Source organism: Flavobacterium sp. W21_SRS_FM3, from assembly GCF_052113625.1.
GTDB lineage: Bacteria > Bacteroidota > Bacteroidia > Flavobacteriales > Flavobacteriaceae > Flavobacterium.
This window is the reverse complement of record NZ_JBGQOD010000001.1, coordinates 173,014-230,684: the sequence shown is the minus strand read 5'-3', so window position 1 is coordinate 230,684 and position 57,671 is coordinate 173,014. Positions and strand designations below refer to the sequence as shown.

At 34.7% G+C, this 57,671-nt stretch carries 57 protein-coding genes (2 of these 57 only partly in view); 22 read left to right on the top strand and 35 right to left on the bottom strand.

The window, feature by feature from the left end:
* Positions 1 to 858: the 5' portion of a S41 family peptidase gene (locus ACEN2K_RS01030; protein WP_441757451.1), read on the bottom strand. It extends 780 nt beyond the left edge of the window; only the first 858 of its 1,638 coding nucleotides appear in the window; it begins with the start codon at positions 856 to 858; its stop codon lies beyond the left edge, outside the window.
* 105 nt (positions 859 to 963) lie between these two features.
* The gene (rnpA, locus tag ACEN2K_RS01025) at positions 964 to 1,377 is read right to left on the bottom strand and encodes a ribonuclease P protein component (RefSeq protein WP_441757450.1); all 414 of its coding nucleotides are present in this window, start codon (positions 1,375 to 1,377) and stop codon (positions 964 to 966) included.
* A gap of 126 nt (positions 1,378 to 1,503) precedes the next feature.
* On the opposite strand from rnpA, the gene ACEN2K_RS01020 reads away from it, so the two are divergent.
* From ACEN2K_RS01020 to ACEN2K_RS01010, 3 genes are all read left to right on the top strand, one after another.
* On the top strand, positions 1,504 to 2,238 hold the full coding sequence (locus ACEN2K_RS01020; RefSeq protein ID WP_441757449.1) for a lysophospholipid acyltransferase family protein: 735 nt from the start codon (positions 1,504 to 1,506) through the stop codon (positions 2,236 to 2,238).
* Positions 2,239 to 2,248: 10 nt separating this feature from the next.
* On the top strand, positions 2,249 to 3,235 hold the full coding sequence (locus tag ACEN2K_RS01015; protein ID WP_441757448.1) for an acyl-ACP desaturase: 987 nt from the start codon (positions 2,249 to 2,251) through the stop codon (positions 3,233 to 3,235).
* A 116-nt stretch (positions 3,236 to 3,351) separates the two neighbouring features.
* On the top strand, positions 3,352 to 4,005 hold the full coding sequence (locus tag ACEN2K_RS01010; protein ID WP_441757447.1) for an HD domain-containing protein: 654 nt from the start codon (positions 3,352 to 3,354) through the stop codon (positions 4,003 to 4,005).
* Positions 4,006 to 4,071: 66 nt separating this feature from the next.
* Here ACEN2K_RS01010 and ACEN2K_RS01005 read toward each other — a convergent pair whose 3' ends face one another.
* The 8 genes from ACEN2K_RS01005 to ACEN2K_RS00970 all read right to left on the bottom strand — a co-directional run bounded on the left by ACEN2K_RS01005 (position 4,072) and on the right by ACEN2K_RS00970 (position 11,377).
* Entirely contained in the window at positions 4,072 to 4,473 is a 402-nt protein-coding gene (locus ACEN2K_RS01005; RefSeq protein ID WP_441757446.1) for a hypothetical protein, read from the bottom strand.
* A gap of 14 nt (positions 4,474 to 4,487) precedes the next feature.
* On the bottom strand, positions 4,488 to 5,195 hold the full coding sequence (locus ACEN2K_RS01000) for an endonuclease/exonuclease/phosphatase family protein (protein WP_441757445.1): 708 nt from the start codon (positions 5,193 to 5,195) through the stop codon (positions 4,488 to 4,490).
* Between the two features lie 16 nt (positions 5,196 to 5,211).
* On the bottom strand, positions 5,212 to 5,994 hold the full coding sequence (locus ACEN2K_RS00995; RefSeq protein WP_441757935.1) for an enoyl-CoA hydratase/isomerase family protein: 783 nt from the start codon (positions 5,992 to 5,994) through the stop codon (positions 5,212 to 5,214).
* A 9-nt stretch (positions 5,995 to 6,003) separates the two neighbouring features.
* The gene (locus tag ACEN2K_RS00990; protein ID WP_441757444.1) at positions 6,004 to 7,473 is read right to left on the bottom strand and encodes a sensor histidine kinase; all 1,470 of its coding nucleotides are present in this window, start codon (positions 7,471 to 7,473) and stop codon (positions 6,004 to 6,006) included.
* A 3-nt stretch (positions 7,474 to 7,476) separates the two neighbouring features.
* Complete coding sequence (locus ACEN2K_RS00985) at positions 7,477 to 8,031, bottom strand: CopD family protein (protein WP_441757443.1); 555 nt, start codon at positions 8,029 to 8,031, stop codon at positions 7,477 to 7,479.
* Complete coding sequence (locus ACEN2K_RS00980) at positions 8,018 to 9,373, bottom strand: MATE family efflux transporter (protein WP_441757442.1); 1,356 nt, start codon at positions 9,371 to 9,373, stop codon at positions 8,018 to 8,020. Before ACEN2K_RS00980 ends, ACEN2K_RS00985 begins: the two co-directional genes overlap by 14 nt.
* Positions 9,374 to 10,405, bottom strand: a complete 1,032-nt coding sequence (hemH, locus tag ACEN2K_RS00975; protein WP_441757441.1) for a ferrochelatase — start codon at positions 10,403 to 10,405, stop codon at positions 9,374 to 9,376.
* Positions 10,406 to 10,504: 99 nt separating this feature from the next.
* Positions 10,505 to 11,377, bottom strand: a complete 873-nt coding sequence (locus tag ACEN2K_RS00970) for a helix-turn-helix domain-containing protein (RefSeq protein ID WP_441757440.1) — start codon at positions 11,375 to 11,377, stop codon at positions 10,505 to 10,507.
* A gap of 228 nt (positions 11,378 to 11,605) precedes the next feature.
* On the opposite strand from ACEN2K_RS00970, the gene hemA reads away from it, so the two are divergent.
* The 14 genes from hemA (at position 11,606) to ACEN2K_RS00900 (ending at position 24,892) form a co-directional block, all read left to right on the top strand.
* Positions 11,606 to 12,862 carry a glutamyl-tRNA reductase gene (gene hemA / locus ACEN2K_RS00965; RefSeq protein WP_441757439.1) on the top strand — a complete coding sequence of 419 codons (1,257 nt, stop codon included), beginning with the start codon at positions 11,606 to 11,608 and terminating at the stop codon, positions 12,860 to 12,862.
* Entirely contained in the window at positions 12,862 to 13,788 is a 927-nt protein-coding gene (hemC, locus tag ACEN2K_RS00960) for a hydroxymethylbilane synthase (RefSeq protein ID WP_441757438.1), read from the top strand. The genes hemA and hemC overlap by 1 nt, the downstream gene beginning before the upstream one ends.
* Positions 13,788 to 14,483 (top strand): uroporphyrinogen-III synthase, encoded by a 696-nt coding sequence (locus tag ACEN2K_RS00955; protein WP_441757437.1) that lies wholly within the window; start codon positions 13,788 to 13,790, stop codon positions 14,481 to 14,483. The genes hemC and ACEN2K_RS00955 overlap by 1 nt, the downstream gene beginning before the upstream one ends.
* A 62-nt stretch (positions 14,484 to 14,545) precedes the next feature.
* Positions 14,546 to 15,571 (top strand): uroporphyrinogen decarboxylase, encoded by a 1,026-nt coding sequence (gene hemE, locus ACEN2K_RS00950; RefSeq protein ID WP_441757436.1) that lies wholly within the window; start codon positions 14,546 to 14,548, stop codon positions 15,569 to 15,571.
* 6 nt (positions 15,572 to 15,577) lie between these two features.
* Positions 15,578 to 15,913: a hypothetical protein gene (locus ACEN2K_RS00945; RefSeq protein WP_441757435.1), complete on the top strand. Its 336-nt coding sequence runs from the start codon at positions 15,578 to 15,580 to the stop codon at positions 15,911 to 15,913.
* Between the two features lie 124 nt (positions 15,914 to 16,037).
* Positions 16,038 to 17,699 carry an RNA-binding domain-containing protein gene (locus ACEN2K_RS00940; RefSeq protein WP_441757434.1) on the top strand — a complete coding sequence of 554 codons (1,662 nt, stop codon included), beginning with the start codon at positions 16,038 to 16,040 and terminating at the stop codon, positions 17,697 to 17,699.
* Between the two features lie 63 nt (positions 17,700 to 17,762).
* The gene (gene hemF / locus ACEN2K_RS00935) at positions 17,763 to 18,665 is read left to right on the top strand and encodes an oxygen-dependent coproporphyrinogen oxidase (RefSeq protein WP_441757433.1); all 903 of its coding nucleotides are present in this window, start codon (positions 17,763 to 17,765) and stop codon (positions 18,663 to 18,665) included.
* A gap of 73 nt (positions 18,666 to 18,738) precedes the next feature.
* Positions 18,739 to 19,734 (top strand): porphobilinogen synthase, encoded by a 996-nt coding sequence (hemB, locus tag ACEN2K_RS00930; protein WP_441757432.1) that lies wholly within the window; start codon positions 18,739 to 18,741, stop codon positions 19,732 to 19,734.
* Between the two features lie 3 nt (positions 19,735 to 19,737).
* The gene (locus ACEN2K_RS00925) at positions 19,738 to 20,151 is read left to right on the top strand and encodes a c-type cytochrome (protein WP_441757431.1); all 414 of its coding nucleotides are present in this window, start codon (positions 19,738 to 19,740) and stop codon (positions 20,149 to 20,151) included.
* A gap of 187 nt (positions 20,152 to 20,338) precedes the next feature.
* Entirely contained in the window at positions 20,339 to 20,809 is a 471-nt protein-coding gene (locus ACEN2K_RS00920) for a methylated-DNA--[protein]-cysteine S-methyltransferase (RefSeq protein ID WP_441757430.1), read from the top strand.
* A 53-nt stretch (positions 20,810 to 20,862) separates the two neighbouring features.
* On the top strand, positions 20,863 to 21,576 hold the full coding sequence (locus ACEN2K_RS00915; protein WP_441757429.1) for a 3'-5' exonuclease: 714 nt from the start codon (positions 20,863 to 20,865) through the stop codon (positions 21,574 to 21,576).
* Between the two features lie 63 nt (positions 21,577 to 21,639).
* Positions 21,640 to 23,325, top strand: coding sequence for an ABC transporter ATP-binding protein (locus ACEN2K_RS00910; RefSeq protein ID WP_441757428.1), 1,686 nt, complete (start codon positions 21,640 to 21,642; stop codon positions 23,323 to 23,325).
* Between the two features lie 165 nt (positions 23,326 to 23,490).
* A complete protein-coding gene (locus ACEN2K_RS00905; protein ID WP_441757427.1) occupies positions 23,491 to 24,516 on the top strand; it encodes a response regulator in 1,026 nt (341 codons plus the stop codon).
* Entirely contained in the window at positions 24,506 to 24,892 is a 387-nt protein-coding gene (locus tag ACEN2K_RS00900) for a response regulator (RefSeq protein ID WP_441757426.1), read from the top strand. The genes ACEN2K_RS00905 and ACEN2K_RS00900 overlap by 11 nt, the downstream gene beginning before the upstream one ends.
* Positions 24,893 to 24,975: 83 nt before the next feature.
* On the opposite strand, the gene ACEN2K_RS00895 is transcribed toward ACEN2K_RS00900, so the two are convergent.
* From ACEN2K_RS00895 to ACEN2K_RS00835, 13 genes are all read right to left on the bottom strand, one after another.
* Positions 24,976 to 25,635, bottom strand: a complete 660-nt coding sequence (locus ACEN2K_RS00895) for a CoA transferase subunit B (RefSeq protein WP_441757425.1) — start codon at positions 25,633 to 25,635, stop codon at positions 24,976 to 24,978.
* A 2-nt stretch (positions 25,636 to 25,637) separates the two neighbouring features.
* Positions 25,638 to 26,339, bottom strand: coding sequence for a CoA transferase subunit A (locus ACEN2K_RS00890; protein ID WP_441757424.1), 702 nt, complete (start codon positions 26,337 to 26,339; stop codon positions 25,638 to 25,640).
* A gap of 166 nt (positions 26,340 to 26,505) precedes the next feature.
* Positions 26,506 to 28,815 (bottom strand): penicillin-binding protein 1A, encoded by a 2,310-nt coding sequence (locus ACEN2K_RS00885; RefSeq protein WP_441757423.1) that lies wholly within the window; start codon positions 28,813 to 28,815, stop codon positions 26,506 to 26,508.
* 7 nt (positions 28,816 to 28,822) lie between these two features.
* Positions 28,823 to 29,302 (bottom strand): gliding motility lipoprotein GldH, encoded by a 480-nt coding sequence (locus ACEN2K_RS00880; RefSeq protein WP_441757422.1) that lies wholly within the window; start codon positions 29,300 to 29,302, stop codon positions 28,823 to 28,825.
* A complete protein-coding gene (locus ACEN2K_RS00875; protein WP_441757421.1) occupies positions 29,286 to 30,593 on the bottom strand; it encodes a PSP1 domain-containing protein in 1,308 nt (435 codons plus the stop codon). The genes ACEN2K_RS00880 and ACEN2K_RS00875 overlap by 17 nt, the downstream gene beginning before the upstream one ends.
* 185 nt (positions 30,594 to 30,778) lie before the next feature.
* The gene (gene trhO / locus ACEN2K_RS00870; RefSeq protein ID WP_441757420.1) at positions 30,779 to 32,155 is read right to left on the bottom strand and encodes an oxygen-dependent tRNA uridine(34) hydroxylase TrhO; all 1,377 of its coding nucleotides are present in this window, start codon (positions 32,153 to 32,155) and stop codon (positions 30,779 to 30,781) included.
* A 352-nt stretch (positions 32,156 to 32,507) separates the two neighbouring features.
* A complete protein-coding gene (locus ACEN2K_RS00865) occupies positions 32,508 to 32,996 on the bottom strand; it encodes a cupin domain-containing protein (protein ID WP_441757419.1) in 489 nt (162 codons plus the stop codon).
* A 17-nt stretch (positions 32,997 to 33,013) separates the two neighbouring features.
* On the bottom strand, positions 33,014 to 33,364 hold the full coding sequence (locus ACEN2K_RS00860) for a DUF2200 domain-containing protein (RefSeq protein WP_441757418.1): 351 nt from the start codon (positions 33,362 to 33,364) through the stop codon (positions 33,014 to 33,016).
* Between the two features lie 97 nt (positions 33,365 to 33,461).
* A complete protein-coding gene (locus ACEN2K_RS00855) occupies positions 33,462 to 33,884 on the bottom strand; it encodes a hypothetical protein (protein WP_441757417.1) in 423 nt (140 codons plus the stop codon).
* A gap of 244 nt (positions 33,885 to 34,128) precedes the next feature.
* Positions 34,129 to 34,539, bottom strand: a complete 411-nt coding sequence (locus tag ACEN2K_RS00850) for a BrxA/BrxB family bacilliredoxin (RefSeq protein WP_367772957.1) — start codon at positions 34,537 to 34,539, stop codon at positions 34,129 to 34,131.
* 109 nt (positions 34,540 to 34,648) lie between these two features.
* Positions 34,649 to 35,800 (bottom strand): lycopene cyclase family protein, encoded by a 1,152-nt coding sequence (locus ACEN2K_RS00845; RefSeq protein ID WP_441757416.1) that lies wholly within the window; start codon positions 35,798 to 35,800, stop codon positions 34,649 to 34,651.
* 174 nt (positions 35,801 to 35,974) lie between these two features.
* Entirely contained in the window at positions 35,975 to 36,448 is a 474-nt protein-coding gene (locus tag ACEN2K_RS00840; protein ID WP_441757415.1) for a thioredoxin family protein, read from the bottom strand.
* Positions 36,449 to 36,493: 45 nt separating this feature from the next.
* Positions 36,494 to 38,746 (bottom strand): TonB-dependent receptor, encoded by a 2,253-nt coding sequence (locus ACEN2K_RS00835; protein ID WP_441757414.1) that lies wholly within the window; start codon positions 38,744 to 38,746, stop codon positions 36,494 to 36,496.
* Positions 38,747 to 38,850: 104 nt separating this feature from the next.
* Between ACEN2K_RS00835 and ACEN2K_RS00830 the strand changes: the two genes are divergently transcribed.
* The 3 genes from ACEN2K_RS00830 to ACEN2K_RS00820 all read left to right on the top strand — a co-directional run bounded on the left by ACEN2K_RS00830 (position 38,851) and on the right by ACEN2K_RS00820 (position 41,945).
* Positions 38,851 to 40,722, top strand: coding sequence for an Nramp family divalent metal transporter (locus ACEN2K_RS00830; protein ID WP_441757413.1), 1,872 nt, complete (start codon positions 38,851 to 38,853; stop codon positions 40,720 to 40,722).
* A 119-nt stretch (positions 40,723 to 40,841) separates the two neighbouring features.
* Entirely contained in the window at positions 40,842 to 41,495 is a 654-nt protein-coding gene (locus tag ACEN2K_RS00825) for a metal-dependent transcriptional regulator (protein WP_441757412.1), read from the top strand.
* 42 nt (positions 41,496 to 41,537) lie between these two features.
* Complete coding sequence (locus ACEN2K_RS00820; RefSeq protein WP_441757411.1) at positions 41,538 to 41,945, top strand: hypothetical protein; 408 nt, start codon at positions 41,538 to 41,540, stop codon at positions 41,943 to 41,945.
* Between the two features lie 2 nt (positions 41,946 to 41,947).
* On the opposite strand, the gene ACEN2K_RS00815 is transcribed toward ACEN2K_RS00820, so the two are convergent.
* The 4 genes from ACEN2K_RS00815 to ACEN2K_RS00800 all read right to left on the bottom strand — a co-directional run bounded on the left by ACEN2K_RS00815 (position 41,948) and on the right by ACEN2K_RS00800 (position 45,252).
* On the bottom strand, positions 41,948 to 42,076 hold the full coding sequence (locus ACEN2K_RS00815) for a FeoB-associated Cys-rich membrane protein (protein ID WP_441757410.1): 129 nt from the start codon (positions 42,074 to 42,076) through the stop codon (positions 41,948 to 41,950).
* A 4-nt stretch (positions 42,077 to 42,080) separates the two neighbouring features.
* A complete protein-coding gene (gene feoB / locus ACEN2K_RS00810) occupies positions 42,081 to 44,180 on the bottom strand; it encodes a ferrous iron transport protein B (RefSeq protein WP_441757409.1) in 2,100 nt (699 codons plus the stop codon).
* 1 nt (position 44,181) lies between these two features.
* Positions 44,182 to 44,421, bottom strand: coding sequence for a FeoA family protein (locus ACEN2K_RS00805; RefSeq protein WP_441757408.1), 240 nt, complete (start codon positions 44,419 to 44,421; stop codon positions 44,182 to 44,184).
* Between the two features lie 165 nt (positions 44,422 to 44,586).
* Positions 44,587 to 45,252, bottom strand: a complete 666-nt coding sequence (locus tag ACEN2K_RS00800) for an SCO family protein (protein ID WP_441757407.1) — start codon at positions 45,250 to 45,252, stop codon at positions 44,587 to 44,589.
* 233 nt (positions 45,253 to 45,485) lie between these two features.
* On the opposite strand from ACEN2K_RS00800, the gene ACEN2K_RS00795 reads away from it, so the two are divergent.
* Positions 45,486 to 47,549, top strand: a complete 2,064-nt coding sequence (locus ACEN2K_RS00795) for a M13 family metallopeptidase (RefSeq protein WP_441757406.1) — start codon at positions 45,486 to 45,488, stop codon at positions 47,547 to 47,549.
* Between the two features lie 185 nt (positions 47,550 to 47,734).
* Positions 47,735 to 49,798, top strand: coding sequence for a M13 family metallopeptidase (locus tag ACEN2K_RS00790; protein ID WP_441757405.1), 2,064 nt, complete (start codon positions 47,735 to 47,737; stop codon positions 49,796 to 49,798).
* Between the two features lie 79 nt (positions 49,799 to 49,877).
* Here ACEN2K_RS00790 and ACEN2K_RS00785 read toward each other — a convergent pair whose 3' ends face one another.
* From ACEN2K_RS00785 to ACEN2K_RS00750, 8 genes are all read right to left on the bottom strand, one after another.
* The gene (locus ACEN2K_RS00785) at positions 49,878 to 50,180 is read right to left on the bottom strand and encodes an EamA family transporter (RefSeq protein ID WP_441757404.1); all 303 of its coding nucleotides are present in this window, start codon (positions 50,178 to 50,180) and stop codon (positions 49,878 to 49,880) included.
* Between the two features lie 232 nt (positions 50,181 to 50,412).
* Positions 50,413 to 50,814 carry a hypothetical protein gene (locus tag ACEN2K_RS00780; RefSeq protein WP_441757403.1) on the bottom strand — a complete coding sequence of 134 codons (402 nt, stop codon included), beginning with the start codon at positions 50,812 to 50,814 and terminating at the stop codon, positions 50,413 to 50,415.
* A 17-nt stretch (positions 50,815 to 50,831) separates the two neighbouring features.
* Positions 50,832 to 52,295, bottom strand: coding sequence for a hypothetical protein (locus ACEN2K_RS00775; RefSeq protein ID WP_441757402.1), 1,464 nt, complete (start codon positions 52,293 to 52,295; stop codon positions 50,832 to 50,834).
* Positions 52,296 to 52,614: 319 nt separating this feature from the next.
* Complete coding sequence (locus ACEN2K_RS00770) at positions 52,615 to 53,559, bottom strand: DMT family transporter (RefSeq protein WP_441757401.1); 945 nt, start codon at positions 53,557 to 53,559, stop codon at positions 52,615 to 52,617.
* A 1-nt stretch (position 53,560) separates the two neighbouring features.
* Entirely contained in the window at positions 53,561 to 54,385 is an 825-nt protein-coding gene (locus ACEN2K_RS00765; protein ID WP_441757400.1) for an SDR family oxidoreductase, read from the bottom strand.
* Between the two features lie 181 nt (positions 54,386 to 54,566).
* Positions 54,567 to 56,975 (bottom strand): M28 family peptidase, encoded by a 2,409-nt coding sequence (locus ACEN2K_RS00760; protein WP_441757399.1) that lies wholly within the window; start codon positions 56,973 to 56,975, stop codon positions 54,567 to 54,569.
* A 26-nt stretch (positions 56,976 to 57,001) separates the two neighbouring features.
* Complete coding sequence (locus tag ACEN2K_RS00755; RefSeq protein ID WP_441757398.1) at positions 57,002 to 57,349, bottom strand: hypothetical protein; 348 nt, start codon at positions 57,347 to 57,349, stop codon at positions 57,002 to 57,004.
* Between the two features lie 2 nt (positions 57,350 to 57,351).
* Positions 57,352 to 57,671, bottom strand: the 3' end of a protein-coding gene (locus ACEN2K_RS00750) for a GNAT family N-acetyltransferase (protein WP_441757397.1). The gene runs 1,204 nt beyond the window's last position; 320 of the gene's 1,524 nt are visible here — the last part of the coding sequence; its start codon lies beyond the right edge, outside the window — the gene reads right to left on this strand; the stop codon is at positions 57,352 to 57,354.

The window sequence follows — 57,671 nt, the reverse complement described above, 5'->3', positions numbered from 1 at the left end:
TCTTCCATTTACTATAATCACTAATGGAATCTGAGTGTCTACGGCCTCGTATATAGTTTTGTAGGTGTTGTTGTGTTTATCAATTTTAGATTTGGTCGTAACGATCACTTCATTCTTTGGTACAAATAAATTGCAAATATTAACTGCTTCATTAAGTAAACCCCCAGGATTGTCTCTTAAATCAAGTACAATGCGTTCAGCTCCCTGTCTCTTTAATTCTTCTAAAGCCTCTTTGGTTTCGTTAGCCGCTTTTTTATTAAAGTGAGTTAAAGCGATATATCCTGTCTTTTCATCAATTTTTGCAAAGAAAGGAACGGATTTGATTTCGACTTCATCCAAAACAATTTGTGTTATACTGCTTTTGTTCTGACGAATGAATTTAATGTCAATTTTAGTGTTTTTTGCCCCTTTTAATAGTTGTGACGCATCTTCTTTAAAATCCGCTAGCGGAACATCGCCTATTTGAATTATTTCATCGCCGGGTTTAAGACCTGCCTTATCTGCCGGAAAATTTTTATAAACCTCTCTAATGATTAATTTCTCTTCCTTTCGAGTAATTACAGCACCAATTCCGGTGTATTCACCTGTGTTATTTATTTTGAATTTAAGAACATCCTGTTCATTAAAATAAACAGTATAAGGATCTAAACTAGCCAGCATACCCTTGATGGCTTTGTCCATAAGTTCGCCAGGATTCGTCTCGTCTACATAATTAGTGTTCAGTTCCTTGAATAAGGTGGTGAAGATCTCAATCTGTTTTGCTATTTCAAAAAAGTCATTTTTGAAGCTAACACCAACAAATAAGAATGCTGAAGCAACAATAGGGATGATAATTTTCTTTTTAAAAATAGTGTTCATGTTTATTTTTTTCTAAAATATTAATGGCCACCAAAATAAGAATAATTAGCTTATAATAAAAACCTGCCTTTGTACCGAAAATCGTTGATCAGATGAGGAGACAATTTACTCTTTTTCTAATAGAGGATTTACTGAAACAGTGGGTTCAGGTTTAATCTGATTGATAAACTTCTCAAACAATTGAATGGTTTTAGTATTGATTTCTTCATAGCTTAAACGTTCCTTAGTCTGATAAAAAAACATAAAAGCGTAAGGTTTGTCTAAATGATCAACAAGTAGGTGTTTGTTGAGGCGGTAGGTTTCTCTTAATATTCTCTTGAAACGGTTTCTGTCCACCGCCTTTTTAAAATGTTTCTTAGAAACAGAGACCCCCATTTTTATTTTTTCATCCGAATCTAAAGCTGTGGGGCAGTAAACTAATCGCAATGGGTATTTTGACACTGATTTCCCTTCTGAAAACAGCAAACCTATAGTGATTTTACTTTTTAGCTTTTCGTTTTTTGGATAAGTTAAATTCATTTTGTATTTTAAAGGAGCAGATTTTTAATAGCAACAAAGGTACAATTAAACCCCAAACCTATTATTGTTTAGGAATTAAATAGCGCTAAAAATATATTTATTACTTTTACGGCTAATTTTTTAAGCATGCAAAAACTGATTTCGTATCCAATATCTGTAGTTTATTACCTTCTTTTTGGACTTACATTAATACTATTTCACCCCATTCAATGGGTTTGTTTTAATGTATTTGGTTATCAAGCTCATAAAAAAAGCGTTGATTATTTAAACTTCTTTTTGTTAAAATGTACGAACCTTGTGGGTACAACCTATAAATTTGATGGAATTGATCGGATTCCAAAAGGGGTACCAATAATTTTTGTGTGCAACCATCAAAGCATGTACGACATCATTGCTATGATTTGGTTTTTGAGACGCTTTCATTGTAAATTTGTTAGTAAGAAAGAGTTGGGTTCTGGAATTCCCAGTGTTTCTTACAATTTGACTCATGGAGGATCTGTTTTAATTGACCGTAAAGACCCTAAACAAGCCATTCCTGCGATTAAAGGATTGTCTGAATACATTCAAAAATTCAATAGGGCTGCAGTAATTTTTCCAGAAGGTACCCGAAGCAAAACGGGACATCCAAAACCATTTGCTCAAAGTGGTTTGAAGATTTTATGTAAGTATGCACCATCGGCCTATGTGGTTCCAGTGAGCATTAACAACTCTTGGAAAATGGTTAAATTTGGTTTTTTCCCTGTAGGTTTAGGAAATCGTCTTACCTTTGCAATACATAACCCTTTAAAAGTAAGCGAATTTAATTTTGAAGAGATAATAGAAAAGGCTGAAACTGCCGTAGTAAAAGGAATAAAAATTTAAAATATATACAATGTCTATAAAAAACATTCGATTAGAAGTAATGCAGTTTTTGGAAAAAAACGTGGACAGCTTCGTTGATCAATACCTTATACCTGTTGAGAAAATTTGGCAGCCATCCGATTTTTTACCTAATTCTGAAGGAGATAATTTCTTTGAAGAAGTAAAAGAATTACGTGAAATCGCTAAAGATTTACCATACGATTTTTGGGTTACCCTTGTAGGAGATACAATTACTGAGGAGGCTTTGCCTACTTATGAATCATGGTTGATGGATGTAGAAGGAATTGATAACGTAGAGAGAAATGGTTGGTCTAAATGGATCAGACAGTGGACTGGAGAAGAAAATCGTCACGGTGACATGCTAAATAAATACTTGTATTTGTCTGGGCGTGTAAACATGCGTGAAATCGAAATTACAACCCAACATTTAATTAATGACGGTTTTGATATTGGTACTGGAACTGATCCTTATAAAAACTTTGTTTACACTAGTTTTCAAGAGTTAGCGACTTATGTTTCTCACAACAGAGTAGCACAAATGGCTAAGAAATATGGTGATAACAAATTATCAAAAATGTGTAAAATGATTGCTGGTGATGAAATGCGCCACCACCATGCGTACAGCGAATTTGTGAACCGTATCTTCCAAGTAGATCCAAGCGAAATGATGCTTGCTTTTCAATACATGATGAAGCAAAAAATTGTAATGCCTGCACATTTCTTGAGAGAATCTGGACAAAAAATAAGTTCTGCTTTTGAACAATTTTCTGATTCAGCACAACGTATAGGTGTTTATACAGCTAACGATTATGTTGATATTATGCAAAAATTGATTGACAAATGGGAAATTGATAAAATTGTAGGTTTGACAGATGAGGCTGAAAAAGCACGTGACTATCTGATGAAATTACCAGGAAGAATGGCGAGAATCTCTGAGAGAATTGTAATCCCTCAAGAATCTCATATCTTTAAATGGGTGGAACCAGCAAGACTATAACAGTACAATGTGATTTAATAAAGCGTTTGAAATAAATGCTAATTATAAATAAATAAATGTTGATTTTTGAGTTGAAAAGCTTTGAAAATCAACATTTTTTTTAATACTCATAAACAATGCATACTACAGATATCATAAGTAAAACCATTGCCTTTGTAAAGGAAAAACTTCAAAATGCCGAAGGTGGCCATGACTGGTTTCACATAGAGAGAGTTTATAAAAATAGTGTTTTAATAGCTCGTGATGAGCAATGTGATTTAACGGTTGTTAAACTGGGTGCATTATTGCATGATATTGCGGATAGTAAATTTCATGAAGGTGACGAAACTGTAGGGCCTAGAACTGCAAGAGCATTTTTAGAAAAAGAAGCTGTAGCTGCAGAGACAATCGACCAAGTGATTAAAATTATTGAAAACATCTCTTTTAAAGGGGGGAATTTTGAAAAGAACTTCTCGTCTATAGAATTAGATATTGTTCAAGATGCAGACCGTTTAGACGCTATAGGAGCGATTGGAATTGCGCGAACGTTCAATTATGGCGGATTTAAAAATAGAGCGCTATACGACCCTAATATTGCACCTAACACCAAGATGTCTAAAGAAGAATATAAAAACAATGATGCTCCTACACTCAATCATTTTTATGAAAAGCTTTTACTCTTAAAAGATAAAATGAATACCGCTTCTGGTAAAGCAATCGCTGCCGAAAGACATCGTTACATGGAAGGATTTCTGGCTCAGTTTTACGCCGAATGGGATGGGGAGAAGTAAGCTATGGGGTTCAGGTTTTAAGTCTTTACAATTGCAGTATACTTAAAGCCTGAATATTAGTACTATCTAAATAATACCTTTCTCTTTCATTTCGATTATCACATCAGAGGCACTCTTAAAAGTAGGTGCTTGCTCGATAATGGTTCCCACTCTTTTTTTATTCAGTTTGAAAGTGAGGTCGTTTTCTGTGGTGAACAATAATGCCGTTAAAAATGGATTGTTCATATAAGGCAATAGTATTGCGTATGCCTCTTCTAGAGTATGAAAACTTTCTATTTCTTCTGTTTTATAACGTGCTATAATGGATAAAGTATATCCACCTTCTTCTAGTAGGACAGGTCTGATATACATGTTTTTCAGTTCAGTGTCACCTATGGTCTTCGCCAATGTTAATTTGGCATAAGTACCGTTTTGGATACTTTGTTTTACACTTTCCCAAAAAAGGGCAAATACTGGCTCGTATGACATTTTTATATTTTTTATTATGTTATTTCGCAAATAAGAGGTAGATGATCACTTAGTTTCAACCATTTATTTTTATTTCCTATTTCTATTGATTTAACGTTAGATGAAAATTCATTACTTCCAAAAATATAATCAATATGGTAAGGTTTTTCAATTTTTCTATTAAGAAAAAAAGTAGGTTGGCTTTCTTTTCCTTGTTCTTCATCCCAGTATTTATGATAAAAACTTTCAATGCCAATGCCATTCAATTCTTTTAAAACATCAGAATGATTCCACCACCTATCCCAGTTATCCCAAATTTTATTACTATTTAAATCACCTAAAATTATGCATTTATTTAACTTGTTCTTGTTCAATTGTAGGTATTTCCATAACTGACCAATATAGCCAAAAGTTGGAGAGTTATTGCTGTGAGTCCATACAGCTAATAAATTAAATTCTCTATTTATTAAACATGGCAGGAAGTGTTTTACTGTATGGTCTTTATAATAATTGGTCCAGTCCAATTTTATTATTTCAACTTCAACTTTTGCAAAAACGCCAATTCCTTTATTTTTGTTATCTCCAATCCACAGATGATTTTTTGCCCATGCGATATAACCTTTATGATTTGACTTTGCAGGATCTTCGCATTCTTGAATCACGTAAATATCCGCCTGAAAGTTGATGAGCTCTTCAAATTTATTTCTTAATGCGCCACTGCAGTTCCAAGTTATAACTTTCAAATGATTATTTTATAAATTATTCTCCTGGGAAAACGGCTTTTCTTTTTTCTAAAAAAGCAGTAGTTCCTTCTTTAAAATCTTCGGTACCAAAACATTTTCCGAACGATTTTATTTCAGTATCAAAACCATTTTCTCCTTCTTTAAAATTAGCATTGACTGCATTAATAGCCATACTGATCGCTACAGGCGAGTTTTTCATGATTTTTTGAGCAATTCCATTACAAAACTCGATTAGTTCCGCTTGGGGAACAACGTGGTTTACTAAGCCTGTTCTATAAGCCTCTTCAGCAGTGACCATTCCGGCTGTCATAATCATTTCCATAGCACGACCTTTACCTATCAACTGTGGCAAACGTTGTGTTCCTCCATAACCTGGAATAACTCCAAGAGAAACTTCGGGTAAGCCCATTTTTGCATTATCTGAAGCTACTCTAATATGACAAGCCATCGCCAACTCTAAACCTCCACCTAATGCAAAACCGTTAACGGCTGCAATAACAGGAGTTTTTAAATTTTCGACAAAATTAAATAAGGAATCTTGTCCATGAGCTGCTAGTTGCACACCTTCTTCTACTGAGAAATTCGAGAACTCAGCGATATCCGCACCTGCAACAAATGCTTTTTCGCCACTTCCTGTTAATAGTACAACTCGGGTATGTTTGTCTTTTGCTACAGCTTCAAAGGCTGAATGCAATTCTTCAATTGTCGCTTTGTTCAAAGCATTTAACTTTGTTGGGCGATTGATAGTAATTGTAGTCACACTATTTTCAGCAGTAATTAGGATATTTTCGTAATTCATCATCTTAATTTAGGAGTTAATTATAGGAAGCGAAACAGTAAATTTTGTCCCTTTTCCAAATTCAGTTTCAAAGGTAATTGTTCCTTTATAATTTTCAATAATATTTTTAATGATCCCTAATCCCAGTCCCATTCCACTATTTTTTGTGGTAAACTTAGGTTCAAAGATACGGTTTATGTCTTCAGGTCTAATCCCTACACCATTATCTTCTACAGAAATAAGGACATTGTTCTCCTGTTTTTTAACGGTAACAGCCACTCTTTTATTTTCTTGCTCTGGTATCGACTGAATCGCATTTTTAACCAAGTTAGTAATAATTCGGATTAGTTGTGTTCGGTCAATTTTTGAAATTATTTCGGGTGATTCACTTTCAAAAACAATGTGTTCTTCATTAAAAATATCTAAGGTTAATTCCACCACTTCAACCACATTCAAGGTCTCGTTTTGCTGTGCTGGCATCGAAGCAAAATTAGAAAACGCAGAGGCCACCGCATTCATCGTATCAATTTGCTGAATCAATGTTTCTGAGTAATCATTCATCTTTTGCTTGATGTCTTCATCATTGGGATTGAATTTTCGTTGAAAACTTTGCACGGTCAAACGCATAGGTGTCAAGGGATTTTTAATCTCATGTGCAACTTGTTTTGCCATTTCGCGCCAAGCTTCTTCTCGTTCACTCTGGGCTAATTTTACAGCACTAATCTCGAGTTCGTCCACCATTCTGTTATAAGCAGCTATCAACAAATTAATTTCTTTGCTACTGGCTTCTAATACGATTTTCTTGTTTTTCTGATTAAAACTTGTTTCGTTGATTCTATCAGAAATCGTTTTTAAAGACTTGGTAATATAGGAAGATAAAAAGTAGGCTATTGCAAAAGCAACAATTAACATGAACGAATAAACCTGACCTAAACGAATCAAGAAATTATTTAATTCCTTATCATAAAACCCATCATCTTCAAGATAGGGAAGGTTTAATACGCCCAGCGGTTTGAATTTATCATCTTTAATCTGGGTGAAAGAAGACCGGTTTTTTACCCCATTAATGGTTTTAATATCTACGTAGCGTTTCTCAATAGAAGAGCGCACTAGTTTTAAAATGTACTTTGGGATCGGGGGAGATACCTTATCAACCGAAAAGGATTCTTTGGACGATTTTAAAAGTTTACCCTCTAAGCTATATATATTAATTTCAATGTTGTGAATGTGGGCTAACTCGTGAATCTTATCTTTAAAAATTAAATCTAAATTCTCAGTCGTTAAAGGATAAGTAGTAGTAGAAAGCACATAGTTGATGTGCTCTTTTACCGCATTTTCCTTGCGTTCTAAGCGTTCTTGATGGTATTCTTTTGCTTCAGTTTTGAACTGAATAATAGAAATAGAGGCAAGTAAAACTGAGGCTAGAATTATCAGCACGATCATCGATAGGAAAATTCGAATTCGCAGTGATAGCATTGATAATTTAAAACCTTTTAGCATAGTTTAGGATTGATTTCTTTCTCTAATTCTTTTATAAAATTTAAAGCCTAACATAATTAACACCGAAAATAAAATAATCCCAATGACACCATAAATCCAGTTAAAAGCATTCTTTAAAACCACTAAAAAAACCACTGAAAATAAAATTATAGTAGCACCTTCGTTCCACAGTCGCATAAAGTTGGTACTGTATTTTACTTCATTGTTTTGCAACTGCTTAAATATTTGGTGGCATTTAGCATGGTATATGTACAGCACAAATACGAAGCCAAGTTTCACATGCATCCAAGGCATTTTTAACCAAGCGTTTCCTAAGTCAGTAAAAAACAGCATCCAAAAAGCAAAAATACTCGCTAATACTGCCGATGGCCAAGTAATAATGTACCATAATCGATAGGTCATTATTTTGTATTGTTTTTGCAAAATTTCTTTCTCTGGCGAAGGTTTAGCCGCCGCTTCAATTTGATATACAAACAAACGAACAATGTAAAATAAACCTGCAAACCATGTAATTACAAAGATGAGGTGCAATGATTTGAGGTAATTATAGTATTCCATCTGTATTTTTTGTCAATTTAGTGTTCATTTCTTTTTTTAAAAAATATCCCGTTATTAAAGTGGATAAAACATCCGCTATGGGAAACGATACCCAAACTCCAAAAATACCGAAAAAATTTGGGAGAATCAGTACTAGTGGAATTAAGAAGAATCCTTGTTTACTTAAGGTTAAAAACAAAGCTTTCTTGGCTTTACCAGCTGCCTGGAAATAAGCAGCTCCTATTAATTGTATGGCAATAATAGGAGAAGCTGCAAAAACCCATCTCAGTGCATTTGGTGTTTCTGCAATTACTTTAGCATCAGTGGTAAAAACAGCAACAATGGGCTGTGCAAAAAGGAGTATGAACACAAATATAATTGCGGCTAAAAGTGCTGCGTACTTAATAGATATTTGTATGGTTTCTTTTACTCTTGCATAATTGTTGGCGCCATAATTATAACCCGCTATAGGAATGAAACCTTGAGTAATTCCCAATACTGGGAATAAAGCAAACATCAACATTCGACTGATGATTCCATAAACGGCGATGGAATGTTCTCCACCATATGTATATAAAGTATGATTCAAAATAATAGCCAGAATACTCACAACACCTTGTCTTGAAAAGGTAACAAAACTGAGTTCTGTTATTTCTTTTACAATGGGAAAGTTAAATTTAAAATGCTTTGATTGTAATTTCAGTTCGCTTTTATACCTAAAAAACCACAATACAAAAACAAAGCACATAAAATAGGAAATAGAGGTAGCCAAAGCAGCGCCTAACATTCCAAGATTCATCATTTTGATAAAAACAATATCCAAAATGATGTTCACAAAGGCAGGGATAATCATCGCATACATGGCAAATTTCGCTTTTCCTTCGGCACGTATTATATTGTTTCCCATCATGCACAGTGCTAAGAAAGGAACCGATAAAATAATGGGAAAAAAGAATTCTGTCGCGGGTTGTACTATCGCGCCTTTGGCTCCAAAGAGTGCGAGCATCTGATCGCTAAAAAACATTCCGAGTAAAACAAATACTGATGCCATAAAGAAGGTCATCATTATTTGATTAGCAAAAGTTAACAAAGCTTTTTCTTTGTTGTTAGCACCTAATGCTCTGGAAAGTACAGAACCACCACCCACACCTATAGCCATTCCTAATGAAGAAATGAAAAAAGTGATAGGAAGTACAACAGTTACTGCAGCTATTGCTAAAGACCCAATCCATTGTCCAACAAATATGGTGTCAATTAAAATATTAACGGACATGAATAAAATTCCCACCGATGCTGGAACTGCTTGTTTAATCAAGAGTTTCTTAATGTCTTGAGTCCCTAACTCTTCTGCACTAACTGCCATTTAATATGCTAACTTAGGAGAAATTGCCCAATTGTTAATCCAGTTACTCACTGTTCCACACCATCCATCACTGTCATTTAAACATGGAATAGCTAAGAATTCTTCACCACCGTGCGCTTTGAACTCGTGATTTGCTTCCATCGCTATTTCTTCTAATGTTTCAAGACAGTCAGATACAAATGCTGGAGTTACTACGGCTAGTTTTTTGATCCCTTTTTCAGGCATTTTATTTATTTCAACATCCGTGTAAGGCGTTAACCATTTGTCACCTGCTAAACGAGATTGGAATGTTTGACTGTATTTTCCTTCTGGAATGCCTAGTAACTTTACCACTTGCTTTGTTGTTTCGTAGCATTGGTGACGGTAACAAAATTCATGTGCCGGAGAAGGCGTATTACAGCATGAACCATCAATTTTACAATGTGATTTAGTTACATCTGTTTTACGAATGTGACGTTCTGGAATCCCGTGGTAAGAAAATAATAAATGATCATAATCAAATCCTTCTAAATGTCCTTTGATAGAATCGGCAAGATTTTTTAAATAATCGGGTTTGTTATAAAATGCAGGAACCGAGGCAAATTTCATTTCTGGGAAATGTTTTTTGCGCAATTCTTCAGCTAGAACTAGGATAGTTGTAGTAGAAGCCATGGCATGCTGCGGATATAATGGAAAAAGCAACACCTCAGTAACGCCTTTGTCTCTCAATTCTTGTAAACCTGCAAGAATCGAAGGATTCCCATAACGCATTGCTAGAGCTACTGGTACTTCTACCTGTTGTTTTACTTTTTGATGCATTCTTTTAGATATTACAACTAATGGAGAACCTTCGTCCCACCAAATTTTTGCGTAAGCAGCAGCTGATTTTTTAGGTCTAGTTTGTAAAATGATACCACGCACGAGTAATGCTCTCAATAAAAACGGGACATCTATCACGTATTTATCCATTAAAAATTCGTCTAAATACGGTTTAACATCTTTGGGAGTAGGGCTCTCAGGAGATCCAAGGTTTACTAATAATACGCCTTTCATTGTGTGATTTTTTGTTTGTAAAAGTACTTAATCATACTTTTTTATGAATTGAGATTAACTATTTTTTATTTATTGTTGAATATATAAAATCAATCTGAACTATGTGTTTGGATTAATTGACATCAAGTATTTTTTGGGTGTAGTGGCAAACTTCTTTTTGAAAGCGGCTATAAAATGACTTCCAGTACTGTACCCTATTTTTAAACCTACTTCGTTTACGTTATATGAACCGCTATCTAAAAGTTTTCGAGCAAAATCCATTTTGTAGTCAAAAAGAAATCCATAAACAGTATCCCCATAAATTTGTTTGAAACCCATTTTAAGTTTCTTTAAATTCAAACCCACCTGATCTGCGAGTTCTTGCAATCCAGGCGGCTCGGCCATATTAGCCAGGATAATCTCTTTGGCTTTTCTAATTTTAATAACGTTGTCCTCATCGGTTAAAAACGGACATTGTTCAGCATTTGGATCTTCGGTACGATTAAAATACAAACTCAATAGTTCATATCCTTTTCCTCTATAATACAGGTTTTTTATCGAAGGATGTAAGTTGTAATGGAACAACTGGCTTAAAACAATTGCCATTGACGGGCTGATATTCCCTTCATTATAATATTTCTTGTCTTTATTTTCTCCGCTCAAGAAAGTGATATAATCTGCTTCTGCAGAAAACAGTGCGTGAAACTTTTTGATGGATATAATTACTGAAATAACCCAGGAATTAGGAGCCAACTCCAAGTTTAAAGGCAATTCTTTTTGGGGATTGTACAGCAGTAATGATTTTTCTTCCTTTAATTCTAAGGCATAATTGCCTTGATTGAAGATGAATTTTGCACTTCCTTTCAATCCAAAATGGAACTGAATTAGTCCGCTGCTGACTTCGCGCTGTGCAGTGAAAATTTCGGAGCTATCATTTTGAAACCGAATTAACGTAAAGTCGTCTTCGATTTTTATAATTTCTTGTGAACTCATAGCGATATTTTTTTTCGAACAATAAGGCAGTTATTATTCTGTTTTATTTAGAACCACTCTAAATAAAAAGAATGGTATAACTTGATTTCAGTACAAAAATAGCGTTTTTTAGCAATTATGAGGACTTTAGAAATAAAAAAACATACAGCGTTATAAAAAGAACTTACAGCGTTACTTTTATAAATACTATAGTGATAATTTTGTTGCACTTTCTTGAAAAGTATTTATATGGAAAATAACAACCAATCAAAGCATCACTATTTTTATTCTGTTGGACTAAGCTATAAAAAAGCGGATGCCGAGATGAGAGGTAAATTCAGCCTAGATACTTTAGCAAAAACCCGTTTGCTAGAACAAGCAAAAACCGAAGGAATTGAGAGTTTAATTGTTACCTCTACCTGTAACCGAACAGAGATTTATGGTTTTGCAGAACACCCTTTTCAACTAATAAAACTGATCTGTGAAAACAGTAACGGTAGTGTTGAAGAATTTCAAAAAGTAGGTTTTGTTTATAAAAATCAAGAAGCGATTAGCCATATCTTTCGTGTAGGAACTGGATTAGACAGTCAGATTCTAGGAGATTTTGAAATTATCTCTCAAATACGATCTAGTTTCACGCAGTCAAAATCTATGGGATTAGCTAATAATTTTGTAGAAAGATTAGTGAATGCCGTAATCCAAGCGAGCAAAAAAATAAAAAATGATACCGAGATCAGTTCAGGAGCGACTTCGGTTTCTTTTGCAGCAGTTCAATATATTATCAAGAATGTTGAAGATATTGGTAACAAAAATATTTTGTTATTTGGTACAGGAAAAATTGGTAGAAACACCTGTGAAAACTTGGTGAAACACACCAAAAATGAACACATCACTTTAATAAACAGAACAAAAGACAAGGCAGAACGATTAGCCGGAAAGCTTAATTTGATTGTTAAAGATTACTCAGAACTGCACTTAGAATTACAAAAAGCAGATGTTGTAGTTGTCGCTACGGGTGCTCAAAACCCTACTGTGGATAAGGCGATTTTAAACTTAAAAAAGCCCTTATTGATATTAGATTTATCAATTCCTAAAAATGTAAATGCTGATGTAGAGGAGTTAGAAGGGGTTACACTAATTCACATGGATTATTTGTCTCAACTGACAGATGAAACTTTAGAAAATAGAAAAAATCATATCCCAGCAGCCGAAGCAATCATTGAGGAAATTAAAGAAGAATTTAATGTTTGGACAAAGGGACGCAAATTTGCTCCAACGATTCACGCTTTAAAGGAAAAATTAAATGCAATCAAGAAGTCAGAACTGAATTTTCAAAGTAAAAAAATAGCCGATTTCAACGAGGAACAGGCCGAAATTATAAGCGCCAGAATCATTCAAAAAATCACAACACAATTTGCTAATCATTTAAAAGATGATGACACAATGGTGGATGAGAGTATTGAATGGATTGAGAAAGTTTTCAAAATTGGTGCGACAGTAAAATAATGGCAGAAAAGATAATAAGAATAGGAACTCGCGATAGCGAACTAGCCCTTTGGCAAGCACATACCGTAGAAAAAAAGTTAAACGATTTAGGCTTTAAAACGGAGATTGTAGCCGTAAAATCTACGGGAGATGTAATTCTTGACAAACCACTATACGAATTAGGAATTACAGGAATATTTACTAAAACTCTTGATGTTGCCATGATAAATGGCACGGTAGATATTGCAGTACATTCTATGAAAGATGTTCCTACAGCATTACCAAAAGGAATTGTGCAAGCGGCAGTTCTTGAAAGAGCCAGTACACTTGATATTTTAGTTCATAAAGGCAACCTTGATTTTCTAAATGAATCTGGTACCATTGCTACAGGAAGTTTACGTCGTCAAGCGCAATGGCTTAATAAATACCCAACACATAAAGTAGTTGATTTACGTGGAAATGTAAATCTGCGTATGAAGAAACTCAATGAAGGCGACTGGAACGGAGCTGTATTTGCAGCTGCAGGACTAGAACGCATCAATTTGAAGCCAGAAAATTTTATCAATTTAGATTGGATGATTCCTGCACCGGCACAAGGAGCTATGCTAGTAGTTGCCATGCAAGAGGATGCCTATACGCTGGATGCTTTATCACATTTAAATGATATCGAGACAGAAATCGTTACTTATATTGAACGCCAATTTCTTAAAACACTTGAAGGAGGTTGTACAGCGCCTATTGGAGCTTTAGCAAAATATAATGAAGCAGAAGATACCATTCATTTTCAAGGAGTTTTATTCTCGCTTGACGGAAAAGAAAAAATAGAAGTCGACAAAATTGTTCCTATTGAAGAATGGAAAAAACTAGGATTTTATTCGGCTCAAGAAATCTTGAATAATGGAGGAACAAAATTGATGGCAGAAATCAAAACTAATTTGAAGAAATAATGAGTCAAATAAGCATATTATCCACCAAAACATTATCGGTAGAACAAAGGCAAGTATTCATTGATGCTGATTTTGATCTTTTAGAACAAGACTTTATTGAAATTAAGAACAATATTTTTGAACTAAATACCATCAACAACAACTTGATTTTTAGTAGTCAAAATGCGGTTTTAAGTTTGATGGAACAAAACGGTTGGGAAGTACTTAAGTCAAAACCTGTTTTTTGTGTTGGTATAAAAACCAAAGAATTATTAGAAGCAAATGGTTTTACTGTAGATGTTTACTTAGACTACGCATCAGAATTAGCTGAAATTATCACGTTAATTTACAACCAAGAATGCTATACTTTTCTAAGCGGAAACTTGCGCAAAGAAACTTTACCAGAAGCGTTAAAAAATGCTGGAATCACTTTTAATGAAATTGAAGTGTACCAAACTACATTGGCACCTTTCAAAATATCAGATCAAGAAAATTTTGACGGAATCATGTTCTTCAGTCCATCTGCTGTTGAAAGTTACTTGTCTAATAACAAAATTAAGAAAGAAGTTTGTTTTTGTGTAGGCAGTACTACGGCTGCAGCATTAGAAGCAAAGAAAATTAAAAACATTATAATTCCTGAAACACCCACAATCGAAGACGTGATTTTTGAAGTGATACAGCATTATAAAGCCCCCGCAACTGAAGAGGGAAATTAGAGTAAAAAAATAAAAATATACCATCAGCTAAAAGCCAAAAGCCGCTAGCCAATAGCAAGAAAATGATAAAAAACGACTTATTTTTAAGAGCATTAAAAGGAGAAACAGTGCAACGTCCGCCAGTATGGATGATGCGTCAAGCGGGTAGGTATTTACCTGAATTTATCGCTTTACGTGATAAGTATGATTTCTTTACCCGTTGTCAAACTCCAGAATTGGCTGCCGAAATTACGGTACAACCTATTCGAAGAATTGCACCAGATGCTGCGATTTTGTTCTCAGATATCTTAGTGATTCCACAAGCTATGGGAATTGATGTAGAAATGAAACCAAATTTTGGTCCGTATTTACCACATCCTATTCGTACGATTCAAGATGTTGAGAACGTAATTGTTCCTGATGTTCACGAAACTTTAGGATACGTTTTTGACGCTATAAAATTGACTAAGGAAATGTTGAACGATGAGGTACCATTAATTGGTTTCGCAGGTTCACCGTGGACAATTATGTGTTATGCTGTAGAAGGACAAGGATCTAAAAGCTTTGATAAAGCTAAAGGGTTTTGCTTTCAACATCCAGAAGCAGCACATGTTTTACTACAAAAAATTACAGACACCACTATTTTGTACCTAAAAGAAAAAGTAAAAGCGGGCGTAAATGCCGTTCAAATTTTTGACTCATGGGGCGGAATGTTATCACCAGTTGACTATCAAGAATTCTCTTGGAAATACATCAACCAAATCGTGGAAGCATTGGCTGATGACGCTCCGGTAATTGTTTTTGGTAAAGGATGTTGGTTTGCCTTAAACGAAATGGGGAAAAGTAGAGCTTCTGCTTTAGGAGTAGACTGGACTTGTTCTCCAAGAAATGCAAGATACCTTTCTGGTGGAAACATCACTTTGCAAGGAAATTTTGATCCGTCAAGATTGTTATCGCCAATTCCAGTGATCAAGAAAATGGTTCATGAAATGATTGACGAATTTGGAAAAGACAAATACATCGTGAATTTAGGTCACGGTATTTTACCAAATATCCCTGTAGATCACGCAAAAGCATTTATTGATGCAGTGAAGGAATACAATCAATAAGAGCAAATGCTAAATAAAGGACTAAGAGAAAAGAAGAAAGTAAAGAGCGACACTATGTTGACCACTTTACTTTCTTTGGTGTTTGTACCCAAATTTTGGAATATTGAAGACACGAGTTTAATCGATGATCAGTTGACTGAGATACAATTAAGTTCTGCTATTCTACAAGAAATCTCAGAAAAAGATGTAATCACACTACTTAGTGGATATGGTTTTGATTGGGAGGATAAAGAACGCTTTGCTGATTTTTTGGTAGGATATTCTGTTAATAATCAATTTAATTTTGGGGCGAAAGCATTGGCTATTTATGAGCATATTCAATTAGAGAGCAAGACGTTTTAGTTCGAAATAATAAATAAGTTAGCTGCTGTAAAAAAAATGTGAAGAACATTGATTGTCAAAATATTAAGTAACATTAGGCACTAAAAATACTTTTCTATATTTGTAATTGATAATTACCGTAAACATGACTGAAAAAGAACTACAAGACTATTTAAAGACTAACTACCCGCTTGAAAGCGAAAAGTGTGAGTGGAAGGAATTTAAGTCGTTAAAAAGTGCTGTTTCAGGAAGAGCAGGTGACGATGTTATTTCTTATGTTTCTGCAATTGCAAACATGCAAGGCGGACATTTAATTATTGGCATTCAAGATCAAACGCATGAAATTGTAGGTATTCAGGATTTTGGAGGTTATACAATTGAGGATATTAGGTTTAGAATTAATGGAAATATAACCAATCTAAATATTGAAGGATTTAGTATTCAGGAATTCACTACTTCAGACACTAAAAAGGTTGTTTGGATTTTCCATATTCCAAAACATCAATTTAGATTACCTGTTTATGCACATAAAAAAACGTGGCAGCGAATAGATGATAATTTGGTTGAAATGACAAAAGCTCGTTTAGATGCTATATTGACTCAAGTTCAAGCTAATGAAGATTGGTCTAAAGTAATTATTCAAGACGCTACTATTGAAGATTTGGATCAAGAGGCAATACAAAAAGCACGTATTGAATTTAAAAAAAGGAATCCTAAATACTCCAACGATCTTGATCATTGGAATGATGTTGATTTTCTAAATAAATCAAAACTTACAATTAAAGGAAAGATAACTAGGACGACTTTAATTCTATTAGGAAAAGAGGAATCGGAACACTATTTAGACTCTTCTGTTAAGATTAGATGGAATCTAAAAACTCTGGATAATCAAGATAAAGATTTTGAGATATTTTCAATTCCATTATTGTTATCAATAGATGAAGTTTTTAAGAAAATACGAAATTTAAAATACCGTTATCTACGTGATGGTACATTATTTCCTGACGAGGTATTGCGATATGAACCATATACTATCCGAGAGTCTTTAAACAATGCTATCGCACATCAAGATTATTCTAAAGGAGCAAGAATTAACGTAGTCGAGTTTGAAGATGATCATTTGGTGTTTTCTAATTATGGATCTTTTTTGCCAAAATCTGTAGAAGATGTTGTTTTAAATGACACTCCCGAAGAAGTGTATCGCAACCCTTTTTTGGTTGAAGCAATGAAAAATTTAGATATGATTGAAACTCAAGGTGGAGGTATTCGAAAAATATTTAACTTTCAAAAACAACGATTTTTTCCACTTCCAGATTATAATTTTGATGATAATAAGGTAAAAGTGACCATCACGGGTAAAGTTTTAGATGAAAATTTTGCTAGAATTCTCATCAAAAACTCAAATTTAGGTTTAGATGAAATCATTTTGTTAGACAAAGTTCAAAAACATAAAGAAATAACAGAAACTGAATTTAAGCATCTAAAAAAAGCGAAGTATATTGAAGGAAGAAGACCCAATATTTACTTATCCTATGATATTATTGAGTCAACAAATGATGAAAATTTACAAGCCGAATATTTAGCTAACCGTAGTTTTGACGATTCTCATTTTAAAGAGATGATACTTGAATGCCTTAAAAAATGGGGAAAAACGAAACGAGATAAAATTGATAACTTAATTATTCCTAAATTATCGACTGCTCTTTCAGAAGAAAAGAAAAAAAATAAGGTTACGAATTATCTTTCTGCATTAAGGATGGAAGGTAAGATTGTTAACACACCAGGATATTTCTGGGAAATCGTTTAAACACTTTTAAACGCTTTTTAAACACTTTTAAACACTTTTAAACACTTTTGCATTTCAATAAAAATGAAAGAACAATTTTTTACCTACATACAAAACCTTCAAGATCAAATTGTCGCAGGGCTAGAAGCTGTTGATGGTCAAGCCAAATTTAAAGAAGACTTATGGGATCGCCCAGAAGGCGGAGGAGGAAGGACACGTGTAATCGAGAATGGAAGAGTTTTTGAAAAAGGCGGTGTTAATATCTCAGCTGTTCACGGAAAGTTGCCAGAAGCCATGCAAAAGATGTTTGGCGTAGGCGAAGCAGATTTTTTTGCTTGCGGACTAAGTTTGGTTTTGCATCCAAAGAATCCTATGGTGCCTACAGTTCATGCCAATTGGCGTTATTTCGAAATGTATGATGAAAGCGGAAATGTAATACAACAATGGTTTGGTGGTGGTCAAGATTTAACCCCTTATTATTTGTTTGAAGAAGATGCAATTCATTTTCATCAAACTTGTAAAACCGCCTGTGACAACCACAATCCAGAGTTTTATCCTAAATATAAAAAACAATGCGATGGTTATTTCTGGAATGCACATCGTAATGAAGCGCGCGGAATAGGAGGTTTGTTCTTTGATTATTGCAAAGCGACAGACGAAATGGCAATGGAAAGCTGGTTCGATTTTGTTAGCGAAGTAGGGAATTCATTTTTGCAAGCGTATGTTCCAATTGTAAAAAAAAGAAAAGATTTACAATATACTCCAGAGCAAAAGACATGGCAAGAAATTCGTCGTGGGCGCTATGTAGAATTCAATTTAGTTCATGATAAAGGGACTTTGTTTGGCTTAAAAACCAATGGGAGAATTGAAAGTATCCTGATGTCTTTGCCACCGCATGTACAATGGGTATACGATCATCATCCAGAAGTAGGAAGCGAAGAAGAGAAATTAATACAAGTATTAGAAAATCCAAAAAATTGGGTCTAATTTATTCTGAATTTTAATTTTTAAACGGGTTTAACTTTAAACTTTTAAACCTGAAACTTTAAACTAAAAATATATGTTCCCATTACAAAGAGGTAGAAGATTAAGAACGAATGAATCAATTAGAAGTCTAGTTCGCGAGACGACTTTAAGTCCTTCTGATTTTATGTTTCCTATGTTTATCGCAGAGGGAGAAAATGTGCAAGTTGAAATTGCTTCTATGCCAGGAATCTTTCGTCGTTCGATTGATTTAACTGTAAAAGAAGTCCAAGAAATATATGCCTTAGGTATTCGTGCGGTTAACATTTACGTTAAAGTAAGTGAAAATTTAAAAGACAATACAGGCAAAGAAGCTTGGAACCCTAATGGGTTGATGCAAGAGGCTATCCGTGCCATTAAAATCGCTTGCCCAGAGATGATTGTGATGCCTGATGTGGCTTTAGATCCCTACTCTATTTATGGTCACGACGGAATCATTGCAAATGGAGATGTAGAAAATGATGCTACTAATGACGCCTTGGTTAAAATGGCCGTTTCTCATGCACAAGCTGGAGCCGATTTTGTTGCGCCATCAGACATGATGGACGGACGCGTTTTGCGTTTGCGACAAGGTCTTGATGCTGCTGGTTTTCATAATGTGGGAATCATGAGCTATTCGGCTAAATATGCTTCAGCGTTTTACGGGCCATTTCGTGATGCTTTAGACAGCGCACCGAGAGAGTCAGATGTAGTAGTACCAAAAGATAAAAAAACCTATCAAATGGACTATGCTAATCGTATTGAAGCCATCAAAGAAGCATTGTGGGATGTAGAGGAAGGCGCTGATATGGTAATGGTAAAACCCGGAATTGCTTATTTAGATATTGTTAGAGAAGTAAAAAATGCAGTAAATGTTCCTGTAACAGTTTACCATGTTTCTGGGGAATATGCAATGATCAAAGCCGCTGCCGAAAAAGGTTGGTTGGATCACGATCAAATCATGATGGAACAATTAATGTGTATCAAACGTGCTGGAGCCAGTTTGATTTCGACGTATTTTGCCAAAGAAGCAGCTATACTTTTAAATAAATAAATCATGAAAAAAACCACTATTTTAAATGCCATTATTGTAATGATTTGCTCACTAAGCTTAATCACAATGGTTTCTTGCAAAAAAGAAGAGACAAAAAAAGAACCTTTGTATCCTGCGTCGGTTACAGAGACTACTCAAACACCAGAAGAGTTAGGTGCAAGCCTTTTTAGCGGTAAGGGCAATTGTGTTGCTTGTCACCAAGTGGATCAAAAAGTGATTGGACCCAGTTTACAGGAAATTGCCAAGGTCTACAAAGAGAAAAACGGTAATATTATAGCCTTCTTAAAGGAGGATGCAGCCCCATTAGTTGACCCAAGTCAATATGAAGTTATGAAAACCAACTTTGCTATTACTAAAGCCATGTCTGATGAAGAGCTCAAAGGAATTGAAGCCTACATTTATAGTAATTTAAAATAAAACACTCTAGATGATGTGGTATAGAAGGAGCTAATCCTGCTGTTCGTTATATCTTTCCTTGCTTAAAGAAAGCAAGTAAAGGATGCCACTACCATCAGGGCTAAAAATAAAAAACCATTCGTAATCGCGAATGGTTTTTTATTTCTAAAAATCTCCATCAAATCATTAAAATATATATCTTTAATTTATGGAAACAGTTTGCATTAAAACCCCTTTAGGATTTGCCACCATTATTGGAGACCATAATGGAGTTTCGGTTATTACTATTGACGATGAAGGCACTATTTCTCCTGTAATTCCTGAAGTACTAACAGCAGCAGTTTCACAACTAAATGATTATTTTGAAGGGAAACGAACGGACTTTAATTTCAAACTAAATCCTAAAGGAACCGAATTTCAACAAAAAGTATGGCAATCCTTACTCGAAATTCCTTTTGGAAAGACAAGCAGCTATCTGGAACAATCGAAGAAACTGGGTGATGTCAAAGCCATTCGTGCTGTAGCTTCCGCTAATGGAAAGAACCCGCTTTGGATCGTGCTTCCTTGTCACCGTGTTATTGGATCGGATGGTTCGCTTACAGGGTATGCTGGAGGGATTTGGTGCAAAAAATGGTTGTTAGAGCATGAAAATCCTTCTGCACAACAAAGCTTATTCTAATCAAAAATATAATTATATTTATTCGTACGGTTAAATTGTCAAAATAATAACTAATGATTGAAAAATTAAAACTTGATAATATATTATTCTTAGATATAGAAACCGTTCCTGAAACGGCTGATTATAATGACTTAGATTCTGAATTAAAAGAACTTTGGGAGCACAAAACCCAGTACCAACGCAAGGATGAGTTCACTCCAGAAGATTTTTATGAACGAGCAGGGATTTGGGCTGAGTTTGGTAAAATTATATGCATATCTGTGGGTTTTTTTGTAACCAAAGGTGATATCAGGAATTTTAGGGTCACTTCCTTTTTTGGCGATGAGCCAAAAATCTTAAAAGACTTCAATAATTTGTTGAATAATCATTTTAGCCAGCCACAGCATATTTTATGTGGTCATAATGCTAAAGAGTTTGACTTTCCATTTATTGCCAGGCGGATGATTATTAACCAAATTCCTATTCCCATCAAACTCAATTTATTTGGAAAAAAACCATGGGAAATACCTCACTTAGATACTTTGGAGTTATGGAAATTTGGTGATTATAAACATTTCACTTCTCTAAAATTATTGTGCAAAGTTCTTGGAATCCCCTCACCAAAGGGCGATATAGATGGCAGTCAAGTAGGCCATGTGTTTTATGTAGATAAAGACATTGACAGGATAGTGACCTATTGTGAAAAAGACACGATCGCTGTGGCCCAGATATTCCTTAGATTAAGAAGAGAAGATTTGTTAATAGAAGACGAAATAATTCATGTTTAATAAATATGATATTCCAGTTTAAAGTCTGTCTAACTTTATTCTTAAATAGTTACTTTTACCAATATGAATCAGCCTTTACTATCCATACGCAATCTCGAAATCTCTTTTAAGAAAGAAGGAGCATATAGTGCCGTGATTAAAAACATTAGTTATGAATTACTGGAGAATGAAATCTTAGGTATTGTGGGTGAATCAGGTTCTGGAAAATCAGTTTCTTCCTTAGCTATAATGGGGTTGTTACCTACACACATCTCTAAAATTACGCAAGGCGAAATTGTTTTTGACGGAAAAAATGTAGCACAATTGTCAGAGAAAGAAATGCAGCATCTAAGAGGTAATGCTATCGCGATGATTTTTCAAGAACCGATGAGCTCGTTAAACCCCTCGTTAAAATGCGGTTTTCAAGTTCAGGAAATTTTGCTGCAACACACGGCATTATCAAAATCAGCTTCAAAAGCGGAAACGCTTTCTCTTTTTGATAAAGTTAAATTACCTGATCCCGAACTCATTTTTGATAAATATCCTCATGAAATATCGGGTGGACAAAAGCAAAGAGTAATGATTGCCATGGCAATTGCTTGCAAACCCAAGTTACTAATAGCGGACGAACCTACTACTGCGCTAGATGTAACTGTTCAAAAGGAAATTATCCAATTGCTTAAAGATATTCAGCAAGAAACGGGCATGAGTATCATTTTTATTTCTCATGATTTATCTCTGGTTTCTGAAATTGCGCACCGCGTTTTAGTAATGTACAAAGGACAAATTGTAGAACAAGGTGAAGTACAGCAAATATTCAAAAACCCTCAGCACAATTACACCAAGGCATTGATTGCGTCAAGACCCTCACTAGAAGTGAGATTAAAGCGCTTACCTACAATACAGGACTTCTTAAAGAATGAAATTAATACTGAGGTAGTTACCGCTGAAAACAGATTGGATTTTCATCATGAATTGTATAGTAAAAAACCGATATTAGAAGTTACCAATGTTGAAAAGGAGTACTTTTCTACAGCAGGATTTTTCGGAAAAAAATCTGGATTCAAGGCGGTAAATAATGTTAGTTTTAAATTGTATGAAGGGGAGACTCTAGGTTTAGTGGGAGAAAGTGGTTGCGGTAAATCCACTTTAGGTAATGCCATTTTACAATTAGATAAAGCCACTGCTGGTCAGATTCTGTATCGTGGACAAGATATTACTAAGTTAGGGAGTGCTGCTATTAAAACATTGAGAAAGGAAATCCAAATCATTTTTCAAGATCCTTATTCATCCTTAAATCCTCGAATTCCTGTAGGTAAGGCAATCATGGAACCTATGAAGGTACATGGATTACATGGAAATGATAAAGAGCGAAAAGCAAAAACTATTGAAATTTTAGAGCGAGTGGGTTTAGGAGCAGAGTACTTTAACCGATATCCACATGAATTCTCTGGAGGACAAAGACAGCGTATAGGAATAGCACGTACCATTGCCTTACAGCCTAAATTAATCGTTTGTGATGAATCTGTTTCAGCATTAGATATTTCGGTTCAGGCTCAAGTTTTAAACCTTTTAAACGAGCTAAAAGAGAATTTCGGTTTCACTTATATTTTCATTTCGCATGATTTAGCAGTTGTTAAATATATGAGTGACCAAGTATTAGTCATGAATAAAGGTAAAATAGAAGAAATTGCAGATGCTGATGAGTTGTATGCACATCCTAAAAAAGAGTATACTAAAAAACTTATTGATGCCATCCCTAAAGGATAGCTTTCATTAGGGTTTATAGAGAGTATGGATTAAGACAAGAATTAGAACAAGTTCATAGTTCTGTTTTTTTAAAAAAGTTAAAAAATTAAGGAATAAAAAATTGTAAAGAATGAAATAAATGAGTTGTTGTTAAAAATACCAAAGTAAATTTTCAAATAAAATAAAATGAATGAAGCCCCAAAAACATATTCTATTTTAGTTGTTGAAGATAATTTTAGTGATTATGAAAAGATTACAAGTACCATTGCTGACCTTGAATTTAAGTCAGAAATAAAACATGCAAAAAATTTTAAAGAAGCAACTTCGATTTTGTCTTCTGAAGATAAATTTTTTGATGCTGTATTATTAGATCTTACACTGCCTGATATTAGTAAGTATGATGTGATATCACAAATAATGGATTTAGTCTTTTTCTGCCCTATAATTGTTTTAACAAATAATCATGATATAAAATTTGCACTCAAATCTATTTCGCGAGGCATATCCGATTATTTGGTTAAAGATGAAATAACAGCAGCAAGCTTATATAAAAGTATTACTTGTGCTACTGAAAGGAAAAAGATTTTCTTTTCCTATGAACTTGCTAAAACACGTTACAGTGACCTATTCCATTTGAGTCCATTGCCTATGTGGGTTTACGATTTGGGAACTTTTAGTTTTTTAGACGTAAACGATGCAGCAATAAAAAAATACGGTTTTAGTAAAGAGGAATTTCTTGCTATGACAATCAAAGAAATTAGACCTGTTGAGGATTATCCGCTATTTGATGAAGGAGTCCATTCTTTTAGTCAGTATAGAGATAATTTTAAGAAGCGGTATGTAAGGCATCAGAAAAAAAATGGTGCCATCGTTGATGTAGAAATTCAAAGCAATATTATTTACTACAACAGCCAGAAAGCTAAGCTGGTTATGGCAAATGATATAACCAAACAGATGCAGCATATTAAAACTATTGAGGATCAAAATAAAAGTTTGAAGGAAATTGCCTGGACACATTCTCATGTGGTTAGAGCTCCTTTAGCAAAAATGATGTCCATTATAGATTTCATGAAAGAATCCAATAAAATACCTACTGAATATGAAGAGCTGTTGGATCACTTTTTTAAATCAGGTACTGAATTAGATACTATTATTAGAGATATTGTAAAGAAAACAGAAACAATGAATAAAATTAATAAGAATGAATTATAAGGTAGTAGTGGTAGATGATGACGAATTAATCCTTTTTTTACACAGCAGAATAATTCAAGTTTCCGGATTTCACACAACACCCAAAACATTTAATTCAGCGCAGAAGGCTCTAGATTATTTTGTTGAAATTGGAGATGATGAAGAACCAATTTTATTGTTTTTAGATATTAATATGCCTATAATGGATGGATGGGGCTTGCTGGATATCATACATCAGGATGATTTTAAAAAGCAAATTAAGGTAGTCATGGTCACTTCTTCTGTGGATCAGGAGGACAAAGATAAAGCAGCAACCTATTCTAAAATAATTGATTTTATCGAAAAACCATTTAACAAAGCAAATCTAAAAGATATCAAAATCGATTATTGTAGTTGATAAGTGAGTCAAATAAAAGTATAAAGAGAGGCTGTGATTTAAAACAGCCTCACTTTTTTTCTCAATTACTACTATTATCGTAATTACTCTATCACCATTTCAGGAATATCTCCGTCAATAATTAAATTGGCTTCTGTTGAAGCGATTATATGTTCTACAGTTACACCGGGTGCGCGTTCTAGTAATTTGAAACCTTTTGGGGTTACTTCTAAAACAGCTAATTCTGTGACTACTTTTTTCACACAGCCTACACCAGTTAAGGGTAAGCTACATTTCTTTAGTATTTTAGATTCCCCTTTTTTATTGACATGCATCATGGCAACAATAATATTCTCAGCAGAGGCTACAAGATCCATTGCTCCGCCCATTCCTTTAACCATTTTACCTGGTATTTTCCAATTGGCTATGTCGCCATTTTCTGCAACTTCCATTGCGCCAAGAATAGTTAAGTCTACATGTTGCCCACGGATCATTCCAAAACTCAATGCAGAATCAAAGAAAGAAGCTCCAGGTAGTGTCGTTATTGTTTGTTTTCCAGCGTTAATAATGTCAGCATCTTCTTCTCCTTCAAATGGGAAAGGACCCATGCCTAGAACACCATTTTCACTTTGAAATTCGACATCAATTCCTTGCGGGATATAATTAGCTACAAGTGTTGGGATACCGATACCTAAATTAACAAAATAACGGTCTTTTAATTCTTGAGCAATACGTTTTGCAATTCCTATTTTATCTAACGCCATGATTAGTCTTTTTTTCTAGTTGTACGTTGTTCGATTCTTTTCTCATAGTGTTCTCCTTGAAAAATTCTTTGTACAAATATTCCAGGGATATGAATCTGGTTCGGGTCTAATGATCCTGTTTCCACTAGTTCTTCCACTTCGGCAACTGTTACTGTTGCGGCACCCGCCATAGAGGGATTAAAGTTCCTAGCAGTACCTTTAAAGATTAAGTTTCCTGCAGTATCTCCTTTCCACGCTTTTACAATGGCAAAATCAGCATTGAAAGCATGTTCCATGATGTGCATCTTTCCATTAAATTCTCTCACTTCCTTTCCTTCGGCTACTTCAGTTCCAAATCCTGCAGGTGTAAAGAATGCAGGGATTCCTGCCTGAGCGGCACGACAGCGTTCTGCTAGAGTACCTTGTGGTATCAAATCGACTTCTAATTCTCCAGAGAGCATTTGACGTTCAAATTCGGCATTTTCACCTACATAAGAAGAAATCATTTTCTTAATTTGTCTTTTTTGCAATAAAAGTCCTAGTCCAAAATCATCTACTCCCGCATTGTTAGATATGCAGGTTAACTCTTTTGTTTCTTTAATGACTAGTTCAGCAATAGCATTTTCTGGAATTCCGCACAGTCCAAATCCTCCTAACATGATGGTCATGCCATCTTGAATTCCTTGTAGTGCTTCTTGTACCGTATTTACTTTTTTATTAATCATAATGTTGGTTCTAATAATGCAATTAATAGTATGATTTCTAAGCCAGATTAGTTTACTGGTTCTCTTTTATTTGAAATTGGTGAATATCGAATGAAATTGTATCCGCTATTGCTGAAGTTAATCACGACAGCTGTAACCTAATTTAGGTGATAGCCCCTGAGTCTTTCTAAAATTCAAATTCTTCTGTATCTTGAATAAGTCCAGTGGTATCTTTAACCGCTTTTGCTTGATAGCAATCCACTTTTATAGAGAGATTAGCTGGTCTTTCAAATTCTGCTTTTGAAACTTTTAATTCTGTATCAGCATAACATAATTTCATAAAATAAGCCCAAACAGGTAAGGCAGCTGTTGCTCCTTGACCATACGTAATGCTCTTAAAACGTGCTGAACGGTCTTCACAACCTACCCAAACTCCCGTTACTAAATTAGGCACCATTCCCATGAACCAACCATCAGATTGGTTTTGAGTTGTTCCTGTTTTACCTGCGATAGGATTAGTGAATTTGTATGGATATCCAGTTATTCTGTTGTATCCGTAACCACCACCTTCGGTTCTTAATCTGTTTCCTGATCCACCTTCTGTAACTCCTTCTAATAGCTTTATAATAGCAAAGGCGATATCCTTATTTAAAACATCATGTGATTCCGGAATCGGCTCGTAGATTACCACACCGCTTTTGTCTTCGATACGATTTAAAAATTGTGGTTTGGTATACACCCCTTGATTGGCAAACGTACTGTAAGCCGCTACCATATCTTCTACGGTAATATCTACAGCTCCCAAAGCAATAGAAGGCTGTACTGGGATTTCAGATTTGATTCCTAATTTATGTGTCAATTTTACAACGGCCTCAGGCCCCACCTTATCCATTAATTTTGCCGAAACAGTATTAATCGAATTGGCCAATGCCCTTTTCAAAGTAACCATTCCTCTGTATTTGTTGTCCGAGTTTCTAGGTGTCCAAGCTGCAGTAACATGGTGACGACCTACTGGCATGGTAAATGGTGCATCTATAATTGAATCACAAGGAGACATGTTTAGCTGCTCAATTGCAGTTGCATATACAAATGGTTTGAAGGTAGAACCAACTTGTCTTGCACCTTGTCCTACGTGATCGTACTGAAAATACTTGTAATTAATTCCGCCAACCCATGCTTTAATACTACCTGTTTGAGGCTCCATAGCCATTAAACCGGATTGTAAAAAGTGTTTGTAATAGCGAATAGAATCTATAGGAGTCATGATAGTATCTTTTTCTCCTTTCCAAGTAAACACAGTCATCTTAGTTTTTACGCTAAACGATTTGATAATTTCGTCTTCACTTTTATCCAATGATTTCAAAACAGCCCATCTGTTAGACGACTTCATTGCTTGCGTCAAAATACGTTGCGTTTCAGCACTAGATATATTAACAAAAGGCGCGTTTTTATTTGTTTTGGCTTGGATGAAAAATTCTTGTTGCAAATTAGCCATGTGAGCAGCTACAGCCTCTTCAGCATGCAATTGCATTCTAGAATCAATTGTCGTATATATTTTTAAACCATCTTTATAAATATCATAATCAGATCCATCTGGTTTTTTATTTTCTTCGACCCATTTTTTCATGTAATCACGCAAATACTCTCTAAAGTAAGTTGCTGTTCCTTCTCTATGACTCTCTAGTTTAAAGTTTAACTTAATTGGAAGGTTTTGTAATCTTTCTTTTTCTTGTTCAGAAATCATTTTACTTTTTTCCATCTGTGCCAAGACAACATTTCGTCTGTTTTTAACTCCCTGAGGGTTTCTAACAGGATTGTATAGTCCAGAATTTTTGAACATTCCTACTAATATAGCCGACTCGTCTACAGTAAGATCTTTAGGTTCTTTAGAAAAATAAGTCTGTGCAGCTGAACTTACTCCAACAGAGTAGTTACCAAAGTCATAGACATTACAGTACATCGCTAAAATCTCATTTTTAGTATACTGTCTTTCTAATCGAATGGCGATAATCCATTCTTTTGCTTTTTGTACAATTCTAAAAGGTAAGAATTTAGATCCCTCACCGTGGAATAATTGTTTCGCTAACTGTTGGGTTAATGTACTGGCTCCACCACTGCTTCCTAAACTGGCAATGGCTCTCAAAGTTCCTCTACCGTCAATTCCTGAGTGCTCGTAAAAACGTTCGTCTTCTGTTGCAATTAAAGCATCTACGAAATTTTTAGGAAGATCAGAATATTTTAACTGCGAACGGTTTTTTTGAAAATATTTACCAATAACCACCCCATCAGAAGAGATGATTTCTGTAGCTAGGTTAGAGTCTGGATTTTCTAAATCTTCAAAGGAAGGCATCGAGCCGAAAATTCCCCATGAAGCAAAAAGGAAAAATAAAACGATAGCACTAAGTCCATAAAGGAAAAACTTCCAAAATGTTTTAGTATAATATTTAAAATCGCCAGTATTATTTTTACCCGGATTGTTATTGTTTTTAGTAGCCATATACTATTTAGTCTTTGTTTTCTATTCTTAAACCCACTTCTGTAATTCCTTCTAACTGTGTCACACCGGGCACTTTTCCAGTTTCCCTAACAGCCTGTTTTATATTGACTTTATACTTGCCTCTAAATTTGACATTCTCTTTATAGAAAAGTTTACTTTCTTTAATATCAGTAAAACCATTTCCTAATAAAGTCCCGTCAGCATCAGCCATTTGGTATTCTAATGTGTCGACTTTAGTATAACCATTTGGTTTTTCTAGAGTTACAATTAAAAAGAGATTGTTAAATTGATAGTTGTTATTATCCCTAATGTTGATAAACAAATTGAATCTTTTTGTCGAATCTAATACAGGTAAGTTGAATGATACTACGCTGTCTTTATGCCATGCACTCCCTACAGATTTGTATTCATCAAAGACCCTTTTTTTATCACACGAAAAAAGAAGTACTGCTATCAAAAGAACTAAAATGCTATTTTTTAGCCTCATTTTTTTTAATAATTATAGGTTTTCTTGCTGCTGCTGGTCCTGGTCCAGCTGGTTTTTTCTCGTTAGGATTTCCTTGTTTTTTGTGAACTGGTTTTTTATTGTTAGGAACAATTTTATTGTCAGCTGCTTTTTTAGGGTTGGCCGTAATTACATTTTCACCTGCCTTTTTTGGCTTTTTATTCGGCCTTTTACTTTTCTTAGGCTGGTCAAAACGAGTTAAACTCTCTTGTCCCATTGCATTATTAAAGTCTTTTTCTGTTTCTTGAATGATTTCAATAGCGTAGTCCTCTAAGGCTGAAACTTTATTTTTCAATTTATTTTCAGCGATGATTTCTTTGACTTTATCAATTTTTAGTACATGCCAGTTAGCAAAATTATTAGTGTAAGCAAACCACATTAAGCCTTTAAAAATATCTTGCTTTTGGCAAATAGCATCCCCTTTTTCAGTAACTAATTTAGTCTCAAAATCAGGAAAACCTTTTAAGGCATCCATGTAAGTGTCTAATTCATAGTTCAAACAGCATTTTAACTTTCCACATTGTCCTGCTAGTTTTTGAGGATTTAAAGACAATTGCTGGTAACGTGCTGCAGATGTATTTACACTTCTAAAATCAGTTAACCATGTAGAACAACAAAGCTCTCTACCACAAGATCCAATTCCACCTAAACGAGCAGCTTCCTGACGGAAACCTACTTGCTTCATCTCTACTCTTGTGCTGAATTCTTTAGCAAAATCTTTGATTAACATTCTAAAATCCACACGATCATTTGCCGTATAGTAAAAAGTGGCTTTTGATCCATCTCCTTGAAATTCAATATCAGATATTTTCATTTCAAGTTTGTGCTGAATCGCTAATTCACGGGCACGAACCTTCATAGGCTCTTCACGTTCACGTGCTGCTGACCAAATATCAATATCTTTTTGTGATGCTTTTCTATATATTTTAGGAATTTCATTACCATTGTAATTCGCTCCTTTTTTCTTCATTTGAATCTTTACTAACTCACCTGTTAGTGTTACAATTCCTATATCATGTCCTGGAGAGGCTACAGTAGCCACAATATCTCCCATGGATAATGTTAATTTTTCTGTATTGCGATAAAATTCTTTACGACCATTTTTAAAACGAACTTCAACACAGTCAAAAGGAGCTTCTCCATTAGGTAAACTCATATTAGAAAGCCAATCGAAAACAGTTAATTTATTGCAGCTATCGGTGCCGCAAGTCCCATTATTTTTACAACCCTTAGGTGCGCCACCATCAGAAGTTGAACAACTTGTACATGCCATAATTTTATATATAGTGTTGTGATAAACACAACTTATGTTCTTAAAACGATTAATGTGTAAAGATAGTATTTTTTAAGCGTAAGAAGCAAAAGTTAAAATGGACAAAGAATTTAAGTTGTATAAAAATAAAATCCCTTTTTCAATTGTTTGAAAAAGGGATTTAGAAGTATTTTATTATATAAAGTTTAGTCTAAAACTTTATATAATTTATCTGATAAACGAATTCTAAAAGGCAATTTAAACGTACAAATATCTCCCACAACTGCTTTCTCAGCAACCGCGTCGTTTACTAACATTTCAGTAAGCGTTAATTTTTGTTCTCCTGTTGTCATTCCTTTAATCAAAATGGTATCCCCAATTTTAATTTCGTTTTCCTCAATTGTAAATTGACCAATGCTTGGTTTTGGATAAAAATGAGTTCCGCTACCTATGTATTGTTTTTTGATCTTTGGCGTTTTTTTAGCCAATGCTTTCGATTTTGTCAAATCGGCAAGATTAGGAACTGCTGCCAAAGGATCTTGATTGGCTTCTCTGTTTTTAAAAGTCAACACATCCGATTTTCCTTTTTTGAAAATCTTATTTCCATTTTTGATACCACGGCGAATTGCTTTTTGCTCTTCCTCTGGTAAATGAATTATATCTACACATTCGGCTGAACAACAACCTTGCATCGCTTGTGCACATTCCTCACATTGAATAAACAACAAATGGCAACCTTCATTAATACAATTCGTATGTACATCACAAGGTTTCCCACATTGGTGGCATTGCGATACAATATCGTCAGTGATTCTTTCGCCTAAGCGGTGATCAAATACAAAGTTTTTACCAATGAATTTACTCTCTAGATTCTCTTCCTTAATTTGCTTTGCATAATTAATGATACCACCTTCTAACTGGTACACATTTTTAAACCCTTGATGCTTAAAGTAAGCCGAAGCTTTCTCACAACGGATTCCTCCAGTGCAATACATTACCAAGTTTTTATCTTCCTTAAAATCTTGTAATTGTTCATTGATAATTGGTAATGATTCTCTAAAAGTATCCACATCAGGCGTGATGGCACCTTTAAAGTATCCAATCTCACTTTCGTAATGATTTCTAAAATCAACTACAATCGTATTGGGATCGTCCAAAATAGTATTGAATTCCTTCGCTTTTAAGTGAACACCAATGTTGGTTACATCAAATGTTTCATCATTCAAACCATCAGCAACAATCTTGTCACGCACTTTAATGGTGAGTTTTAAGAACGAGTGATCGTCATGCTCTACGGCAATATTCAAGCGCATTCCTTTCATAAAATCGTATGCTTCAATGGTGTCTTTGAAAGCATAGAAATTATCGGCCGGAAGAGATAACTGAGCGTTAATACCTTCGGTGGCGACATAGATTCTACCAAGGACTTCCAGAGAGTTCCATGCTAGGAATAAATCGTTACGAAATTGTGTGGGATCTTGAATACGCGCATAAGCATAGAAAGACAAAGTAAGTCTTTGTTTTCCGGCATCATCAATCATGATGGCTCTTTCTTCTGCGCTTAAAGTGTTATACAGTTGCATGCTATAAACGGTTTAAGTGTGAAAAATTATTTTTGCAAAAGTACGGAAAAGTTGTAGAGTTTCAAAACTGCAGAGTTACAGAGTTTCAAAGCAACAGAGTTTCAGAGTTTCAAAGCTGTAGAGTTTTAAAAAAAACGTAACTGATCTTAATTTATGAATAGTTTTGCTTTAAAAGTTTAGGAGCCATTTCCAGCTTTCCGCTTTATCTCTTGTTTCTGCTATCGCTACAACAAGAGGATATCGCTGCAATCTGGGCTAGGCTATTTTTGGCAATAGAATTTTTAGATTTTTAATTAGGAGCCACACGAAAGGATTCGTGCGGGAGCGGTGTATCTGCACAAATGAGTCATTACTAATCCCAGTAATCTAGGCTATACAGTTTTTGACCATATTTATCAGAAATTCGAGCCATATCCTCTTTAATTTCCGAAACAAGATTGTCTTTCTTTGCGTCCATATAATCAGCAACTTCATTAAAAAATGCTTCTAAACCAGCAGGAATTACGGTGCATAACAATTTTGCAGGTTTATCAGAAAGATTTTTGAAGTTATGAACAATTCCTCCTTTTGGGATAGCAACAAAAGAGTCTTTTTTAGCAGTGAACTCTCCTGTTTCTGATTTAAAAAGAACTTCACCTTCAAGCACATAAAATGTTTCTTCAAAATCGGGATGAGAATGAGGAACGGGTCCTGCTCCTGGTGGGACAGTCATCTCAATAACCGCAAATGAACCATTGTTTTGTTCCCCCGAAATGATAATTCGGTATTCGCCTCCTGCAATATTCAGTTTTTGTCCTTGATTATAACTGGTTGTTATTATATTAGTTTCTTTATTTGTCATTTTTATTCAAACCCAATTTACTTTCTTAAAATTTTTTCCATTGCCTTTCCTTTGGCCAATTCATCAATTAACTTATCCAAATAACGAATTTTTTGCATGAGTTCATCTTCAATATCTTCTACGCGATACCCACAGATTACTCCTGTGATTTTGGAAACATTGGGATTCAATTGTGGTGCTTGAGCAAAAAAAGTTTCGAAGTCTGTTTTATTATTAAGTAGTAATTGCAGAGCTTCTTGGTCATAACCAGTAAGCCAAAAAATAATGGCATCTACATTTTCTTTTGTTTGTCCTTTTTTCTCTGCTTTATTCACATAATGAGGATATACACTAGCAAAAGCCATTTTAAATATTTTTGTGTTTTGCATGAACAACTTTTTTAATGTTTACTTTTTTACAAACTTTTTGGCCACCGATCGTAAAATCGTGATAATTGTCTCCTTGTAGCTGTGTAATTGATTTTTTTTAGCTCTTTTTTAGGCCAATTTTAATAAAGCCAGTTTCCATTTTCATTTCAATAAAGAGGATGTAATCTCTATACACGAATGGTATTTCATATTTTTTATCTTCATCATCAATAAAAATGATTTTTTTATTGACTTGATCTATTTTGAATTGGCCATAAATTTTACCGATCATAGGGCTAGTCATAGTGTAACTTCCATTACTCTCAAAATCATAGGTTATTGGAAAAATTAGTATTTCTGACATTTCACGGAAATTTTCAGCTTCATTTTTTCGGGTTGTATCCTTATAATAAATTGAATCATTTATTTTATTATAATAACAAATTTCATCTTCATAGGATATAACGTTCCATTGGCCAACTAATTCTTGAGAGTTGACTTTTATAGTCAACAATAATATGATGATTATAATTTTTTTCATATTTTCTTTAACTGTCTTTTTATTCTCAAATATAAACAACTTTATCTTTATTGCACCACAGATCTTCTAGCCCAGATGGGAACGGCATCCTTTTACTGGCTTCTTTAGCCAGGAAAAGATATAGTGTACAGCTGGAAGAAGCTCCAAACAAAAAACCGCAGATTCACAAATTTTTAAATCTGCGAATCTGCGGTTAAAATCTTGCGAAACTATCGCAATTCTTTGTGCTACTTGCTATTAAATACTAACAGTATTCGTTAAATGCATCTTGTAAGTTCTCAGCGATCATTTCAGCTGGGCGACCTTCAATGTGGTGACGCTCTAACATGTGAACCAATTCTCCGTTTTTGAACAACGCCATACATGGTGATGATGGAGGAAAAGGGAACATGTGTTGTCTTGCTGCATCAACTGCTTCTTTGTCAACTCCTGCAAAAACCGTGATTAAATGATCTGGTTTTTTTGCTCCGTCTAAACTCATTTTTGCTCCTGGACGTGCGTTTCTTGCTGCACAACCACAAACTGAATTCACCACTACTAGTGTAGTTCCTTCGGCTTTGATAGCATTGTCTACCGCATCAGCGCTATGTAAATCTTGAAAACCTGCTACTGTCAATTCAGCTTGCATTGGTTTTACCATTTCTTCTGGATACATATCTTTGTATTTTAAATATTAATGTTTGAAAGTGCAAAGTTACGAAGTTTAAAAAGAACTCCATTATTTGCATTATAAAGTTTTGTTATTGTTTTATAGACGACTTAATTTACTTAAATAAATACTTGGTTGACCGCAGTAAAGCCATGATAAAAGGCGTTTTAGGACATGTTAAAATTACTTTTATATCCTCGTAAAGCGAGGTTTCTTCGTCTAAGAATTTAAAAATCAAAGCAGGACTTCCTTTTTTAAACATTGACGAGAATATTGTGGCTCCCAAATCATTTTTACGATCTAGAATATCCAATAAAAGCAAGTCGTAAAACCAGAATTTAGTTCGTTTATGGAATTTCCTGAAGTCCGTTTTCTTTTCTAAAAACGCAATTAAAGCTGTTGATTTTTTATCCGAATTTTTAAACGTATAGCCTGTACTGGCTTTGGTCCATCCGCCAGCAGTTCCTATATTGAGAACGCGTTGGGTATTTTTTTTCCAGAAAGGATAGCAAGTCATTGGGATGCTGCCTTGTTCTTTTTCGGTTATTTCGTAATCAGTGATTCCGAGTTTTGCAATGTAATTTTGAATTTCGGTTTCGTACTCGCTTTTGGCTAATAATTGATGTGAAAACAAAGTGTACTCTAGCAAGGCTTCGGTGGTTGAGGTAGGTAAAACATACATGAATCGCGTGTTCCCTTTTTGTTCCACCGAAAAATCCATGAAAGTCGCTTGGTCTGGATTGAAAACGGCTTCCTTACTTTTTATAAACCAACCAATAAAATGCTGTTGTAAAACCGGATATTTGGTTTGGCTTTCGACTTCAAACTTTCTATAAATGCTGTTAAAGAGTTTATCGCCTGTGAAACTTTGGGTTTCGGTAGCGACGTAAACATGCGTTTGGAGTTCGTTGATGTCGGTTACTTTCTCATTGAGGAAGTGGATGTTTTTTTGTTTCGAAATCAACTCAAACACCTGATTGTAAAAATCCAATCCATTTATTCTATTGTACTGATAGGGTTTTAAATCTAAATCCCGACTAAATCCTTCACTAGCAAATAAAGCCAAATCCCATTTTTTTGTAATAGATTTTTCCCAAACGGATTGTCCCTCTTGCCAGAAACACCAAGTTCTGTCATTGGTTTTCTTTGCGTCATCATCAATTAGCAAAATGGATTTATCTGTAAAAGCGCCCGATTGAATCATTTTATAAACAGTCATCAATGCTGCTAAACCCGAGCCTGTAAAAATGTAATCATAGTGTTTCATAAACGGTACTAGAAATTTATTCCAAAAATAGGGATATTATTTTTTAGGCTGTAGCCAAATATCTTTTTTTACCACAGTTTAAAGGATTTATAAAGGATTTTCTTTATCAGTTTTGGACTGTAAAATAATCTGTGCTAATCTTTTAAATCGGTAGCAAAAAATCAGACCTGGTAATTATTTGTAATCCATTTTTTCAAGAATTTTAAGGAAAGTCTTAGCTGAAATATAGGAATGTTGTTGAAAAATAATTGACGCATCTGTTGCTAGAACTGTTAGCGTTGGATACATCACCTGACCATTAATAGTAGCCAAAGCTGTTGCCAATTCATGAATGCCTGTATTCGTTCCAGTAGGTTGAAACTGAAAAGTATTTTGATTGAAAGCAATCGGTTCCTTAGTTTCTGCATCAAATGAAATGAAATAAAAATTAGTGTTTAATTCCGCAATAACCTCTTTATTTTTAAAAGTATTGTTTTCCATCATTTTGCAGTAGTTACACCAATAAGTATGGATAAACACCACAATGGGTTTTGGATTTTCTTTTGATAATAATTCTGCTTCCTGAAAAGTGTAGGTTTTCAGTTGAGCAAAACTAGATTGCATTACTATTACGATAAGGATTATAAAGGCTGCTTTTTTTCTAAACATATAAGTCATGTATGTTGTATTGCGTTTATAATATTTCAAAAAAGATTACTTCAACGAGTATCTTAAACCAAAGAAACTGCGAATTCCTTGATTAGGTCCATACACATAACCAGGGTCAAAAGTCAGCGCATACGGATTATCTGGAGTGGCTTGCACGTTACCATTTGTGTCGTATTGTATATTTTTATCGAATGGATCATTGGCTCTAGCGATAATAAATGGATTTCCTTTGTTGGGCGTCCAGTTCAGTATGTTTTTTACTCCGCCGTAAATTTCGATATTCTTGAATTTATTAAAGGTAAATTGGATGTTTTGAATGCTCCAAGTTGGCGAGTACTCACTTCGTGGATCTAAATCTCCCAACAATGGCAAACGCATTGGGCCATACACATTTCCGGTGTAATCAATGTCTAAAGACAATTTGTTGATTCGGTACGAAATCGCCCAAGTAGCCGAGAATTTTTCGGTTAGAATTTGCTGGGTCGTAACATTGTTTTCAGTTTTGGAAACATTCATATAAGTCGCACCAAGGATCATTTTCAAACCATTATTGAACACAAAATCGAGGTTAGTACTAATTCCCTTTGTCACCGCATGACCTTCTAGATTTTTATAAATAATCTGGTTGGGATTGGTATCATAATCTGGAATAATCGAATTGCTGAAACGCGTGTACCAAGCTGTTGTTTCAAAGCCTATGAAATTCCCGTTGTTGGTATAGATTTTTTTCAAATAATTGATGTTCGCATTAATAGAGCGTTCTGGTTTTAGTGTTTCTAGAACAATTACCTCTCTGGATCCGGTTAAAGCGGCATGTTCTTCGGTAAAAAGATTCACAATTCTAAAACCTGTCCCTGTATTGAAACGCAGAATATTATTGTCGTTGATTTTCCATTTATAAGCAAATCGTGGCGTAAAAATGTTTCCGTGGTTGTTGTTGTAGTCATAACGTGCTCCCAATAATATTTTGTGATTGTCATTGAAGGCTATTTCGTCTTGAAGAAATAGACTCGGAATCCAATTGACATCTTCAGTAACCGTTGCAGTAGTGTTGTCATCATAATATTGATAACGCAATGCAGTTCCAAAAAGTAAATCGTGTTTGCGCAGTTTTTTGTCCCATGTCAGTTGCCCAAAACCAATGCGCTGTTTCGCTAAATAAGGAATATTTCCATAAACCGAGTTTTGATCATGGTCTGTGTAGGAGAACGAAAACAACATTTTCTCTACTGTAGGTAATTCATAAGCACCTAGTAATTCCCAACGTTTCGTATAAATGCTCTCACCATAGACTTCGTCACCTCCGCGGTATTTCTTTTCCCATTGCAATTCGCCTCCCCAGCGGTCTTCATAGAAAAAACGTCCCGCTAGTGAAAGTTGCTTTTTGCTTTTTCGATTAAAATTCCATTTTTGAAAAACCGAGATACGATCTTGCAAAGTGACATCAGTAAAATTATCGTTGTTGTTGTCAATAGGATTGCTGTAATTAAAATAATTCACTCCCGTTAAAACCGAAGCCGTTTTGCCTAGATTCCCTTTGAAACCTAAATCTACATTGAGTTCGTCCCAATCAGTTACAAAAGAGTCTGCTGAAAATAGGGGAGCGTTGCTTGGATTCTTCGTTATAATATTAATCAATCCGCCCACAGCTTCGCTTCCGTATAGGGAAGATGCTGGTCCTTTTACAATCTCGATACGTTCTAATAGAGAATTCGGAATTCCAGATAATCCATAAACGGTAGACAATCCGCTCACAATAGGCATACCATCAATTAATACTAAAGTGTATGGCCCTTCGAGTCCGTTGATGTGAATGTCTCCCGTATTACAAACATTACAATTTAGTTGTGGACGGACACCATTTACATTTTGCAAGGCTTCAAAAATATTTGCTGTTGGATTTTTCTTAAAAAAAGTGGGTTTGTAAACTTCTACAGGAACAGCGCTTTCTAAACGACTAACTGGTTTTAACGTTCCTGTTATCACCACCTCGTCTAGGGTATTGTTTTCTCTTAGTCTAAAATCAAGAACCGTTTCGGTGCTGTCAATAAGGGTGATCGTTCTTTTTTCAGCCCTGAATCCAGTGTAGGAAACAGCGATTTCATACTCCCCTGCAACCAAATTATTTATAAAATAATTTCCGTTGCTATCTGTAACGATGGATTTTGTTGCTTTTTTGATCAAAATATTAGCCTGCGGCAAAGGTATTCCATCTGCGGAGACGTTTCCTTTTATAGTCGCTTGCGCAAAGGAAAGGCTTGTAATTAGTAGGAAATATAGAAAAATTATGTTTCTCAAAGTATTATTTTTTTGTTGTGTTTAAATATAAATTTAGGCAAATCTAAAAATTATATTTGATATAACAAAAAAACATAATTATATTTGCCTCAAATAGTTATCAAATGGGTAAGTCGTTAGAAGAAGTAAACCAGTCGGTTTCCACTCAAAATAAGAAATCAGTCTTTCGCAAAATATTAGCGTTCTTTGGTCCTGCATACTTGATAAGTGTAGGATATATGGACCCAGGAAACTGGGCTACTGACCTTGCTGGAGGAAGTCAGTTTGGGTATTCTTTACTCTGGGTTTTATTGATGAGTAATATCATGGCGTTGCTTTTGCAAAGCTTGAGTGCTCGATTAGGAATTGTAACCCAACGCGATTTAGCACAAGCTTCTCGCGAAACCTATTCGCCTTTTATCAACTACATTTTGTACTTCTTGGCCGAAGTTGCCATTGCAGCCTGTGATCTCGCTGAGGTATTGGGAATGGCCATTGGTATTAACTTGTTGTTTGATATTCCGTTGATTCAAGGGGTAATGATTACGGTTTTAGATACGTTTTTGTTATTGTTCTTAATCAATAAAGGGATTCGTAAAATGGAAGCGTTTATCATTGCCTTAGTACTGGTTATTGGAGTTTCATTTGTTTTCGAAATGTTCTTTGCACAACCAGAATTAGACAAAGTGATGTTAGGATTAATACCTTCGATGCCTAATGAAACAGCCTTGTACATCGCAATCGGGATCATTGGAGCCACGGTGATGCCGCACAATTTATATCTGCACTCTTCTTTAGTGCAAACCCGTAAATTTGATAGAACGACTGCCGGTATCAAACAAGCTTTAAAATACAATTTCATCGATTCGACCATTGCATTGAACTTAGCGTTCTTTGTCAACGCCGCCATCTTAATTTTGGCAGCAGCCACATTTTATAAAGTTGGCATGCATGAAGTTGCCGAAATTCAAGATGCCCATAAATTTTTACAACCCTTATTAGGAACCAAGTGGGCCCCTATATTATTTGCCGTAGCCTTAATTGCAGCGGGACAAAGTTCGACAGTAACAGGAACTTTAGCCGGACAAATCATCATGGAAGGGTATTTGAATTTACGAATTCAGCCTTGGGTACGCAGAATCATTACGAGATTAATTGCCATCGTACCAGCAGTCATTGTGATTACTATTTTTGGCGAAGGAGTAACAGGAAAGTTACTGATTTTCAGTCAGGTGATTTTGAGTTTACAATTGGGATTTGCCATTATTCCGCTGATACATTTTGTGAGTGATAAATCAAAAATGAAAGGTTTTCACATTGGTAAATGGACACAAATCGCTTCATGGATTGTCGCTTCAATCATTGTAGTTTTAAATGGGAAATTAGTTTTGGACGAAATTAACGGTTGGCTAGAAACCTCTGACAACCCAATAGTGCTTTGGCTTACTGTAGTTCCGTTGGCGTTAAGCTTTTTGGTTTTATTGTTATACATCGTAATTAAACCTTTTATTTCTAAGTCTAAAACAGCTTTTCAAAATCATTCGCCACACAATTTAAAACTTCGCTTTTCTAAATCAGAAGTGTATACTAAAAAGAATATTGCCGTTTCTGTAGATTTTTCAGCTGCTGATGAAGTAGCTTTGAACAGTGCATTTGAACTAGGTGGAGCAGAGGCTAATTATACATTGATTCATATTGTTGAAACTGTGGGTGCCCTTATGTATGGAGAAAACATTGATGATCATGAAACCTTAGTAGATGAGAAGTTACTGGAAGAATACAAAGAAATGTTGTTTGAAAAAGGATTTAAAGTCAGTACCCAACTAGGCTTTGGAAAACCAAATAAAATAATTCCCGAAATTGTGAACCAAGGTAACTTTGATATTTTAGTAATGGGAACGCACGGTCATACCGGTTTCAAAGATTTGATTTTTGGAACTACGGTGGATAAGTTGAGACACAAAATCTCTATTCCGTTATTGATTGTTAGAGATTAAAAAAAATGAGAAGCTATTTCCCGCTATCCGCTATATTTTTATCTTTTTAAGAACCTGGATTAAATTCAGTTTACAATAAGATAAAGGATGTCGCTGCTATCGGGGCTAAAAAAAAGAACATGACACTTTCAGAAGAAAATTATCTTAAAGCCATATACCATCTTACCGTTATTTCAAATGCTGATGTAAGTACAAATGCCATTGCCGAAATGATGGAAACCAAAGCTTCGTCAGTTACTGATATGCTTAAAAAACTGTCCGAAAAGGATCTGGTTAATTATAAAAAATACCAAGGTGTTTCACTAACCGATGCTGGAAAGTTAGCGGCTAAAATGATTGTAAGGAAACACCGCCTGTGGGAAGTGTTTTTAGTAGAAAAATTAGATTTTTCTTGGGATGAGGTACATGATATTGCAGAACAATTAGAACACATTAAATCCGAAAAACTTATCAATAAATTAGATGACTTTTTGGGGAATCCCACAGAAGATCCACATGGAGATCCCATTCCCAATGCTAAAGGAGAGATCTTTAAAATAGACAAACAATTGCTTTCAGAGCTCATTGAAAAGCAACAAGGCATTTGTGTAGGAGTGAAAGACACTTCTTCAGAATTTCTTAAATACTTAGACAAACAAGAGATTGCTTTGGGTTCTAAAATCGAAATATTAGCAAAAGAATCCTTTGACCTGTCGTTAAGAATAAAAGTAGATGGCAAGAACTTGACAATTTCAAATAAGATAGCCAGCAACCTATTTGTGAAAACGAATTAAGGTTTTCTTACTACCTTTACTACAACGCTTTAAAATGCAGCAATGAAAAAAAATATCTTGTTAATAGTATTGTCTTTTAGTTTAGGCTCTTTTGCACAAAATAAAGAGAATAGTTCTTTCAAGATTACTCAAAAAGAGTGTTTGAAAAAGTCGGGTTTTACGCTGGTTCTTAAAAGTGTAATTACTGACTCTAGATGTCCAGAAGGCGTTACTTGTATCTGGATGGGAGAAGCGCAAATCGTGGTATCTGTTTACAAAGACAAAAAATTAATGGAAGATAAAACACTAGTACTTTCTGCTAAAAAAGAGCAAGAGAATCAGCAATGGTTTGCAACGTACCTTCCTGTAAAATATAAGAAAGTGCAAACAATTGATCTGGAACCTTATCCAAAAAAAGACAAGCCAATTGTGCCTAAAGATTATTTTTTAAAAATAGGATATCTCAAATAATTTTAGTGGCAACCACAATCATCGCTTCCACAGTTTTTAGCTGATTTTTTCTTTTTAAAAAAATACTTTTTAATTAGAAAACCAACCGCAACTGCTAGGGTTATAAAAGCTATTATTTCTTGTAACATCATTTATTTATTTTAATATTTGGTACGCTAATAGTGCTAAGATATAAGCAAAACCACTCATAAAAATTAACTGTCCCACAGGCCATTTCCAAGAATTAGTTTCCTTCTTAGTTATAGCTAGCGTACTCGCGCACTGTAACGCAAATGCATAAAACAATAATAACGAAATACCAGAGGCAAAATTGAATATTTTGTCACCGGTTGCTGGATTGATTTCAGCAGCCATTTTGTTTTTAATTGTATCTTCATTGTCAGTACCACCGACACTATAAATCGTTGCTAAAGTCCCTACAAAAACCTCTCTAGCGGCAAATGAACTAATAATGGCTATTCCTATTTTCCAATCGTAACCCAAAGGAGAGATTGCAGGCTCGATGGTTTTACCCATGATTCCTATATACGAATTCTCCAGTTTGTAAGAGGCTATCTTATTGTCTAACTCTTGTTGTGGTAAAGAAGTATTCTCAATTTTAGATTGTACAATTTGTTCAGCGTTCTTGAATTTTTTCCCAGGGCCATAAGAAGCTAAAAACCATAAAATAATAGAGATCGCTAAGATTATTTTTCCAGCACCATAAACAAAGGCTTTGGTTTTTTCCACTACATTAATCGCGACGTTCTTAAACATGGGCAATTTATAATTAGGCATTTCTACCACAAAGAAAGTTTTGCCTTTTATTTTCATTACTTTGTTTAAAACATAAGCTGATAAAATAGCCATTCCAAAACCTAATAGGTACAATAACATTAATGTTAATCCTTGTAGGTTAAAGATACCGAGAACATGGGTGTCTGGAATAACCAGTCCAATGATAATAGCATACACAGGCAGTCTTGCTGAACATGTTGTAAACGGAGTGACTAATATGGTAATTAAGCGCTCTTTCCAGTTTTCAATGTTCCTAGTTGCCATAATAGCAGGAATCGCACAAGCAGTTCCAGAAATTAATGGCACTACACTTTTACCAGATAAACCAAATTTACGCATGATCTTGTCCATTAAGAAAACCACCCGACTCATATAACCGCTTTCTTCTAGTATCGAAATAAACAAAAATAAGAACGCAATTTGAGGAATGAAAATTAAGATTCCGCCTATTCCAGGAATAATTCCTTGCGAAATTAAATTAGTCAATACTCCTGCTGGTAAGGATTCGCTAGCCCAAGTACTTAAAGAGGCAAAACTACTGTCAATAAAATCCATAGGAATGGTTGACCACTCAAAGATCGACTGAAAAATGATAAACAAAATAGCAAAGAAGATCGCGTAACCCCACACTTTATGCGTTAACACGCGGTCTAGCTTAGATCGGAAATCCTTAGCAATTGATGAGTCTACTTTTAAACCTTCTTTTAAAACATCATTTATAAATTGATAGCGTTTTATTGTTTCTTTTTGTTGCAAACGTTTTAAATCAGAATGTGATTTAGTAAACGAACTGTGAATTTCTTTACGTTCTAAGTTCAAGAAGTTCACATCTTGGGTAATCACTAACCACAGTTTGTATAATAGTTGGTTAGGAAAGGCTTTGCGTAAGCTATCAAAATATTCAGGATCTATGCTTGATGCATTCAAACAAGGTTCACTTGAAATAGTTTTGTAAGTGATGATCATTTTTTTCAATTCATCTATCCCGAAACCTTTTCTTGAACTGATTAATGCGATTTTTGTTTTTAAGTGCTCTTCTAAATACGGAATATCGAGTGTAATCCCTTTGTGTTCCATTCTATCCGCCATATTAATCACTAATATCGTCGGAATTTCAAGGTCTTTTATTTGGGTAAAAAGTAGTAAATTACGCTTCAGGTTTTCAACGTCAGTTACTACGAGAGCAACATCAGGATATAGTTTGTCATTTTTGTTCAACAGTAACTCAATAACAACATTTTCATCAATCGAGCTTGCGTTTAAGCTATAAGTTCCTGGTAAATCTAAAATGTTAGCTTTTATATTATTTGGCAGCTTACAAAACCCAATTTTTTTTTCAACAGTAATACCAGGATAGTTTCCTACCTGTTGGTTTAAGCCAGTTAATTGATTAAAAACGGATGTTTTACCTGTATTTGGGTTGCCTATTAAAGCGACGTTGATATTTTGGTTAATCATTTTAAAGCTTAATTTTGATTACTTCAACTTCAATCTCTGTAGCGGTTTCTACCCTAATGGCAAGGTGTGAACCATTTATATTTAAATATAAAGGATCGCCAAATGGGGCTATTTGTAATAACTCAACAGTATTTCCAGGCAAACAGCCCATTTCGAGCAGTTTCAACGGAATAACATCAATATCAAAGTCTTTGATAATGGCTTTTTCGCCTTTTTTTAGTGAATTTATCGTAGTACGCAAGTCTTATTTAGATTGAATTAAGATTGCAAAAATACATATTATAATACAAAAACGACGTATAATTATCATTTTTGTACTTTATTTGAATCAATTTAACGACCTAAAAAATAGCTCTAATCTGATTAGTTTTTGGGTTAAATTAAATGGAGCAAATTAAATTTAGAATTATTCTTGACTTAAAAAATTAATGTCCTCTATTAATTTCTGGATATCTTCTTTTTTAGTGCCGTCATAAAATCCTCTAACTCTTCTTTTGGCATCTACTAAAACAAAGTTTTCAGTATGCACCATATCATATAATTCTTCGGGTTTTCCTAGTTTAACTGCTAGATAAGATTTTCTGGCCATCGTATAAATTTCTTTCTTATCGCCGGTAACTAGATTCCATTTTTTATCATCTACACCGTACTTTTTGGCGTAAGCCTTCAAAACAGGAACGCTATCCGTTTCAGGAAAAACGGTATGAGAAAGCAGCATCACTTTTGGATTATTGCTAATGGCTTTTTGAACATCAAATAAATTAGCAGTCATTTTAGGACAAATAGAACCACAAGTGGTGAAGAAAAAATCGGCCACATATATTTTACCCTCATAATCTTTTTGAGTAATGGTTTTGCCATTTTGATTGGTAAAAGAGAAATCAGCTATGGTATGGTATTTACTAATGTATTGTACTGTACTGTCAACCAATTCAGGGTTCACATCTGATGGATTGTATATGGGTAAAGTTTTGCTGGGTTTAAGAGCAACATAGAATAGGTATAATGTGATAATAGAGAATACTAGGAAAATACCAATGAATATTCGGTATTTCATAAATATAGATTTCATATTCAATTAATTTATTTTTTAAAGACCAAAATATGTTTGACTTAAAGTTAATAGCTGTTCACTATTATAATTTTAGCGATTTGGTCTTCTTTTATTTTTTTACAAAAATACAAAAATATAAAAAAACAACGCTCTTTTGTGCTGATAATCAAAACTGTAATTTCGATAAAATTTTAACAGTTATTAAAACTTTTATCAATAGCTTTGTGATAATAACTAAACCTTAGAAAAAAATGAAAATAAAGTTGAATAAACAACTGCTTTTTGTGATTCCTGCAATTATAGGATTTACAGAAGCGCAAGCTCAAAAAAAACCTACTGTTAAAGAACCTGGAATCAACATTTCTTACTTTGATAATAAAGTAAAACCTGCTGATGACTTTTTTAGATTTGTCAATGGTACTTGGTTAGACAAAACGGAAATTCCGAATGACAGAACCTCATGGGGAAGTTTTAATGAACTGCTTAAAAAAACAGATAAGGATGCACTAACGATTTTAAAAGAGGCATCTAAGAATCCAAAATACAAATCGAATACTGATCAAGGTAAAGCCATAAATCTTTACAACAGTATTTTAGATACAGTTACCAGAGACAAACAAGATATTATTCCGTTGTTGCCGTATTTAGCTAAAATTGATAAGGTTAGAAATACTACTGACTTACAACAACTTTTAGTAGAAATGGAGCCTATTGGTGGGATTGGTTTTTTTGGTGTTGGTGTTGGAGCCGATGATAAAAACAGTGCTAAAAACTCATTAAGTGTTGGTGTCGGTAGATTAGGTTTACCAGACAAAGATTATTATTCTTCTGAAGAAAAAGATACTAAAGAAAAGCGTCAAAAATACGAGCAGCATATTGCGAGAATGCTTCAATTTATTGGAGAATCTCCAGAGCAATCTAAAGAAAGTGCCAGTAAAATCTTAGCGTTAGAAATTGAAATGTCTCAACCTCGTTTGGATAGAGTAGAGCGCAGAGATGGAAGATTACAGTACAACCCGATGACTGTTGCTGAGTTACAAAAAATGACTCCTGCTATTAATTGGAATAACTATTTTAATGCGCTTGGATTTACAAAATTAGATACTGTTATTGTTTCGCAACCAAAATACATGAAGGCATTGCAAAACATTCTTGCTGAGAACAATGTGTCTGCTTGGAAAGAATACATGAAATGGAACTTAATTAACGGTTCTACTTCGTTATTGTCAACCAAAATTGAGGATGCTAATTTTGATTTCTACGGAAAAACAATGACTGGTGCGATTAAACAAAGACCACGCGAAGAGAGAGCATTACAAACAGTCAATGGAACTATTGGGGAAGCTTTAGGGAAATTATATGTCGAAAAGATGTTTCCTGCTGAAGCAAAAGCCAAAGCAGAGAAAATGATTCAGAATATTATTAGTGCGTACCAAAGTAGAATTTCAAATTTAACTTGGATGTCTGCAGAAACAAAGACTAAAGCAATTGAAAAACTGAATAAGATTACTATCAAGATTGGTTATCCTGATCAATGGAAAGACTATTCTAAATTAGAAATTAAAAGTATAGCTGACGGCGGAAGTTATTTTGAAAATATTAAAAACCTGTCTAAATGGGGTTTCCAGAAGGATATTGATAAATTAAACAAACCAGTAGATAAGACAGAATGGTATATGTCGCCACAAACCGTTAATGCGTACTACAATCCTTCATACAATGAAATTGTATTCCCTGCAGCAATCTTACAACCACCTTTTTATAATTACCAAGCTGATGAAGCAGTAAATTATGGTGGAATAGGAGCAGTTATCGGTCATGAAATCTCTCATGGTTTTGATGATTCAGGTGCACGTTATAATGCAGATGGAAATTTAGTAGACTGGTGGACTGCCGAAGATTTGAAACAATTTACTACTCTAGGAACTGCTCTAGCAGATCAATACAGTGCATTAGAACCTTTGCCAGGAGTACATGTTGATGGTAAATTTACGTTAGGCGAAAATATTGGAGATTTAGGTGGTGTAAACGCCGCTTACGATGGTTTACAATTGTATTTAAAAGAAAATAAAAATCCAGGACTTATTGATGGATTTACTCCTGAACAACGTTTTTTCATAGCTTGGACTACGGTTTGGAGAACAAAATCTCGTGACGAAGCAATTAAAAGTCAAGTAAAAACTGACCCTCATTCTCCAGGTATGTATAGAGCCTATGTTCCAGTACAAAATGTAGACGCCTTTTACAAAGCATTTGATATTAAAAAAGGAGACGGTATGTATATCAAACCTGAAAAAAGAGTTAAGATTTGGTAATAATCAAAACCATAACCTTCAAAAATCCCAAGTGAAAGCTTGGGATTTTTTCATTTGTAAAAAATCTATCGGCTACAATTGTTAAAATTGTATACATTGGAATTTACTTTTATATATTTATAAATTATTTTGTTGCTACAAAGATTTGTATTTGTGCACTAAGAACTAACTAATCCACTTTAAAAATGAAAAAGAACAGCAATAGACAGCTCCTTTTTGCAATTCCTGCACTACTAGGACTATCCGTTATGCAAGCACAGACTGAGCAGGCAGTAAAAGAACCTGGCATCAATGTCAATTATATGGACAAGTCAGTGAAGCCAAGTAATAATTTCTTCCAGTATGTAAATGGAACTTGGCTTGATAATACTGAAATCCCATCAGATAGAACGCGTTGGGGAAGTTTTGACGAATTAAGACAGCGCACCGATGCAGATGCATTAGCGATCTTAAAAGATGCGGTAAACAACCCAAAGTATAAATCGGATACAGATCAAGGGAAAGCGATCAACTTGTACAAATCAATTTTGGATACAGTAGGTAGAAACAAATTGGGAATCGCACCACTAAAACCGTATTTGAAAAAGATTGATGCTATTAAAAATAGCAAAGATTTAGAAGCGCTTTTAATCGAAATGGAACCTCTTGGGGGAATTGGATTCTTTGGTGCTAATGTTGGTGCTGATGCTAAGAACAGTAATCGAAATGTTGTTAGTGTAGGTCCTGGAGGTGTGGGATTACCTGATAGAGATTATTACGTATCTGATGATGCTGATTCCAAAGAAAAGCGAGAGAAATATGTACTTCATGTTGCAAAAATGTTAGGTTTTTTAGGTGAAAAACCAGCAGAAGCTAAAACACACGCTGAACAAATTTTGGCATTAGAAATCCAAATGTCAAAACCAAGATTTGACCGTGTGGAAAGAAGAGACAGAAGAAAATCGTACAACCCAATGACGGTTGCCGACTTGCAAAAGTTGACTCCATCGATCAACTGGAATAATTATTTTACTCAAATAGGTTTAAAAAATGTTGATTCTTTAATTGTTTCACAACCTAAATACATGACCGCCTTAGAGGGAATCTTGAAGGAGAACAAGGTGAGTGAGTGGAAGGCATATATGCGTTGGGCGTTATTGAATAGAGCTTCAAGCCAATTGTCTACTAGCATCGAAGACGCTAATTTTGATTTCTACGGTAAAACCTTAACGGGTGCTGTAAAACAAAGACCTCGCGATGAAAGAGCCTTGCAAGTAATTAACGGAAGAATAGGAGAAGCATTAGGGAAATTATATGTAGAGAAAAAGTTTCCGGCTGAGGCCAAAGCCAAAGCAGAGAAAATGATCAAAAACATTTTTATTGCTTTTGAAAACCGCATCAATAATTTGACTTGGATGTCGCCTGAGACTAAAGTAAGTGCGATTGAAAAACTACACAAATCTAAAATCAAAATTGGATATCCAGACAAATGGAAAGATTATTCAGCATTAGAGGTAATTAGCCCTGAACAAGGAGGGACGTATTTTGAAAACACAAGATTGATGTCTAAATGGCGTTTTGAACAAGATCTAGCCGACTTGAACAAGCCTGTGGATAAAACAAGATGGGGAATGTCTCCTCAAACAGTGAATGCGTATTACAACGCGTCTTATAATGAGATTGTATTTCCAGCAGCGATTTTACAACCTCCTTTTTACAATTATCAAGCTGACGAAGCAGTGAATTATGGTGGAATTGGTGGCGTAATTGGACATGAAATTTCGCATGGTTTTGACGATTCAGGATCTAGATACAACGCTGATGGTAATTTAGTTGATTGGTGGACTGCTGAAGACTCTAAACAATTTGCAGCTTTAACAACTGCTCTTGCTGATCAATACAGCGCTTTAGAGCCATTACCAGGAACTTTTGTTGATGGAAAATTTACCTTAGGGGAAAATATTGGTGACTTAGGTGGAGTAAGTGCTGCTTATGATGGACTGCAATTGTACCTAAAAGAAAACGGCAATCCAGGATTAATTGATGGTTACACACCAGAACAACGTTTCTTCATTTCTTGGTCAACGATCTGGCGTTCTAAATCCCGTGATGAGGCAATTAAGAATCAAGTGAAAACAGATCCACACTCGCCAGGTATTTACCGTGCTTATGTGCCATTACAAAACATTGATTATTTCTACAAAGCATTCGATATTCAAGCTAATGATGGGATGTATATTGCTCCTGAAAAAAGAGTACGAATCTGGTAAGAAAAATGTCTTTATAAATCAAAACCCCAAGTGTAAGCTTGGGGTTTTATTATTTTATAGTGGATTAGCGGAAGGTAATTTATATTTTACTAGCCAAAGCTTTTCTACGTGTTCTTCGAATAGAATGATTCACCATATACAATCCAAAAAGAGTAATTCCTCCACCAATAGCGATCGCAACGCTAAGAGATTCTCCAAATAAGAGCGCACCAAGTAGTACGGCTACAATAGGATTGATATAAGCGTAGATACTACTAACCTCGGATGGTAATTGTTGTAGCATATAGATATAGGCCATAAAGGACAGTATGGAGCCCACAATCACTAAATACGTAATAGCATACCAAGAGGTGACAGGAATAGAACTTATAGCTACCGCCATACCGCTTGTTTCTTAAATGGTCAATAATAGCAAACTCGAAATAAACATTTGCAATCCCAAACTAAAATAAGGGTTAAAAGTGGCCGCTTTTTTCTTAGTATAGAGACTTCCAAAAGCCCAAGTTATCGTTTTTGCTAATGTAGTTTTGTGGTTTGTTTCATGATTTGGTTTATAAATTTAGGGCTATTCATTCTCATTTGTGGGCACGGGTTACAAGTGAGAGACTGGTGGTTTATTTAGATATGACTATTGTATCTGTTTTTCTTTCATTAAAATTTCCAGAACTTATTTCAATAAATAGATTCGCTTTGTCCTCTATGATACTTTCCACATTTATTTTAATTAAATTTTCGACTAGGTATAATTTACAATCCAGATACTCTTCATATTCACAAATAGAAATATAAATATTATGTGAAACTTCATCCGATTCAGGATTTCCGGCACTGCCTGGTAAATTTGTTGTTATAATTGTTTTGACCTGATATTGAGAAAGGTCAAATTTTTTGTATTCAATAATCTTTCCTATGAAACTGTTTAATTCGTTGCTTTCTATTTTTTTATAAATAATATTTTGAGCTTTGCTAGATATAAACAGTAGAGATGTTAAAAAAATAATTAAGTGTTTTTTCATAATAATGGATTTGTTGATTAATTACTTTGAACCGATACATGTATATGGTCTTGATGTCCGGCAATAAGCCAATTTAGATTTACAGATCCGTTCGGAAGCGTCTTGTGTTTAAATGAAGGACCAAAATTCTCTCTAATTTTCGGATAATCATCAAAAGCTTCTTGCAGGGCTTTAACTTGAGCGTTTCCGCCTAAATTAATCATTTTTGTTCCATTAATTCTACTTATATCAACTGCCGTGCCTCTTGGGTGATTACTTGTAGAGGAATGAGTGCCATTTGTTGTGGCTGCTATATATATAGAAGTGATTTTTAAAGAATTTTCTAGTTTACTATTTGCCAAATTCAGTGCAAATTTTATACTATTTACTAAATCTACAGCAACCTCATTGTTTGAATTTTTATTGTCGCTTTGAGTGGTTCCAAAGGTTATTGTCAATGTAGAACCATCATTCAGAATAATACTTTTTGGAATCAACTGTTTAGGGCCTGAATAATCAACGTTATCGCCATCACCGTCACCCATAAATCCATCAGAAGAATAGCCAAAATTATTCATCATTGAGTTCATCATTTCTATAGCAGCACCTTTACTTTCTTGCGAAACATTATCTAGATATAAATTCAGTATCATAGTATATTCATCAGCATTAACAATAGCCCACTCTTTCAAATCATTTGATAGATCAGCCCAAAATGCAGCTGCTGTTTCTGCTTTTTGTAATAATATGAATGATTTTGGATTACTTAAATCAAATAAGTTAGGATCTATAACATATCCGCTGGGATCAGTTAAATTAGGGCTACTGCCACCACCACTTTGAGATTCACTATTTGGTGTCTCTTCTAAAGCTTCTACAGCTTCACCGTCTACTGGTAGGCTAAAACTGTAATAGTCTACGCAAAGATTACAATTGTCACAGGTTCCACTGGCGCAATCTCCTGTCCCTGTACAATGCCTATTTCCAGTTACAAAAACGGTAGTGTAACCTGTACCTGAACCTGATGATTTTGCATAGGACTTATTAATAGGGTTTTGATATGTAGCTGATTGATAAACAAGTCTCATTTTACCTCTAAATTTTCTCGCATTACCAGTAATAAGGTCTTTATAATTTTGATCTGTCGGTATCATTTCGATTATTGATGTTTCCCAAACTCCATCTTTATTGTAAATAGTAAGATTAAAAATACTTTTTCGCGTGATTATTTTTGGAGTAATCTTAAAAGTATACGCAGTTTTATTTCTTACTACAAATTGTTTAATGTACGTGGTATCAATGTTGAAATCATTTACAGTGTACTGATTTTTTTCAACTTTTTTAGATTGAGCTTTTAAAGAGACTATTGGTAAACTAAAGGTGTTTTTGAATTCTATCAATCCAGTCTTATTTTTAAACTGATTGAATGAAATCTCATTTTTTTCAGCCTCAATTACATTATTTTCATTAATGTCTTGAGTGTCTTGGCTGCAATTAGTCATAGAGTACACTAGTACAAACAGGAAAAGAAGTTTGCTAATAAAGCTTTGTGGTTTGTGGTTTGTGGTTTGTGGTTTGTGGTTTGTTTCATAGTTATATTTTTAAGTGAGGGCTATTTATTTAAATAGCTAGTACCAAACTTAGAAAAAATAAATTACAAATAAAATACCCACTTTTAGTGATTTTTCAAAATAAGCATTGTTAGTCAGTTAATTAGAAACTAGATTTAAATGTACTTCTAGTAATTGACTTCTTCACAAAAGACAGTAAGTAACTTTGACAGTAGAGAGCTTGTTGTTTCTATAAAATAGAAATTATTATCTATGATTTCTTTAGTAAAGCTTTTCTACGTGTTCTTCGAATAGAATGATTCACCATATACAATCCAAAAAGAGTAATTCCTCCACCAATAGCGATCGCAACGCTAAGAGATTCTCCAAATAAGAGCGCACCAAGTAGTACGGCTACAATAGGATTGATATAAGCGTAGATACTACTAACCTCGGCTGGTAATTGTTGTAGCATATAAATATAGGCCATAAAGGACAGTATGGAGCCCACAATCACTAAATACGTAATAGCATACCAAGAGGTGACAGGAATAGAAGTTATAGCTACCGCCATACCGCTTGTTTCTGAAATGGTCAATAATAGTAAACTCGAAATAAACATTTGCAATCCCAAACTAAAATAAGGGTTAAAAGTGGCCGCTTTTTTCTTAGTATAGAGACTTCCAAAAGCCCAAGTTATCGTTGCAATTACTGACAGCATAATTCCAAATCGAAAATCAGCTTGAAGAAAATCAGTTAAGTGGTCGTAAAAAATAACACAAACACCACTGAAACTAATCACCAATCCTAATATGGCTAATTTAGCAAGTTTTTCGCCTCTTAAAAATGTAATAATAACAATCCAAAGCGGGAATATAGCATTTAAGATCGCCCCAAGTCCACTACTAATGTATTTCACTCCCCAGGTACTCAGTCCGTTGCTAAGAGCAAAATTTAAGACACTCAGTATTAAAATCGTTTTCCACTGTTTGCCTTTTGGCCAAGGGGCTTTTTTGAATAGAAAAAAACAGATATAGAGGCCACCACCAATGAACTGTCTAATGCCTGCGAGTTGTAATGCGGGCATGTGCCGAACCCCTTCTTTGGACGCAATCCAAGTAGTTCCCCAACAAAAACAAACAAAGGCTAAAGCAATAAAGGGTAATCCAATAGCATGAACACCAGTGGAAAGTGAAGTTTTGATCTTTGTTTTCAACTTAAAGCTGTGGTTTTATAAACTGATACTCAAGTATTCTTACTAGCTTTTCGCTATCGATTGTTTTTCCCACAGAAGGTTGGTTGTAATCAAAAGAGGGAGGAAGCAAATTGTTCTCTATTGCTTTTTCTGTATAATAGGCTGATCTTGTGGGATGATAAGGCGCTACGGCATTAAAGCTTTCTCCCCAAGCATTCCTTTCAATAATTTTCAAAATTACAGCGATACAATCCTCTTGATGAATCAGGTTGATAGCTGCTTCTGGATTAGCCACATTTGCTTTCCCTGCCAAAAATCTAGCAGGATTGCGATCTTCCCCAATTAGTCCACCAAAACGAAGTACGGTAGTTTTAAAGTTGCTGTTGTCAAATAATAATTCTTCGATTGTTAATAATTGTTTGCCGCTTTCGGTAACAGGAACTGGTTTTGTGTACTCATCAACGGTACCACTAGCGTCACCATAAACCGCTGTCGAACTAATAAATAACAACTTTTTGATTGTTGATTCCGCAATCAGTGGTAAAAGATTGGCTATTTTTTTAACAAACGAATTGTTATTCGCATCAGAATAATCTTTGTTCTTACCTCTCAATTTCGGTGGAATAGCGATTATTATTATTTCGCTTCCTTCAAAAAAACAAGAAATGTTCTCTGGCGCATTATCACTTTCTAGTTCAATTACATAAGATTGAATTCCAGAATTTTCTAATAGAGAAATTTTCTCTGGAGAAGTGGTTGATCCTTTTACGGTATACTCTTTTTGAATTAGGGCTTTCGCCAAAGGCAATCCGAGCCATCCACAACCTAAAACGCTAATTTGTTTCATTATAAACTTGTCATTGAGTTTACAAAAGTAAGCTAATCCGAAAGGATTTTGATTAAAAATTTTCAGCGCTTTTTTAGCTTATATCAAATTAAAAAAACCGCAAATTTGCCATTTTAGATAGGTAATTTGCGGTAGCTGTTACTTTTTTAAAGGAATTAAATCAGTAGTACTATAGTAATACTTATTCGACGCTTAAACTATCGTTAACTTTCAAAACAGGTTTTCTCTGCAAGGGTTTGTTTTGAACAGTTTTGATGGTAGTTATTTCAGTAGGAGTAATTATTTCTTGTGGACTTGGCATTATACGCTTAGTGATAACAACCGCATCATTCAATACAAAAGGAGTAGGCATCATCCATTCTGCACGTTTTGCCATATTGAATAAAGGGTTTTCTACTAGGTCAAAAGAGGCTTCCATCAATTCCATATCAAATAAGGTGGTGGATGGAATTGTAAACTCCATTTCCAGTGGTTCATTGTTCGCAACATAATAGCTAAGTACTTTTTTGCCTTTTCTTTTTAAAACATTGCCTTGTTGCTCTAGTTGCGCTGCGCCATTAGCTTTGAAATTTGTAAAGATCATTTTCTTATCTGCAAAGATATCATACCTATTTACCTTTCGATTAGGGCTAATTCTAATTTTTAAATAACGGTTACCACCTACAATACTGTCCTTGGTGAAGACGATGGACGGTTGTGCTAAGTCTTTAATTGGTGCCTTGGCACTGAAAGTAAAACCAGAATTGTATTTACTAAATAGTGGGTTTTTATTTATGCTCGTAGCTTCTTGAGGGTTTTTGCCTAGATATTTTTTTGTCCAGTCGTCTAAGTTCTTATCATATGTAGCCCAGTTTGCCATCTTTGTGTCTGCATTATAAAGATAGACTAGGCTATTTGATTTTGCCTGACCTGCTTGGTATCTCGATGCGAGATGAGCTTTCGCAAAAAATCCTAATGAAAGAATTAAGAAGAATAAAGACCACCACGATTTTCTCATAAAAGCCCCAAAAATAGGCAATAAAAGCACAAATGTGAGTACTGTCAGTAAAGCACTGCCAAACAATACTTTTAGCCCTAAACCGATAGGAAACATTTGTATAAAAGGCACAATTATAAATAAGGCTGGTATACTAAAAATCAGATTCAAAATCCAGCTTGATTTTTGCGTAATGATAAAAATCCCAAAGAGTAATAAACTAAAATAAACAGGTATTATTAAAAAACCAGCTCCTTTAAGATAAAAAGCTATTGCTAAATTGATAAGTAACCAAACAAATAATGGGGCTACATAATGATTCATTGTTCTTTTTTTTATCGAAAAACGTTGATAAAAGGCAAAACAAATGCATAGACTAAACAGTACAATTGCTGCGATATAGTCATGACCGTTGTAAGTGAAGCCATTGAGGAGATCGTTGTATTGTGGGTAAATGAGTAATAATAGTTTCCATCCAAAAAAGCCAATTATAAAAGCACTCAAAAGTGATCCAAATAAGGGAATGAAACCTTTTAAAATCTCGGGAAAGCTGAGCAATTTTTTGGCGAAACCTGCAAATAATAACAGCAAGAATACTAAAAAAGCAAAGGCAATCATCGGGAAAACCCAATCAAATGGATAATGAAGTAAGGTGTAAGGAATAGAAAAATAGATATCATCTTCAGTAGCTTGAGTAGCATTGAGATCTGCATTTGAAAAATGCTGTAATAAAGGCATCAAATAACTACCTTGATGTGCTAGGGTATTTTTATCTAAATGATTGCTATCGTCTTGTGCAGTATGGTAATTATAATGTCCGTCAATAAAAGCAAAATTGTAACCTTGGATATCACCTTTTTCTCTAAAAACGGTTAAATCAGTGTCGTTTGGAAGCATTTTATAAATGCTATACATCAGGGAATTTGATACTGGAAAAGTTGTGCCAGCAGCAGCAAATTCCTTTACCAGTCCGGCATTACCTTTATTTGTCTCCATTAGCATATAACTTGGTCCAGAGGACCCTCGAGCTTCAAAATTTAAAACTAAGCCCACTTCTTTTGCCCACTGATGTTGGGTTACAAAAAGAGCAGCACCATTTAGTCCCAACTCCTCTGCATCAGTGAAAAGGATTATGATATCGTTTTTAGGTTTTTGCTTGGTGTAAAGATACGCACGGATTCCTTCTAGAATCGTAGCTACACCTGAACCAGCATCACTTGCGCCTTGAGAATAGGAATGCGGTGCACTGTCATAATGTGATAATAGCACCAAGGCTTTTGTATTATTAGTCCCCTTTATACGAGCAAGTATATTTTTTGACTTTACAAGGTTGCCCCAGTCGGTTAAAGTGTATCCTTCTTGAGTGGTTGAGTGTAATCCTAATTTATTCAATTCATTTTGAAGGTAGAGGGCAACAGTCTCATGATTTTCAGATCCTACATAATGAGGTTGACTAGCTATGGCTTTGATTTGATTAAAAGCTCTGGTTGTTGAAAACTCAGCTAGGGGCCCTTCTTTATCTGATGTCCATTGTGGCATCATCGTAAAGAATAATAATCCAATAATTCCAGTTATGAATAAGAAGCTAAAAAGTGGGGATAAACTTTTTTTCATTTGGGGTGAATTTGAGGTTTATGATATTAAATATCTTTTTTGACTAGCATGTAAAAATCGTTGTCTAAAAGCATGTAGCCTTGATCGTACAGGAAATAGTAGGTATTTCCTGTCTTAGTATTTAAAATATTGGTAAAAAAATCAAAATCAAATCCTTTGCTAAGCAATTTAGCTCGGGTAGTTTTTGACTTACCATCTACATTGAGAGCGGAAAGAATGCGATAGTTTTTGCGCAACTTATTATTCACATTGCGCATAAAATTAGTACTGTCTTTATTCATTTTATTATTGTAGGCATTTCTACAGCCATCGCTGCAGAATTTCTTGTCTTCGCGACCTACAATCTTTTCACCGCATTCTAGGCAAGTCTTCATGATTATCGTTTTTTCAGGCTGTATAAATCGTGTCTTCTGTCTTTCATAATCTTTACACTTCCATGTTCATGAAGTTCTTTTAAAAGATTGATATCAACATCAACAATCAAGGTCATCTCTGTATTAGGTGTGGCTTCTGCTTTAACTCCGTTGCTTGGGAAAGCAAAATCAGAAGGGGTATATACAGCCGCCTGTGCATATTGGATATCCATATTATTCACCTTTGGTAAATTACCTACACAACCTGCAATTGCTACATAGCACTCGTTTTCTATAGCTCGTGCCTGAGCACAATGTTTTACTCGTGTGTATCCATTTTGTG

What these genes read in the sequence shown, in the direction of transcription:
- rnpA (WP_441757450.1), bottom strand. Translation starts at nt 1,377, where the DNA reads ATGAATTTAACTTATCCAAAAAACGAAAAGCTAAAAAGTAAAATCACT.
- ACEN2K_RS01020 (WP_441757449.1), top strand. Translation starts at nt 1,504, where the DNA reads ATGCAAAAACTGATTTCGTATCCAATATCTGTAGTTTATTACCTTCTT.
- ACEN2K_RS01015 (WP_441757448.1), top strand. Translation starts at nt 2,249, where the DNA reads ATGTCTATAAAAAACATTCGATTAGAAGTAATGCAGTTTTTGGAAAAA.
- ACEN2K_RS01010 (WP_441757447.1), top strand. Translation starts at nt 3,352, where the DNA reads ATGCATACTACAGATATCATAAGTAAAACCATTGCCTTTGTAAAGGAA.
- ACEN2K_RS01005 (WP_441757446.1), bottom strand. Translation starts at nt 4,473, where the DNA reads ATGTCATACGAGCCAGTATTTGCCCTTTTTTGGGAAAGTGTAAAACAA.
- ACEN2K_RS00995 (WP_441757935.1), bottom strand. Translation starts at nt 5,994, where the DNA reads ATGAATTACGAAAATATCCTAATTACTGCTGAAAATAGTGTGACTACA.
- ACEN2K_RS00990 (WP_441757444.1), bottom strand. Translation starts at nt 7,473, where the DNA reads ATGCTAAAAGGTTTTAAATTATCAATGCTATCACTGCGAATTCGAATT.
- ACEN2K_RS00985 (WP_441757443.1), bottom strand. Translation starts at nt 8,031, where the DNA reads ATGGAATACTATAATTACCTCAAATCATTGCACCTCATCTTTGTAATT.
- ACEN2K_RS00980 (WP_441757442.1), bottom strand. Translation starts at nt 9,373, where the DNA reads ATGGCAGTTAGTGCAGAAGAGTTAGGGACTCAAGACATTAAGAAACTC.
- hemH (WP_441757441.1), bottom strand. Translation starts at nt 10,405, where the DNA reads ATGAAAGGCGTATTATTAGTAAACCTTGGATCTCCTGAGAGCCCTACT.
- ACEN2K_RS00970 (WP_441757440.1), bottom strand. Translation starts at nt 11,377, where the DNA reads ATGAGTTCACAAGAAATTATAAAAATCGAAGACGACTTTACGTTAATT.
- hemA (WP_441757439.1), top strand. Translation starts at nt 11,606, where the DNA reads ATGGAAAATAACAACCAATCAAAGCATCACTATTTTTATTCTGTTGGA.
- hemC (WP_441757438.1), top strand. Translation starts at nt 12,862, where the DNA reads ATGGCAGAAAAGATAATAAGAATAGGAACTCGCGATAGCGAACTAGCC.
- ACEN2K_RS00955 (WP_441757437.1), top strand. Translation starts at nt 13,788, where the DNA reads ATGAGTCAAATAAGCATATTATCCACCAAAACATTATCGGTAGAACAA.
- hemE (WP_441757436.1), top strand. Translation starts at nt 14,546, where the DNA reads ATGATAAAAAACGACTTATTTTTAAGAGCATTAAAAGGAGAAACAGTG.
- ACEN2K_RS00945 (WP_441757435.1), top strand. Translation starts at nt 15,578, where the DNA reads ATGCTAAATAAAGGACTAAGAGAAAAGAAGAAAGTAAAGAGCGACACT.
- ACEN2K_RS00940 (WP_441757434.1), top strand. Translation starts at nt 16,038, where the DNA reads ATGACTGAAAAAGAACTACAAGACTATTTAAAGACTAACTACCCGCTT.
- hemF (WP_441757433.1), top strand. Translation starts at nt 17,763, where the DNA reads ATGAAAGAACAATTTTTTACCTACATACAAAACCTTCAAGATCAAATT.
- hemB (WP_441757432.1), top strand. Translation starts at nt 18,739, where the DNA reads ATGTTCCCATTACAAAGAGGTAGAAGATTAAGAACGAATGAATCAATT.
- ACEN2K_RS00925 (WP_441757431.1), top strand. Translation starts at nt 19,738, where the DNA reads ATGAAAAAAACCACTATTTTAAATGCCATTATTGTAATGATTTGCTCA.
- ACEN2K_RS00920 (WP_441757430.1), top strand. Translation starts at nt 20,339, where the DNA reads ATGGAAACAGTTTGCATTAAAACCCCTTTAGGATTTGCCACCATTATT.
- ACEN2K_RS00915 (WP_441757429.1), top strand. Translation starts at nt 20,863, where the DNA reads ATGATTGAAAAATTAAAACTTGATAATATATTATTCTTAGATATAGAA.
- ACEN2K_RS00910 (WP_441757428.1), top strand. Translation starts at nt 21,640, where the DNA reads ATGAATCAGCCTTTACTATCCATACGCAATCTCGAAATCTCTTTTAAG.
- ACEN2K_RS00905 (WP_441757427.1), top strand. Translation starts at nt 23,491, where the DNA reads ATGAATGAAGCCCCAAAAACATATTCTATTTTAGTTGTTGAAGATAAT.
- ACEN2K_RS00900 (WP_441757426.1), top strand. Translation starts at nt 24,506, where the DNA reads ATGAATTATAAGGTAGTAGTGGTAGATGATGACGAATTAATCCTTTTT.
- ACEN2K_RS00895 (WP_441757425.1), bottom strand. Translation starts at nt 25,635, where the DNA reads ATGGCGTTAGATAAAATAGGAATTGCAAAACGTATTGCTCAAGAATTA.
- ACEN2K_RS00890 (WP_441757424.1), bottom strand. Translation starts at nt 26,339, where the DNA reads ATGATTAATAAAAAAGTAAATACGGTACAAGAAGCACTACAAGGAATT.
- ACEN2K_RS00885 (WP_441757423.1), bottom strand. Translation starts at nt 28,815, where the DNA reads ATGGCTACTAAAAACAATAACAATCCGGGTAAAAATAATACTGGCGAT.
- ACEN2K_RS00880 (WP_441757422.1), bottom strand. Translation starts at nt 29,302, where the DNA reads ATGAGGCTAAAAAATAGCATTTTAGTTCTTTTGATAGCAGTACTTCTT.
- ACEN2K_RS00875 (WP_441757421.1), bottom strand. Translation starts at nt 30,593, where the DNA reads ATGGCATGTACAAGTTGTTCAACTTCTGATGGTGGCGCACCTAAGGGT.
- trhO (WP_441757420.1), bottom strand. Translation starts at nt 32,155, where the DNA reads ATGCAACTGTATAACACTTTAAGCGCAGAAGAAAGAGCCATCATGATT.
- ACEN2K_RS00865 (WP_441757419.1), bottom strand. Translation starts at nt 32,996, where the DNA reads ATGACAAATAAAGAAACTAATATAATAACAACCAGTTATAATCAAGGA.
- ACEN2K_RS00860 (WP_441757418.1), bottom strand. Translation starts at nt 33,364, where the DNA reads ATGCAAAACACAAAAATATTTAAAATGGCTTTTGCTAGTGTATATCCT.
- ACEN2K_RS00855 (WP_441757417.1), bottom strand. Translation starts at nt 33,884, where the DNA reads ATGAAAAAAATTATAATCATCATATTATTGTTGACTATAAAAGTCAAC.
- ACEN2K_RS00850 (WP_367772957.1), bottom strand. Translation starts at nt 34,539, where the DNA reads ATGTATCCAGAAGAAATGGTAAAACCAATGCAAGCTGAATTGACAGTA.
- ACEN2K_RS00845 (WP_441757416.1), bottom strand. Translation starts at nt 35,800, where the DNA reads ATGAAACACTATGATTACATTTTTACAGGCTCGGGTTTAGCAGCATTG.
- ACEN2K_RS00840 (WP_441757415.1), bottom strand. Translation starts at nt 36,448, where the DNA reads ATGTTTAGAAAAAAAGCAGCCTTTATAATCCTTATCGTAATAGTAATG.
- ACEN2K_RS00830 (WP_441757413.1), top strand. Translation starts at nt 38,851, where the DNA reads ATGGGTAAGTCGTTAGAAGAAGTAAACCAGTCGGTTTCCACTCAAAAT.
- ACEN2K_RS00825 (WP_441757412.1), top strand. Translation starts at nt 40,842, where the DNA reads ATGACACTTTCAGAAGAAAATTATCTTAAAGCCATATACCATCTTACC.
- ACEN2K_RS00820 (WP_441757411.1), top strand. Translation starts at nt 41,538, where the DNA reads ATGAAAAAAAATATCTTGTTAATAGTATTGTCTTTTAGTTTAGGCTCT.
- ACEN2K_RS00815 (WP_441757410.1), bottom strand. Translation starts at nt 42,076, where the DNA reads ATGATGTTACAAGAAATAATAGCTTTTATAACCCTAGCAGTTGCGGTT.
- feoB (WP_441757409.1), bottom strand. Translation starts at nt 44,180, where the DNA reads ATGATTAACCAAAATATCAACGTCGCTTTAATAGGCAACCCAAATACA.
- ACEN2K_RS00800 (WP_441757407.1), bottom strand. Translation starts at nt 45,252, where the DNA reads ATGAAATCTATATTTATGAAATACCGAATATTCATTGGTATTTTCCTA.
- ACEN2K_RS00795 (WP_441757406.1), top strand. Translation starts at nt 45,486, where the DNA reads ATGAAAATAAAGTTGAATAAACAACTGCTTTTTGTGATTCCTGCAATT.
- ACEN2K_RS00790 (WP_441757405.1), top strand. Translation starts at nt 47,735, where the DNA reads ATGAAAAAGAACAGCAATAGACAGCTCCTTTTTGCAATTCCTGCACTA.
- ACEN2K_RS00785 (WP_441757404.1), bottom strand. Translation starts at nt 50,180, where the DNA reads ATGGCGGTAGCTATAAGTTCTATTCCTGTCACCTCTTGGTATGCTATT.
- ACEN2K_RS00780 (WP_441757403.1), bottom strand. Translation starts at nt 50,814, where the DNA reads ATGAAAAAACACTTAATTATTTTTTTAACATCTCTACTGTTTATATCT.
- ACEN2K_RS00775 (WP_441757402.1), bottom strand. Translation starts at nt 52,295, where the DNA reads ATGACTAATTGCAGCCAAGACACTCAAGACATTAATGAAAATAATGTA.
- ACEN2K_RS00765 (WP_441757400.1), bottom strand. Translation starts at nt 54,385, where the DNA reads ATGAAACAAATTAGCGTTTTAGGTTGTGGATGGCTCGGATTGCCTTTG.
- ACEN2K_RS00760 (WP_441757399.1), bottom strand. Translation starts at nt 56,975, where the DNA reads ATGAAAAAAAGTTTATCCCCACTTTTTAGCTTCTTATTCATAACTGGA.
- ACEN2K_RS00755 (WP_441757398.1), bottom strand. Translation starts at nt 57,349, where the DNA reads ATGAAGACTTGCCTAGAATGCGGTGAAAAGATTGTAGGTCGCGAAGAC.